Annotated in this window: 54 protein-coding genes (1 of these 54 cut by a window edge); 35 read left to right on the forward strand and 19 right to left on the reverse strand. The window is 64.6% G+C overall.

Annotation, left to right across the window (positions count from 1 at the left end):
* The first annotated feature begins 257 nt into the window (after nt 1-257).
* From AAEQ75_RS08670 to AAEQ75_RS08680, 3 genes are all read left to right on the forward strand, one after another.
* A complete protein-coding gene (locus tag AAEQ75_RS08670; protein WP_179575017.1) occupies nt 258-524 on the forward strand; it encodes a PilZ domain-containing protein in 267 nt (88 codons plus the stop codon).
* A 120-nt stretch (nt 525-644) separates the two neighbouring features.
* Nucleotides 645-3290: a bifunctional lysylphosphatidylglycerol flippase/synthetase MprF gene (mprF, locus tag AAEQ75_RS08675; RefSeq protein WP_343351682.1), complete on the forward strand. Its 2646-nt coding sequence runs from the start codon at nt 645-647 to the stop codon at nt 3288-3290.
* A 1-nt stretch (nt 3291) separates the two neighbouring features.
* A complete protein-coding gene (locus tag AAEQ75_RS08680) occupies nt 3292-4545 on the forward strand; it encodes a virulence factor family protein (RefSeq protein ID WP_430523450.1) in 1254 nt (417 codons plus the stop codon).
* A 160-nt stretch (nt 4546-4705) separates the two neighbouring features.
* On the opposite strand, the gene ehuA is transcribed toward AAEQ75_RS08680, so the two are convergent.
* The 4 genes from ehuA to ehuB form a co-directional block, all read right to left on the reverse strand.
* A complete protein-coding gene (ehuA, locus tag AAEQ75_RS08685) occupies nt 4706-5485 on the reverse strand; it encodes an ectoine/hydroxyectoine ABC transporter ATP-binding protein EhuA (protein WP_143505044.1) in 780 nt (259 codons plus the stop codon).
* Nucleotides 5486-5526: 41 nt separating this feature from the next.
* Entirely contained in the window at nt 5527-6189 is a 663-nt protein-coding gene (gene ehuD, locus AAEQ75_RS08690) for an ectoine/hydroxyectoine ABC transporter permease subunit EhuD (RefSeq protein WP_017676297.1), read from the reverse strand.
* Nucleotides 6186-6845, reverse strand: a complete 660-nt coding sequence (ehuC, locus tag AAEQ75_RS08695; protein WP_099525029.1) for an ectoine/hydroxyectoine ABC transporter permease subunit EhuC — start codon at nt 6843-6845, stop codon at nt 6186-6188. The genes ehuD and ehuC overlap by 4 nt, the downstream gene beginning before the upstream one ends.
* 64 nt (nt 6846-6909) lie before the next feature.
* Nucleotides 6910-7755, reverse strand: coding sequence for an ectoine/hydroxyectoine ABC transporter substrate-binding protein EhuB (ehuB, locus tag AAEQ75_RS08700; RefSeq protein ID WP_106734794.1), 846 nt, complete (start codon nt 7753-7755; stop codon nt 6910-6912).
* A gap of 246 nt (nt 7756-8001) precedes the next feature.
* Between ehuB and AAEQ75_RS08705 the strand changes: the two genes are divergently transcribed.
* The 6 genes from AAEQ75_RS08705 (at nt 8002) to AAEQ75_RS08730 (ending at nt 14469) form a co-directional block, all read left to right on the forward strand.
* Nucleotides 8002-9399 (forward strand): PLP-dependent aminotransferase family protein, encoded by a 1398-nt coding sequence (locus AAEQ75_RS08705; protein WP_021487463.1) that lies wholly within the window; start codon nt 8002-8004, stop codon nt 9397-9399.
* Between the two features lie 269 nt (nt 9400-9668).
* Nucleotides 9669-10640 carry a hydroxyectoine utilization dehydratase EutB gene (gene eutB / locus AAEQ75_RS08710; RefSeq protein ID WP_143505042.1) on the forward strand — a complete coding sequence of 324 codons (972 nt, stop codon included), beginning with the start codon at nt 9669-9671 and terminating at the stop codon, nt 10638-10640.
* A gap of 9 nt (nt 10641-10649) precedes the next feature.
* Entirely contained in the window at nt 10650-11627 is a 978-nt protein-coding gene (gene eutC / locus AAEQ75_RS08715) for an ectoine utilization protein EutC (RefSeq protein ID WP_343351689.1), read from the forward strand.
* Nucleotides 11628-11684: 57 nt separating this feature from the next.
* Nucleotides 11685-12875 (forward strand): ectoine hydrolase DoeA, encoded by a 1191-nt coding sequence (gene doeA, locus AAEQ75_RS08720; RefSeq protein WP_343351691.1) that lies wholly within the window; start codon nt 11685-11687, stop codon nt 12873-12875.
* Between the two features lie 4 nt (nt 12876-12879).
* A complete protein-coding gene (doeB, locus tag AAEQ75_RS08725; RefSeq protein ID WP_343351693.1) occupies nt 12880-13884 on the forward strand; it encodes a N(2)-acetyl-L-2,4-diaminobutanoate deacetylase DoeB in 1005 nt (334 codons plus the stop codon).
* A 108-nt stretch (nt 13885-13992) separates the two neighbouring features.
* Nucleotides 13993-14469 (forward strand): Lrp/AsnC family transcriptional regulator, encoded by a 477-nt coding sequence (locus tag AAEQ75_RS08730; protein WP_343351695.1) that lies wholly within the window; start codon nt 13993-13995, stop codon nt 14467-14469.
* Here the strand turns inward: AAEQ75_RS08730 and choX (AAEQ75_RS08735) are convergent.
* Nucleotides 14466-15392, reverse strand: a complete 927-nt coding sequence (gene choX, locus AAEQ75_RS08735; RefSeq protein WP_343351697.1) for a choline ABC transporter substrate-binding protein — start codon at nt 15390-15392, stop codon at nt 14466-14468. The genes AAEQ75_RS08730 and choX (AAEQ75_RS08735) overlap by 4 nt on opposite strands.
* 399 nt (nt 15393-15791) lie before the next feature.
* Here choX (AAEQ75_RS08735) and AAEQ75_RS08740 point away from each other — a divergent pair, with 399 nt between their 5' ends.
* From AAEQ75_RS08740 to AAEQ75_RS08755, 4 genes are all read left to right on the forward strand, one after another.
* Nucleotides 15792-16163, forward strand: a complete 372-nt coding sequence (locus AAEQ75_RS08740; RefSeq protein WP_371916968.1) for a C40 family peptidase — start codon at nt 15792-15794, stop codon at nt 16161-16163.
* 155 nt (nt 16164-16318) lie between these two features.
* Entirely contained in the window at nt 16319-16969 is a 651-nt protein-coding gene (locus AAEQ75_RS08745; RefSeq protein WP_343351700.1) for a 7-cyano-7-deazaguanine/7-aminomethyl-7-deazaguanine transporter, read from the forward strand.
* 216 nt (nt 16970-17185) lie between these two features.
* Nucleotides 17186-18649 (forward strand): NAD-dependent succinate-semialdehyde dehydrogenase, encoded by a 1464-nt coding sequence (locus AAEQ75_RS08750; RefSeq protein ID WP_343351702.1) that lies wholly within the window; start codon nt 17186-17188, stop codon nt 18647-18649.
* A gap of 20 nt (nt 18650-18669) precedes the next feature.
* Entirely contained in the window at nt 18670-20046 is a 1377-nt protein-coding gene (locus tag AAEQ75_RS08755) for an aspartate aminotransferase family protein (RefSeq protein ID WP_179543423.1), read from the forward strand.
* Between the two features lie 173 nt (nt 20047-20219).
* Here the strand turns inward: AAEQ75_RS08755 and AAEQ75_RS08760 are convergent, their stop codons facing one another.
* From AAEQ75_RS08760 to def, 5 genes are all read right to left on the reverse strand, one after another.
* The gene (locus AAEQ75_RS08760; protein ID WP_343351706.1) at nt 20220-20534 is read right to left on the reverse strand and encodes a tetratricopeptide repeat protein; all 315 of its coding nucleotides are present in this window, start codon (nt 20532-20534) and stop codon (nt 20220-20222) included.
* Between the two features lie 123 nt (nt 20535-20657).
* Nucleotides 20658-22031: a Trk system potassium transporter TrkA gene (gene trkA, locus AAEQ75_RS08765; protein ID WP_343351708.1), complete on the reverse strand. Its 1374-nt coding sequence runs from the start codon at nt 22029-22031 to the stop codon at nt 20658-20660.
* 161 nt (nt 22032-22192) lie between these two features.
* Nucleotides 22193-23500, reverse strand: a complete 1308-nt coding sequence (gene rsmB / locus AAEQ75_RS08770) for a 16S rRNA (cytosine(967)-C(5))-methyltransferase RsmB (RefSeq protein WP_343351710.1) — start codon at nt 23498-23500, stop codon at nt 22193-22195.
* On the reverse strand, nt 23497-24429 hold the full coding sequence (gene fmt / locus AAEQ75_RS08775) for a methionyl-tRNA formyltransferase (protein ID WP_343351712.1): 933 nt from the start codon (nt 24427-24429) through the stop codon (nt 23497-23499). Before fmt ends, rsmB begins: the two co-directional genes overlap by 4 nt.
* Before the next feature lie 200 nt (nt 24430-24629).
* On the reverse strand, nt 24630-25136 hold the full coding sequence (gene def / locus AAEQ75_RS08780) for a peptide deformylase (RefSeq protein ID WP_013713230.1): 507 nt from the start codon (nt 25134-25136) through the stop codon (nt 24630-24632).
* Nucleotides 25137-25289: 153 nt separating this feature from the next.
* Here def and AAEQ75_RS08785 point away from each other — a divergent pair, with 153 nt between their 5' ends.
* The 3 genes from AAEQ75_RS08785 to AAEQ75_RS08795 all read left to right on the forward strand — a co-directional run bounded on the left by AAEQ75_RS08785 (nt 25290) and on the right by AAEQ75_RS08795 (nt 28148).
* Complete coding sequence (locus AAEQ75_RS08785) at nt 25290-26327, forward strand: LysM peptidoglycan-binding domain-containing protein (protein WP_343351714.1); 1038 nt, start codon at nt 25290-25292, stop codon at nt 26325-26327.
* A gap of 81 nt (nt 26328-26408) precedes the next feature.
* Nucleotides 26409-27524 carry a DNA-processing protein DprA gene (dprA, locus tag AAEQ75_RS08790; protein WP_343351716.1) on the forward strand — a complete coding sequence of 372 codons (1116 nt, stop codon included), beginning with the start codon at nt 26409-26411 and terminating at the stop codon, nt 27522-27524.
* 66 nt (nt 27525-27590) lie between these two features.
* Complete coding sequence (locus tag AAEQ75_RS08795) at nt 27591-28148, forward strand: L-threonylcarbamoyladenylate synthase (protein ID WP_343351718.1); 558 nt, start codon at nt 27591-27593, stop codon at nt 28146-28148.
* A gap of 79 nt (nt 28149-28227) precedes the next feature.
* Here the strand turns inward: AAEQ75_RS08795 and AAEQ75_RS08800 are convergent, their stop codons facing one another.
* Nucleotides 28228-29205 carry an NADPH:quinone reductase gene (locus tag AAEQ75_RS08800; protein WP_343351720.1) on the reverse strand — a complete coding sequence of 326 codons (978 nt, stop codon included), beginning with the start codon at nt 29203-29205 and terminating at the stop codon, nt 28228-28230.
* Nucleotides 29206-29352: 147 nt separating this feature from the next.
* Here AAEQ75_RS08800 and hemF point away from each other — a divergent pair, with 147 nt between their 5' ends.
* Together hemF and aroE are read left to right on the forward strand one after the other, a co-directional pair.
* Complete coding sequence (hemF, locus tag AAEQ75_RS08805) at nt 29353-30267, forward strand: oxygen-dependent coproporphyrinogen oxidase (RefSeq protein ID WP_143505026.1); 915 nt, start codon at nt 29353-29355, stop codon at nt 30265-30267.
* A gap of 144 nt (nt 30268-30411) precedes the next feature.
* A complete protein-coding gene (gene aroE, locus AAEQ75_RS08810; protein ID WP_343351722.1) occupies nt 30412-31233 on the forward strand; it encodes a shikimate dehydrogenase in 822 nt (273 codons plus the stop codon).
* Between the two features lie 55 nt (nt 31234-31288).
* On the opposite strand, the gene AAEQ75_RS08815 is transcribed toward aroE, so the two are convergent.
* The 3 genes from AAEQ75_RS08815 to betC are packed head-to-tail and all read right to left on the reverse strand — an operon-like array spanning nt 31289 to nt 35397.
* Nucleotides 31289-32860 carry a SulP family inorganic anion transporter gene (locus AAEQ75_RS08815; RefSeq protein WP_343351724.1) on the reverse strand — a complete coding sequence of 524 codons (1572 nt, stop codon included), beginning with the start codon at nt 32858-32860 and terminating at the stop codon, nt 31289-31291.
* A 58-nt stretch (nt 32861-32918) separates the two neighbouring features.
* Nucleotides 32919-33839, reverse strand: coding sequence for a choline ABC transporter substrate-binding protein (gene choX / locus AAEQ75_RS08820; RefSeq protein WP_343351727.1), 921 nt, complete (start codon nt 33837-33839; stop codon nt 32919-32921).
* A gap of 49 nt (nt 33840-33888) precedes the next feature.
* The gene (gene betC, locus AAEQ75_RS08825; protein WP_343351729.1) at nt 33889-35397 is read right to left on the reverse strand and encodes a choline-sulfatase; all 1509 of its coding nucleotides are present in this window, start codon (nt 35395-35397) and stop codon (nt 33889-33891) included.
* A gap of 113 nt (nt 35398-35510) precedes the next feature.
* Between betC and AAEQ75_RS08830 the strand changes: the two genes are divergently transcribed.
* Together AAEQ75_RS08830 and pbpG are read left to right on the forward strand one after the other, a co-directional pair.
* Nucleotides 35511-36431, forward strand: a complete 921-nt coding sequence (locus tag AAEQ75_RS08830) for a choline sulfate utilization transcriptional regulator (protein WP_143505021.1) — start codon at nt 35511-35513, stop codon at nt 36429-36431.
* A gap of 113 nt (nt 36432-36544) precedes the next feature.
* Nucleotides 36545-37447 (forward strand): D-alanyl-D-alanine endopeptidase, encoded by a 903-nt coding sequence (gene pbpG / locus AAEQ75_RS08835; protein ID WP_084341831.1) that lies wholly within the window; start codon nt 36545-36547, stop codon nt 37445-37447.
* A gap of 111 nt (nt 37448-37558) precedes the next feature.
* Here pbpG and AAEQ75_RS08840 read toward each other — a convergent pair whose 3' ends face one another.
* The gene (locus AAEQ75_RS08840) at nt 37559-38452 is read right to left on the reverse strand and encodes a LysR substrate-binding domain-containing protein (RefSeq protein ID WP_013713243.1); all 894 of its coding nucleotides are present in this window, start codon (nt 38450-38452) and stop codon (nt 37559-37561) included.
* Between the two features lie 199 nt (nt 38453-38651).
* Here AAEQ75_RS08840 and dkgB point away from each other — a divergent pair, with 199 nt between their 5' ends.
* On the forward strand, nt 38652-39455 hold the full coding sequence (gene dkgB / locus AAEQ75_RS08845; protein ID WP_343351731.1) for a 2,5-didehydrogluconate reductase DkgB: 804 nt from the start codon (nt 38652-38654) through the stop codon (nt 39453-39455).
* Nucleotides 39456-39497: 42 nt separating this feature from the next.
* Here the strand turns inward: dkgB and AAEQ75_RS08850 are convergent, their stop codons facing one another.
* Both AAEQ75_RS08850 and AAEQ75_RS08855 read right to left on the reverse strand, forming a co-directional pair.
* Entirely contained in the window at nt 39498-40241 is a 744-nt protein-coding gene (locus AAEQ75_RS08850; RefSeq protein ID WP_343351732.1) for an SDR family oxidoreductase, read from the reverse strand.
* A 57-nt stretch (nt 40242-40298) separates the two neighbouring features.
* A complete protein-coding gene (locus tag AAEQ75_RS08855; protein WP_343351733.1) occupies nt 40299-41774 on the reverse strand; it encodes a DASS family sodium-coupled anion symporter in 1476 nt (491 codons plus the stop codon).
* Nucleotides 41775-41929: 155 nt separating this feature from the next.
* Between AAEQ75_RS08855 and AAEQ75_RS08860 the strand changes: the two genes are divergently transcribed.
* The 3 genes from AAEQ75_RS08860 to AAEQ75_RS08870 all read left to right on the forward strand — a co-directional run bounded on the left by AAEQ75_RS08860 (nt 41930) and on the right by AAEQ75_RS08870 (nt 44515).
* Nucleotides 41930-43366: a SulP family inorganic anion transporter gene (locus AAEQ75_RS08860; protein WP_343351734.1), complete on the forward strand. Its 1437-nt coding sequence runs from the start codon at nt 41930-41932 to the stop codon at nt 43364-43366.
* 131 nt (nt 43367-43497) lie between these two features.
* Nucleotides 43498-44100 carry a nucleotidyltransferase domain-containing protein gene (locus AAEQ75_RS08865; protein WP_343351735.1) on the forward strand — a complete coding sequence of 201 codons (603 nt, stop codon included), beginning with the start codon at nt 43498-43500 and terminating at the stop codon, nt 44098-44100.
* Complete coding sequence (locus AAEQ75_RS08870) at nt 44090-44515, forward strand: hypothetical protein (protein WP_343351736.1); 426 nt, start codon at nt 44090-44092, stop codon at nt 44513-44515. The genes AAEQ75_RS08865 and AAEQ75_RS08870 overlap by 11 nt, the downstream gene beginning before the upstream one ends.
* Before the next feature lie 149 nt (nt 44516-44664).
* Here AAEQ75_RS08870 and trpA read toward each other — a convergent pair whose 3' ends face one another.
* Nucleotides 44665-45474 (reverse strand): tryptophan synthase subunit alpha, encoded by an 810-nt coding sequence (gene trpA / locus AAEQ75_RS08875; RefSeq protein ID WP_343351737.1) that lies wholly within the window; start codon nt 45472-45474, stop codon nt 44665-44667.
* Nucleotides 45471-46682, reverse strand: coding sequence for a tryptophan synthase subunit beta (trpB, locus tag AAEQ75_RS08880; protein ID WP_343351739.1), 1212 nt, complete (start codon nt 46680-46682; stop codon nt 45471-45473). The genes trpA and trpB overlap by 4 nt, the downstream gene beginning before the upstream one ends.
* Before the next feature lie 344 nt (nt 46683-47026).
* On the opposite strand from trpB, the gene AAEQ75_RS08885 reads away from it, so the two are divergent.
* From AAEQ75_RS08885 to AAEQ75_RS08935, 11 genes are all read left to right on the forward strand, one after another.
* Nucleotides 47027-47872 carry a transporter substrate-binding domain-containing protein gene (locus AAEQ75_RS08885; protein ID WP_143505018.1) on the forward strand — a complete coding sequence of 282 codons (846 nt, stop codon included), beginning with the start codon at nt 47027-47029 and terminating at the stop codon, nt 47870-47872.
* 10 nt (nt 47873-47882) lie between these two features.
* Nucleotides 47883-48539: an amino acid ABC transporter permease gene (locus AAEQ75_RS08890; protein WP_343351742.1), complete on the forward strand. Its 657-nt coding sequence runs from the start codon at nt 47883-47885 to the stop codon at nt 48537-48539.
* Between the two features lie 11 nt (nt 48540-48550).
* Entirely contained in the window at nt 48551-49186 is a 636-nt protein-coding gene (locus AAEQ75_RS08895) for an amino acid ABC transporter permease (RefSeq protein ID WP_343351744.1), read from the forward strand.
* A gap of 4 nt (nt 49187-49190) precedes the next feature.
* Nucleotides 49191-49997, forward strand: coding sequence for an amino acid ABC transporter ATP-binding protein (locus tag AAEQ75_RS08900; RefSeq protein ID WP_106737890.1), 807 nt, complete (start codon nt 49191-49193; stop codon nt 49995-49997).
* Nucleotides 49994-51226: a M20 family metallo-hydrolase gene (locus tag AAEQ75_RS08905; RefSeq protein WP_143505015.1), complete on the forward strand. Its 1233-nt coding sequence runs from the start codon at nt 49994-49996 to the stop codon at nt 51224-51226. Before AAEQ75_RS08900 ends, AAEQ75_RS08905 begins: the two co-directional genes overlap by 4 nt.
* Before the next feature lie 27 nt (nt 51227-51253).
* Nucleotides 51254-51967, forward strand: a complete 714-nt coding sequence (locus AAEQ75_RS08910) for a DUF1989 domain-containing protein (protein ID WP_143505014.1) — start codon at nt 51254-51256, stop codon at nt 51965-51967.
* A gap of 150 nt (nt 51968-52117) precedes the next feature.
* Nucleotides 52118-52726 carry a cupin domain-containing protein gene (locus AAEQ75_RS08915; protein WP_256836505.1) on the forward strand — a complete coding sequence of 203 codons (609 nt, stop codon included), beginning with the start codon at nt 52118-52120 and terminating at the stop codon, nt 52724-52726.
* Between the two features lie 91 nt (nt 52727-52817).
* A complete protein-coding gene (locus tag AAEQ75_RS08920) occupies nt 52818-53705 on the forward strand; it encodes a LysR family transcriptional regulator (protein WP_343351751.1) in 888 nt (295 codons plus the stop codon).
* Nucleotides 53706-53807: 102 nt separating this feature from the next.
* Nucleotides 53808-54329: an RNA polymerase sigma factor gene (locus tag AAEQ75_RS08925; protein WP_143505011.1), complete on the forward strand. Its 522-nt coding sequence runs from the start codon at nt 53808-53810 to the stop codon at nt 54327-54329.
* A complete protein-coding gene (locus AAEQ75_RS08930; RefSeq protein WP_343351753.1) occupies nt 54326-55249 on the forward strand; it encodes a FecR family protein in 924 nt (307 codons plus the stop codon). The genes AAEQ75_RS08925 and AAEQ75_RS08930 overlap by 4 nt, the downstream gene beginning before the upstream one ends.
* A 254-nt stretch (nt 55250-55503) precedes the next feature.
* Nucleotides 55504-55569, forward strand: the beginning of a protein-coding gene (locus tag AAEQ75_RS08935) for a TonB-dependent receptor (RefSeq protein ID WP_343351755.1). Its footprint extends 2352 nt past the window's final position; 66 of the gene's 2418 nt are visible here — the first part of the coding sequence; its start codon is at nt 55504-55506; the stop codon falls past the right edge of the window.

Genomic DNA, 55569 nt, shown 5'->3' on the forward strand with positions numbered 1-55569 from the left:
GCAAGTTAGGCAACAGCGTAATTTCGTGCGCCATGGCGCCCTTTTCGGCGCTCTCTACAGCGGTATTGCCGTCGTTTACAGGCGTGTCGGTGAGCGATTGCTCAGCGCTGCTCACAGGTGGCGGGTAGGTCATAACGCAGCGTGCGCCTCAGAAGGATTTTGGTAACCGATTGGCACCTTTTTTACGCCACATGCTGGGCGCTTGCGCACTAATGCGCTATTAAAGGCGACATTGCTCGTCCATTTATGGAGCCGTCATGCCGAACCAGCGCCAGCAGGTGCGTACCCCGATGAAGTGCCGGATCAAGATCAGCCACCCCAGCTTCGGCGAGCTGCTGGCGCAGACTCGTGACCTGTCCGATAGCGGTGTTTACGTGAAGCACCCGGACATGGTCAGCTTGTCGGTCGGCACCGAAGTGATCGGCCAGGTACAGGATCTGCCTTTCCCTGCGCCGGTATTGAAGATGGAAGTGATGCGCGTGGATGCTGAAGGGGCGGGCTTGCGTTTTCTCGGCGAGGCCTGAACCGCGCCAGACAATCCGGACCTGCGTCAGGAATGTTTCGAAGCTGCGGAACATTTTGTTACATCTACACTCTGATCTAGGCCTCACTCCGAGGTGGCGTCCATCAGAGGCGTTTTCGACATGAGTCGAGCGGTACCCGAACTTCCCGCTGAAAGCGCAGGCGCGCCAGATCTTCCTCCCTCTCCCCAATCCGGCTGGCTGCAACGCAACCGACACCTGATCGGCCTCGGTCTTTCGCTGCTGTTGTTCGGCCTGGCGCTGGTCGCCTGCTGGCATCTGGTGCGTGAAATCAACCCGGATCAGGTGCGCGAATCGCTGGCCGCTGTGCCGCCGCAGGCACTGCTTGGTGCTCTGCTGGCCACCGTGCTGGGTTTTGCGGTGATGCTCGCCTACGAGTGGTCGGCCAGTCGTTACGCCAACGTTCAGTTACCGCCGTCGACTCTGGCGCTGGGTGGCTTCTGCGCCTTCGCCATCGGCAATGCCGTGGGGTTGTCCGCATTGTCCGCATTGTCCGGTGGTTCGGTGCGCTATCGCCTGTACGGGCGCAACGGTCTTGGCGCGGGCGATGTGGCGCGCATGAGTCTGTTCGCCAGTCTGTCGCTGGGCGTCAGCCTGCCGATTCTCGCGGCGCTGGCAGCCCTGTTCGATCTGGAAGACGCCTCGGGCGCGCTGCGTTTGTCCGAACCCGTGCTGGCAGTGCTGGCCGTTGCGATATTGCTCGCGGCGCTGGTCGTGGGGCTGCTGGTCAGCCGTAAATGCCTTGCCGAGCGACCCGCACCCGGTTGCTGGCAAATCGATCTGGGTCGCTTCAGTCTGCGTCTGCCCGGTTTGCGCATGAGCCTGACGCAGCTGTTGATCAGCAGCCTTGACGTACTGATCGCTGCCAGCGTGCTGTATCTGCTGCTGCCCGAGGCGCCGCCTTTCTCCTCCTTCGTGTTGATCTACATGCTGGCACTGGCAGCTGGCGTGCTCAGCCATGTGCCAGGCGGTGTCGGGGTGTTCGAGGCGGTGCTGCTGGCGGCCTTTTCCTCGCGTATCGACCCGGCCGGGCTGCTCGCGGCGATGCTTCTCTATCGCCTGCTCTATGTGATTTTGCCGCTGGTGGCGGCTGGGCTCCTGCTGCTGGCCAGCGAAGCGCGTCGCCTGTGGTTCCCGCGGCAGGTGGCGCGCATGGCCAGTGGTATGGCGGTACCCCTGCTGGCGCTGCTGGTGTTCTGCGCCGGTGCGGTATTGCTGTTCTCCGGGGTGACGCCGACCATGGACGAACGCCTGGAGGCGTTGGGTTTCCTCATGCCGCCGCAACTCGTGGCCGCCTCGCACCTGGCGGCCAGCCTGGTCGGCACGCTTTGCCTGCTGCTGGCGCAAGGGCTGCGCCGGCGCCTGTCAGCGGCCTGGGCACTGACCCTGGTGCTGCTCTGCCTGGGCGTGGTGTTGTCACTGCTCAAGGGCTTCGACTGGCCGGAGGCCTTGGCGTTGGCGGCCATCGCGGGCTTGCTGGCGCTGTTTCGCCGCGAGTTCTACCGACGTAGCCGGTTGATGGACGTGCCGGCCTCCGGCTTGGTGCTGGCGGCCACCGCCGGAGTGATCGCCGCCTCGGTGTGGCTGCTGCTGTTCGCCTATCAGGATGTCGCCTACAGCCATCAGCTGTGGTGGCAGTTCGAGCTGGATGCCAATGCCCCGCGCGGCTTGCGGGCGGCGTTGGGCAGTGCGCTGGTGCTGCTGGCTGTCGGCCTGACCTGGCTGCTGCGCGCCACGCCGCCGAGCATCAGCCTGCCGGACGAGGGTGCACTACTGCGCGCTCGCGCCATCGTCCAGGCCTCACGGCAACCCGAAGGTGGCCTGGCGCTGAGTGGCGACAAAGCCCTGCTGTTCCACCCCGATGGCGATGCCTTCCTCATGTACGCCCGCCGCGGACGCAGCCTGGTGGCGCTGTTCGACCCCATCGGCCCGCCGGCAGCCCGCGCTGAGCTGATCTGGCAGTTCCGTGACCTCTGTGACCGCCACCATGCGCGGCCGGTGTTTTATCAGGTGCGCGCGGAGAACCTGCCCGGCTATATCGATATCGGCCTGACCGCGCTGAAGCTCGGTGAAGAGGCGCTGGTGGATCTGAAGACCTTCGACCTGGCCAGCAACGGCAAGGAGATGAAGGCGCTGCGCTACACCTGGAACCGTGGTCAGCGCGACGGCCTGAGCCTGGAGTTCCACGCTCCCGGTCAGGTGCCGATGGAGGAGCTGCAGGCGATTTCCGATGCCTGGCTGCAGGGCAAGAACGTGCGCGAGAAGGGGTTTTCCCTGGGCCGCTTCAGCCCCGGGTACTTGGCGCATTTTCGTGTCGTGGTGGTGCGTTTCGAGGGGCGTGCGGTGGCCTTCGCCAACCTGCTGGAATGCCAGACGCGCGCAGTGGCCAGCCTCGATCTGATGCGCGTACTGCCGGATGCGCCGAAGTCGACCATGGAGTTTCTCATGCTTGGCCTGATCCAGCAGTTTCAGAGCGAGGGCTATGCGCGTTTCAGCCTCGGTATGGTGCCGCTGGCCGGCTTGCAGACGCGCAAGGGTGCGCCGCTGCCGCTGCGTCTCGGCGCGCTGGTGTTCGACCGTGGCGAGAACTTCTACAACTTCCAGGGCCTGCGACGCTTCAAGGACAAGTTCCTGCCGCAGTGGGAGCCGCGTTACCTGGCCGTGCCGGCCGGGCTCGACCCTTGGGTGGCATTGGCCGATACCGCCACGTTGATCGCTGGCGGCTTGGGTGGACTGGTGAGGCGTTGAGATGAGCAGGACGACAAGGACGCTGGGCGGGTTGTTGCTGGTTGCTGCATTGGGCGCCGGAGCATTTATCTTGTGGTGGTCGATGCATGCCGTGCCTCATCTGCAAACGCTGCAGATACAGGGCACGCCGGCGCAACTGCTGAGCCAGGGCGAGGCGCGTCAGCGTGTGCTGCTGCTCGCGCCGACCGAGCAGGCGCTGGACGAAAGCACGCTACGCCGCCTTGCCGAAGTGGGTGATCTGCGCCTGCTGCAATTGCCCTTCGTCGCGGGCGACTGCAAGGCGCAACAGCAACTGATCAGCCAGGCCAGCGAGGAACTGGGCGGCGCGCCGACAGTGGTGGTCGGTATCGGCCCGGCAGCAGCCTCGGCCTGGCGCTGGCTGGCGACGCAGCAGAGTGACGAGGCTCAGGCGCTGTCGGTCGGCTTCGATCTGGCCAAAACCGATTGCGCCGAGCCGCTGCCCCAAAGGGCGGAGCACGGTCACTGGATCGCCCTGTGGAATGACAATCCGGGTGACGACAACGCCCGCTTCCTGCGTGAGCAGCAAAACGGCGAGCCGCGCATCGGTACGTTGGGCACGCCGCTGCCAACGCTGCTGGCCGATCAGCTGCAACACCTGCTCGCCGGCCAGGGCGCGGCAATGCCGGTGATCGAGCATCCTTCGGCGCAAGCGGCCGATACCCTGACCCTGTTCTATTCCGGTGATGGTGGCTGGCGCGATCTGGACCGTGCCTCGGCCGAACACATGGCCGCTGCCGGCTATCCGGTGGTGGGCATCGACACCCTGCGTTACTACTGGCAGCACAAGAGCCCGGAACAGAGCGCCGCCGACCTGTCGCGGCTGATGCAGCAATACCGTGACAAGTGGCACGTGAAACGCTTCGTGCTCGCCGGCTACTCGTTCGGTGCCGATGTGCTGCCGGCGATCTACAACCGCCTGCCGGCCAGTGATCAGCAGCAGGTCGACGCGATGTTGCTGCTCGCCTTCGCCCGCAGCGGCAGCTTCGAGATCGCCGTCAGCGGCTGGCTTGGCAAGGATGGCGCGGAAGCACCGACCGGGCCGGAACTGCGCAAGGTGCCGGCAGCCAAGGTGTATTGCATCTACGGCAGCGAGGAGACGGCCGAGAGCGGCTGCACCGAAGCCGGTGCCCCGGGCGAGCACCTGATGATCGAGGGCGGCCACCACTTCGATGGTGATTACGCGGCGTTGGCGCAGAGGATGCTGGCGGCGATAAAAGCGCGGCAGCTGCGTTAGTCTCACTGGCGCATGCCAATGGATTGCGCTGATCCTGTAGGAGCGGATTTATCTGCGAAAAATCGCGGCTAAAGCCGCTCCTACGGAAAACGGCAGAGCACTCTATTAGCCGCGACAGCCTTGTTACCCCCTCGCCGCTGAAGCGCCTCCCACAGAGACCTCAATTGGCCTCGTTCACCGCGCTGAGAAACGCCTTCGTCCGCTCCTGCTGCGGGTTGCCGAACAGCTGATCCGGCGTGCCCTGCTCATGGATGCAGCCCTGGTGGAAGAAGCACACGCGGTCGGCGAACTCGCGGGCGAAGCCCATCTGGTGAGTGACCATCAGCATGGTCAGGTTGTGCTCGCTGCCCAGGCGGCGAATGACGTTGAGCACTTCGCCGCACAGTTCCGGGTCGAGCGCCGAGGTCACCTCGTCGAACAGCATCACCTTGGGTCGCATCGCCAACGCACGGGCGATGGCCACGCGTTGCTGCTGGCCGCCGGAGAGCTGTGAGGGAAAATGGCGCAGCTTTTCGCCCAGACCGACCATCGCCAGCAGGTCTTCAGCGCGTTCTGTCGCTTCTTTCCTGCCCATGCCGAGCACCTGCATTGGCGCCTCGATCACGTTCTGCAGCGCGCACATGTGCGGGAACAGGTTGAAGCTCTGGAACACCATGCCGATCTTGCCGCGCACCTTGCGCTGGTGGCTGGCGCTGGCCGGCACCAGGCGGCCGTCGCGGCCGGGCATGTGGGTCAGCGGCTCGTCATCGACGGCGATCACCCCCTCGTCAATGCTCTCCAGGGTCATCAACGCACGCAGCAGGGTCGATTTGCCCGAACCGCTGGGGCCGATGATCGCCACCTTCTCGCCGGGGGTGACGTCCAGATTGAGCTTGTTGAGCACGGTGAGATTGCCGTAACGCTTGGTCACGTCGGTGAAGCGGACGATGGGCTGGGGCATGGAGGAACTCCCTGCAGCGTTTGTAGAGTTTAGAAAAGCAGTCATCGGGCAGTGACCTCCAGGCGATCTTCCACGCGCCGCACGCACCAGGCCAGGGCCAGGCTGAGCAGCAGGAAGAAGAGACCGACCATGGTGATGGGCTCGAGGTAGCGGAAGCTCTCCGAGCCGATGTTCTTGGCTTGCTGCATGATCTCCACCACGGTGATGGCCGACAGTACCGGGGTGTCCTTGAGCATGGCCACCAGATAGTTGCCCAGCGCCGGCAGGATCGGGCGCAGCGCCTGTGGCAGGATGATCTGCCGGTAGGCCGACAGCGGCGACATGTTCAGCGCCGTTACCGCCTCCCATTGGCCGCGCGGCACCGCGTCGAGGCCGGCGCGATAGACCTCGGCGGTGTAGCAGGCGTAGTGCAGGGCGATGCCGAGGATGCCCGCCTGCAGCGCGGTGAGGTTCAGTCCGTAGTTGGGGAACACGTAGAACAGGAAGTACACCTGGATCAGCAGCGGCGTGCTGCGGATGAACTCGATCAGTCCGGCCACCGGCCAGGACAGCCACAGGTGCTTGCTGCGTCGGGCGATGGCCAGCAGCAGGCCGAGCACGATGGCAATGGCGAAGCCGGCGAAGGTGATCAGCAGGGTATTGAGCGAGGCCTTGAGCAAATCCGGGAGGATGCTCAGGGCGAAATCCCAGTCGAAGAAATTCATTGCAGGCCTCCGCGCATCCGGCCACGGCTAAGGCGTTTTTCCAGCAGGCGCATACCGAGGTTGATCACCTGGGCCATGAGGAAATACAGGACCAGGGCCAGAGCGAAGATCTCCAGGGTCATGAAGGTCGCCTGATCCAGCTGACGGGCGCGGAAGGCCAGGTCAGACAGGGTAATCAGCGACACCAGCGAGGTGTTCTTCAGCAACTCGATCAGCAGGTTGGTGCCCGGCGGGATCGCTGCCAGCAGTGCCTGCGGCAGGATGATGCGCAGGAAACGCTTCGACGGCCGCATGTTCAGCGCGGTACAGGCCTCGTACTGACCCTTGGCCACCGAGCGGATGGCGCCGCGCATCACTTCCGCGCCATAGGCGCCGATATGCAGGCCGAGGCCGACGATGGCCACGGTGAAGGCGCTCATCTCGACGTTGAACGGTGGCATCGGCAGCACGAAGTACAGCCAGAACAGCTGCACCAGCAGCGAGGTGCCACGGAAGATCTCGATGTAGGTGATCGCCAGCCAGCGCAGCGGAGCGATGGGCGACAGCCGGCCGAGGGCGGCGATAACAGCCGAGACGATGGCCAGCAGCGAGCCCCAGAAGGTGACTTGCACGGTGACCCAGGCGCCTTGCAGCAGCAGGGGAAGAAGATCGGTCATGAATGTCTACCGCTCTATGCACGAAAGCGCGCCGCGCACCGAAGTGCCCGGCGTGGTCCGTTCATTACTGGCCGCAGAGTTCGGCGGCGGTCTTGTCGGTGATGTTGGACTGGTCGAAACCGAAGGGCTTGACCGTGGCCAGGTGCTCTTCGCTGCCGATCCATTTCTTCAGCTCGGCATTCACCGCATCGCGCAGGTCCTTGTCTTCCGGGCGGAAGGCCAGGGCGCCATAGCCGGTGTGGGCTGGATCGTCCTTGAATTCGGCGATGGCTTCGACGCTGTCGCCGCCCTTGTCGGCCAGACCTTTCATGGTCAGCTGGGTGCCGACTGCAGCGTCGGCGCGACCGGCGCGCACGGCCTGCAGCTGTGCGGTGGTATCCGGCACCTGGAGGATCTGGTCATCGGTGATGCCGGCGCTGCGGGCATAACCGAGGTTCACTGTGCCGGACATGATTGCCACCTTGGCGCCGCTCTTGGCGATGTCCTCGTAGCTGTGCAGGTCCTTCGGGTTGCCGGTTTTCACCAGCAGGGTATCGGGCAGCTGGTAGTGCGGGTCGGTGAACAGCACCTGCTTGCAGCGCTCGGGGGTGATGTACATGCCGGCGGCGATCAGGTCGAAGCGGCTGGCGCGCAGCCCGGGGATCAGCGAACCCCACTCGGTGAGCACCGGGTTGATCTTCTCGACGCCCATGCGTTCGAAGATCTTCTTGACGATCTCTGGCGACTCGCCGGTGACGCTGCCGTCGAGGGCGGTGTAGGCGAACGGCGTTTCATTGGCGTAGCCGATACGCACGCTGCTGCTGTCCTTGACCTTGTCCAGGGTCGAGGCCTGGGCACCGGCAGCGAGACCGGTGAGCAGGGCGCAGGCCAGTGCGAGGCGGCCGAAGCGGGAGGGGATAACGCTACTCATCTTGGTGTTCTCCTGTTTCTTGTAGTCCGCCAACGGCGGCGTGCTGTGTTAGGAGGCAGGTAAATCAAGAGCGTTGGTGCGCAGTAGGCCTGCGCCGGGTGGTGTTCTTTTGAGTTGCCTGAGGCACTGTTTTCCACCCTTGGGCCGAGCATACAAAGGCTTTTTTGGCTACGGCATTGCACTAGGACAATTGAATCGTAACGCCTCACGCGGGATGCTTGAACGCAGTCGCCGGAGGAGCCATCGATGCACAACTGGAAGAAGGCCCTGGCCAACGCTCGCCCGGGCGAATCGAAATACAAGCTGCTGGTCCAGGCGGTCGCCGCCGATATCGAACAGGGTACCCTGATCGACGGCCAACGGTTGCCGCCGCAACGTCAGGTTTCAGATGCGCTGGGTATCAGCGTGCAGACCGTGACCAACGCCTACAAGGAGTTAGAGCGTCAGGGCCGCGTGCGCTGCGAGGTGGGCCGTGGCAGCTTCGTCTCACGGCGCACCAGCGAGCGCGTGGCCACCAGCATGCTCGATCAAACCGAGCAGGCGCTGATGGACTTTTCCAACGCGCGCATCCTGCATACGGCTGATCACGACCGCCTGTGGCGACAGACCTGCCTGGAGTTGGCGCAGGAGCCGGACCAGCCGTGGATTCACGCCTTCCGCCCGATTGCTGGCATGCAGCATCAGCGCGAGGCCGCGGTGCGCTGGCTGGCGCGCCTGGGTATGGATGTCGGCATCGAGGATGTGCTGCTGACCAGCGGCGCCGCCCACGGTATTTTCCTCGCCTTGGCTACCTTGGCCGGCCCGGATGACGTGGTGCTCTGCGAAGGGCTGACCGACCACGGCGCCATCGGCAGTTCGCAGGTGCTCGGCTTCACCCTCAAGGGCCTGGAGATGGATCGCTACGGGCTGAACCCCGAGCACTTCGAGGACATGTGTGGCAACGAGCGGATCACCGCGCTGGTCTGCACGCCCAACCTGAACAACCCGACCAGCGCACTGATGCCCGACGAGCGCCGCCGCGAGATCGCCGAGATCGCCCGCCGCTATGGCGTGTACATCATCGAGGACGACGTCTACGGCCCGCTGCTGGCCGGACAGCAGGCCACGCGGCCGCTCAGCCATTACGCGCCGGAGCTGTCGTTCTACTGCACCAGCATGACCAAATCGGTGCTCACCGGCCTGCGCATAGGTTATCTGGTGATGCCCAAACGCCTCGCCCTGCGCACCGAGAGCATCCTGCGGGTCAACAGCTGGATGGCGCCGTCGTTGCTCGGGGAGATCGCCACGCGGTGGATCGACTCCGGCGAGGCTGAGGATCTGGTGCAGTTGCAGCGGCAATTGCTGGCCAACCGGCAGGCGCTGGTGGAGCAGGAGCTGGGCGAACACCTGATCGGTAACCACCCCTATTCGCTGAACAGCTGGCTGCGTGTGCCCGAAGGCTGGGAAACTGACGGCCTGCTGCGCGAACTGCGCCGGCGCAACGTCGCGCTGACCTTGCCCGATCCCTTCGTCCCGCCCGGTATGCCACGGCCGCGCGCGGTGCGCCTGTGCGTCGGCGCCGAATGCAGCGAAGCGAAGATGCGCCAGGGCGTGCAAATCGTGCGGGACGTGTTCGAGCAGTACCCGAAGGTGCATGATTTTTAGCGCTGTTGAAGAGCTTCGCGGCTGAAGCGGAATGCCGCCCAGCCGCTCCTACAATTTTGCCCGTCATGCTGATCAGCCCCTCCCGCTTGCGGAAGAGGGCTACAAGCTGGTGCGCGCGGCGCACCCTACTGTCGACGTGTCTGTGGGGTGTGCTGTGCGCACCGATTTCCTTACGGTACAAACGCTCAGATAAAAAATCGTCCTAGTACATTCAGCCGCTCAATTTCCCGCTCATACACTCGGCCGCACACCTTCACGGAACGTGCGCCATGTCTTCCATCCCCTTCGATGACCTGCTCCATGCCCGCCAGCGCATTGCCGGCCTGGTGCGCCAGACGCCGCTGGAGCATTCGCCCAGCCTGAGTCGCCTGGCCGGTGTGCCGGTGTGGTTGAAGCTGGAGTCACAGCAGGCTACCGGCAGCTTCAAGCTGCGCGGCGCGAGCAACGCGGTCGCGCAGCTGGATGCCGAGCAGAAGCGCCTCGGCGTGGTTACGGCCTCCACCGGCAACCATGGCCGTGCGCTTGCCTTCGCCGCCTCGCAGCAGGGCGTGAAGGCCATTGTCTGCCTCTCCGAGCTTGTGCCGCAGAACAAGGTGCTTGCCATTCGCGAGTTGGGCGCTGAGGTGGTTATTAAAGGCCGCAGCCAGGACGATGCCCAGCTCGAAGCCCTGCGTATCGCCCGCGAGCAGGGCGCCGCATTTATCCCACCCTTCGACCACCCGAATGTGATCGCCGGCCAGGGCAGCCTGGGCCTGGAGATTCTCGAACAATGCCCGGACGTCTGCGAAGTGCTGGTGCCGCTGTCCGGCGGCGGCCTGTTCGCTGGCGTGGCACTGGCGATCAAGGCGGCCAGCCCGGCCATTCGGACCCACGGCATCAGCATGCAACTGGGTGCGGCGATGCACGCCAGCCTCGAGGCTGGTGAGCCAGTCGAAGTGGAGGAACTGCCAACCCTGGCCGACTCGCTCGGCGGCGGTATCGGTCTGGACAACCGCTTCACCTATTCCATCACTCGCGAGCTGTGCGATCAGGTTCACCTGCTCGACGAGGCTTCCATCGCCCGTGGCATCCGCCACGCCTACCGCGAAGAAAGGCTGGTGGTCGAGGGCGCCGCAGCGGTCGGCATCGCCGCTTTGCTCGATGGCCTGATCGAACCGCGTGGCCCGGTGGTGGTGGTGATCAGCGGCCGCAACATCGACATCGACCAGCACCTGCGCGTGCTCAATGGCGCCGACGCCTGAGGAGCTTCCATGGCCAAGACCCTGATTCTCAACCAGGCCGACCTGCGCGACTGCGTCGGCCTCGATACCGACAGCCTCGAAGTGGTGGAAAACGCCTTCCGCCTGCTGGCCACTGCCGCCGTGGCGATGCCGCCGATCCTGCGTCTGGACGTGCCCGAGCATAACGGCGAGGTAGACGTGAAGACCGCTTACCTGCCCGGCGTGGCGCACTTCGCGATCAAGGTCAGCCCCGGTTTCTTCGACAACCCCAAGCTTGGCCTGCCCAGCCTCAATGGCCTGATGATGCTGTTCTCGGCACAGACCGGCCTGGCCGATGCGCTGCTGCTGGATAACGGCTACCTCACTGCCGTGCGCACCGCCGCCGCTGGTGCCATCGCCGCCAAATGGCTGGCTCGTGAAGATGCCAAGGTGGTCGCCATCCTCGGTGCCGGTGAGCAGGCGCGCCTGCAGTTACAGGCACTGCGCCTGGTGCGTGAGGTGCGCGAGGTGCGTATCTGGGCGCGTGATCCCGCCAAGGCCCAGGCCATGGCTGCCGAGCTGGACGATGCGCGTGCCGTGGACAGCGTCGACGCGGCGCTCGATGGTGCCGATATCGCCATCACTACCACGCCCAGTCGCGAGCCGCTGATCCAGCCGCAGCACCTGCGCTCCGGCCTGCATATCACCGCCATGGGCTCGGATGCCGAGCACAAGAACGAGATCGCCCCAGCCGTGCTGGCGCGGGTCAATGCCTATGTCGCCGACCGCCTGAGCCAGACCCGTGTGCTGGGTGAGCTGCACCACGCCATCGCCGCCGGTCTGGTGCATGCCGAGGATGACTTCGCCGAGCTCGGCCAGGTCATCGCTGGGCAACGTCCCGGTCGCACCGCGCCCGAGCAGATCACCCTGTGCGACCTGACCGGCACTGGAGCACAAGACACCGCCATCGCCAGCCTCGCCTACCAGCGCGCCGTCGCGGCCGGCAAAGGCCTCAGTTTCGATTCATGAAACCTGCGGGCGCGGCACGCCGCGCCTGAATAACCGTTCCATCACGAGGGCAACGCAATGTCCGAAATCGTCGTCAACCTCCCCTTCAGCCGGGAGGAATATGCCCAGCGCCTGGCCAAGACGCGCAGCGCCATGCAGGCCAGGGGCATCGAGCTACTGATCGTCACCGACCCGTCCAACATGGCCTGGCTCACCGGCTATGACGGCTGGTCGTTCTACGTGCACCAGTGCGTGCTGCTGGCGCTCGATGGCGAGCCGGTCTGGTACGGTCGTGGCCAGGACGCCAACGGCGCCAAGCGCACGGTGTTCATGCAGCAGAGCAATATCGTCGGCTACCCCGACCACTACGTGCAGTCCACCGAGCGCCACCCGATGGACTACCTGTCCAAGGAGATCATCGCCGCGCGTGGCTGGGACAAGCTGACCATCGGCGTCGAGCTGGACAACTACTACTTCAGCGCCGCCGCCTATGGCTCGCTGCAGCGCAATCTGCCCAACGCGCGCTTCGTCGATTCGACTGCATTGGTCAACTGGCAGCGGGCGATCAAGTCGCTCACCGAGATCGGCTACATGCGCATCGCGGCGAAGATCGTCGAGAAGATGCACGCGGCGATCTTCGACAAGATCGAACCGGGCCTGCGCAAGAACGAGCTGGTAGCCGAGATCTACCGTACCGGCATTCTCGGTGCAGACGGCCATGGCGGCGACTATCCGGCCATCGTCCCGCTGCTGCCCACCGGCGCCGATGCCAGTGCGCCGCACCTGACCTGGGACGACTCGCCGATGATCAGCGGCGCCGGCACCTTCTTCGAGATCGCCGGCTGCTACAAGCGCTATCACTGCCCGCTGTCGCGCACCATCTACCTGGGCAAGCCACCGCAGCATTTCCTCGACGGCGAGAAGGCCGTGGTCGAGGGCATCGCCGCCGGCCTGGAGGCGGCCAAGCCGGGCAACACCACCGGCGATATCGCCCGCGCCTTCTTCAAGGTGCTGGAGAAATTCGGCATCCACAAGGACAGCCGCTGCGGCTACCCCATCGGTATCAGTTATCCGCCGGACTGGGGCGAGCGCACCATGAGCCTGCGCCCGAGCGACGAAAGCGTGCTGCAGCCGGGAATGACCTTCCACTTCATGCCCGGCCTGTGGCTGGACGACTGGGGCCTGGAGATCACCGAATCGATCCTGATCACCGACAGCGGCGTGGAAACCTTCTGCGACGTACCGCGCAAGCTGTTCGTGAAGGACTGATGCCATGACCTACGTTCTGCGCGACAACCCTATCAGCCCCACGGTCGATTTCGACCGTGATGGCGTGCAACACGGCTTTCTCAAGCTGCCCTATTCCCGCGACGATTCGGCCTGGGGTGCGGTGATGATCCCGGTCACCGTGGTGAAGAATGGCAGCGGCCCCACCGCGCTGCTCACCGGCGGCAACCACGGCGACGAATACGAAGGCCCGCTGGCATTGAGCAAGCTGGCCCAGCGCCTGCGCGCCGAGGACGTCAGTGGCCGGGTGATCATCGTGCCGTTCATGAACACCCCGGCGGTGCAGGCCGGCACCCGTACCTCGCCCATCGACAAGGGCAACCTCAACCGCAGCTTTCCTGGCAAGCCGGACGGCACGGTGACGCAGAAGATCGCCGACTACTTCCAGCGCACGCTGTTGCCCATGGCCGATGTGGTGCTGGACATTCACTCCGGCGGCAAGACCCTGGACTTCCTGCCCTTCGCCGCCTGCCACATGCTGCCGGACAAAGCCCAGGACGCCGCCTGCGCCGCCGGCATGCGCGCGTTCGCCGCGCCCTACTGCATGCGCATGCTGGAACTGGACGCAGTGGGCATGTACGACACCGCGGCCGAGGAACAGGGCAAGGTATTCGTCACCACCGAACTGGGTGGCGGCGGTAGCAGCACGGCGAAAAGCCTGGCCATCGCCGAGCGCGGCGTGCGCAACCTGCTGATCCACTTCGGCTTGCTGCAAGGCGAGATCGAGGCCGGCGAGTCGGTGATGCTGGATATGCCTGATGGCGACTGCTTCGTCGCCAGTGAGGACGATGGCCTACTGGAAATGTGCCGCGACCTCGGTGATACCGTGGAGAAGGGCGAGGTGATCGCGCGGGTGCACAGTGCGCGTCGTACTGGCGCGCCGGCCACCGAGTACCGTGCCAAACGCAGCGGCCTGCTCGCCGCGCGGCATTTTCCGGGGTTGGTGAAAGGTGGTGATACCCTCGCCGTTATAGCCGAGGTGGTGGACTAGAAACGGTCGCCATCCGGCTGCATCGTTGTAGGAGCGGCTGGGCGGCATTCCGCTTCAGCCGCGAAGCTGTCGCCTGCCAGCGCCCTAACCAATCAACCGAGGCCCCCGATGCACAAGCTCGACCGCTATGACCTGAAGATCCTGCGTATCCTTTCCGAGGATGGGCGGATCACCAAGTCGGCCCTGGCCGAGGCGATCAACCTCTCGGTGACGCCGGCGTGGGAGCGGGTGCGCAAACTGGAAAGTGCCGGGTTGATCAAGGGCTACCGCGCGCAGATCGACTGGGCGGCGCTATTTCGCAGCCAGCAGGTGCTGGTGGAAATCACCCTCGCCCGCCACACCGCGCAGGATATGCGCCGCTTCGAGCAGCGCCTGAGCGAGGCGCCGGAGGTGGGTTTCTGCTACGCCACCGGCGGCGGTGTCGATTACATCGCGATGATCCGTGCCCGCGATATCGACCACTACCAGCGCTTCATCGACCAGTTGCTGCTCGAAGACCTGGGCATCGAGCGCTACTTCACCTACATCGTCACCAAGACCATCAAGGCGGACGCCTCGGGCGCGCCCACTGAGTTGGACGACTAGAGCTTCGCTTTAACCGCCGCCAGCCCTTCACCGCCATCACGGGTTTTCACGCCCTCCAGCCAGCCGTCGAGCACCGCGGGATTGGCCTTTATCCAGCTCCTGATCGCCGCGGCATTGGCGACGCGGCGGTTGAGCACTTCGTCCATGATGGTGTTCTCCATCTCCTGGGTGAACTTCAGGTTGCTCAGCAGCTTGCCCACGTTCGGGCATTCGGCCACATAGCCCTTGCGTGCCAGGGTGTTGACCGAGCCGGTGCTGCCGAAGAATTTCTCGCCGCCCTTGAGGTACTGCATGTCGAACTGCACGTTCATCGGGTGCGGCGTCCAGCCGAGGAACACCACGAACTCGTCGCGCTTCACCGCCCGGCCGACCTGCACCAGCATGGCCTGCTCGCTGGATTCCACCAGTTGCCAGTCGCCCAGGCCGAACTCGTTGCCTTCGATCATCTGGCGGATGTAGTCGTTGGCCGGCGAGCCGGAGCCGATGCCGTAGATCTTCCTGCCAAACTGCTCGGCGAATCTGGCCAGATCGCTGAAGTCCTTCACGCCGGCTTCATGGACGTAGGTCGGCACGGCCAGGGTGTATTCGGTACCGCCGAGGTTTTCCACCACCTTGTCGACCTGGCCGCTTTCCACGTAGCGCTCATAGTCGTGCTGGCCGGCCGGCATCCAGTTGCCGAGGAACACGTCCACCTGGCCCTTCTGCAGCCCGGCGAAGATGATCGGCACTGCCAGCGTGCGGGTCTGCGCTTTGTAGCCGAGGCTGTCGAGCAGCAGGCTGGCGATGCCGTTGGTCACGGCGATGTCGCTCCAACCGGGATCGGCCAGGGTCACCGTGGAGCAGCTGGAGTTTTCGGTCTGCGCCTGGGCGCCGTGGGCGAGTGCCAGGAGCGAGGCGCCGAGCAGGAAGGCTTTGAGCGTCATGAGTGAATCCTTTCCGAAGATGAGTCGCTCCGTGACCTTAACGGCCGAGGGCCGGAGGCTCAACCTCCGAGTCGTGATTGGACGCGATTGGTCGGGAATACGAAGGCATCAGCGGTAAACCGTTCGTCGGCTCGTCTAATTGGAAATGAACCAAAGACTTTTTCAGGCAGTCCGTCTCCGGGATGGGCAGGAGGCTCGTTTCCGATGCAATGCCTTGATTCGGAAGGGCTTCCGCGCAAAGGCCAATCACCAGGGTCACTGGGTTTGAATAGGTTCTTCATGTCATTTTGCCTGGGAGGCGCTCTTTTACTGGGAATTTGTACCCAAGCCTCCGCCACCTTTCGTATCCACACCCTTCCTGCCACCGCGCCAGCGGTCGCGCCAAAACCGTCCAGCGAAGTGATCGACCGCGCCCTGGGCGCGTTGGGCACGCCTTACCGCTGGGGTGGTACCAGCCTGCGCCACGGTTTCGATTGCAGCGGCCTGGTGCAATACGCCTTCAAGACCCAGGACGACCTCGACCTTCCGCGCACCTCCCGCGCGCTGTCGCGTCTGGACGCGCCCTCGGTGAAACGCAGCGACCTGCAGCCGGGCGATTTGCTGTTCTTCCGCATTCGCAGCCGCTCGGTAGATCACGTGGCCATCTACATCGGTGAGGGCCGCTTCGTCCACGCGCCGCGCCGCGGCACCAACGTGCGTATCGACTTCCTCAACAACTCGTATTGGCAGCGGCATTTCCAGTTGGCCAAGCGGGTTGTGCCTGAAGCCTGAGTCAGAGGTGGCGCGACCTTCCATCCGAGCGGTTTGGTCATCTGCGGGAAAACCTATCCCGCGGGTCAACAACGCGCTAGAATGCGCGCCGCTCGCGGCCATGTCGGCTGCGGCAGTGGGTTCCCTAACCCCACTCCATGAAAAAGGACATCGACATGACCCTGATTCCTGCGTCGGTCAGTCGGCCCGTGCTGGCCGGCCTGATCGCCTTCCATATCCTCATCATCATCGCCAGCAACTACCTGGTGCAGCTGCCGATCACCCTGTTCGGCTGGCATACCACCTGGGGTGCGTTCAGCTTTCCGTTCATCTTCCTGGCCACCGATCTCACCGTGCGCCTGATCGGCAAGCATTCCGCGCGGGTGGTGATTGCCCGCGTGATGCTGCCGGCGCTGGTGGCCTCCTACGTGGTGTCGGTGCTGTTCCATGAAGGGGTATTCGGCGGTCTGGCGACGCTGGGCGAATTCAACCTGTTCGTCTTTCGCATCGCCGTGGCCAGTTTCCTGGCCTACGCCTTCGGCCAGTTGCTCGATATCCAGGTGTTCGACCGCCTGCGCCAGATGCGCCAGTGGTGGGTCGCGCCGACGGCCTCGACCATCTTCGGCAATCTGCTCGATACCTTCCTGTTCTTCTCGGTGGCCTTCTGGCGCAGCGATGATCCGTTCATGGCCGCCAACTGGGTAGAGATCGCCACCGTGGACTACGTGATCAAGCTGGCCATCAGCCTGATCCTATTCGTGCCGTTGTACGGCATGCTGCTCAGTGCCATCGTGCGGGCCTTGCCGCAGCGCACTGCCACGGCGTGATGCTCACTCGCCGCTGAAGCGCCTCCCACGGTGGCCAAGTATGTGGGAGGCGCTTTACCCGAGTGCCGCCGTCAAGGCATGACGGGCGCCCCAGAAATCTTCTGTTCCGGCTGATCCTTCAGAAAAAACTGCGGTGGCGCCTGCCCGGCTTGGAAAAAATGCCAAGCCGCTCTTCCCTAGCATGTCTCCCATGCCCATTGGCCCGGAGACACCGCCATGCCCCTCGACCATCCCCTGCTGTTCAAATCGCTGTGCTATGTCGACGGTCACTGGCTGCACAGTGACGAGGGCGCCAGCATTGCCGTGCACAACCCGGCCGACCAGAGCGTGATCGGCCATGTGCCGATGCTTGGTGAGCAGCAGATCGTAGCCGCAGTGGACGCCGCCCAGCGCGCTTTCGCCGACTGGCGCGAGCAGAGCCTGGAAACCCGCGCGTCGCTGCTGCGGCGCTGGGCCGAGCTGATCCTGCAGCATCAGGAAGACCTGGCGCGCATCCTCAGCCAGGAACAGGGCAAGCCGCTGGCCGAAGCCCGTGGCGAGATCCGCTACGCCGCCAGCTTCATTCCCTGGTTCGCCGAAGAGGCGCGCCGGCTCTACGGCCAGACCATTCCCAGCCATATCCCTGGTGCCCAGCTCGGTACGGTGAAAGAGCCGGTCGGTGTCTGTGCCCTGCTCACACCGTGGAATTTCCCCAGCGCGATGATCACCCGCAAGGCCGCCGCGGCGTTGGCCGCCGGTTGTACCGTGGTGGTCAAACCGGCACACGAGACGCCCTATTCCGCCTTTGCCCTGGCGCAACTGGCCGAGGAGGCCGGCTTGCCAGCCGGTGTGTTCAACGTGGTATTGGGTGAACCGCAGATGGCCATGGAAACCCTGATCAAAGATACCCGTGTGCGCTCGGTGAGCTTCACCGGCTCGACTCGCGTCGGCAAGCTGGTGCTACAGGCGGCTGCTGATGATGTGAAGAAGGTGGCGCTGGAACTGGGCGGCAATGCGCCGCTGATCGTTTGCGCCGATGCCGATCTCGATCACGCCGTGCAGGTGGCGCTGGATGCCAAGTTCCAGACCTCCGGCCAGGACTGCTGCGCCGCCAACCGTATTCTGGTCGAGCGCCCCATTTATGAAGAATTTCTACAGCGCTTCGCCAAGGCCGTGCGCGGCCTGCGCGTCGGCCCTGGGCATGACGCGCGCAACCAGATCGGTCCGCTGATGCACCAGGCTGCGCTGGACGTGACGGCCGCACGGGTTACCGATGCCATCGAACAGGGCGCGCGCCTGCTGGCCGGTGGCGAACCGCATGCGCTGGGCGGTTGGTTCTGGCAGCCGACGCTGCTGGCCGACGTCACTGACAGCATGCGCATCTACCGCGAGGAGAACTTCGCCCCCATCGCTGGCGTGCGCCCCTTCGACACGCTGGACGAAGCCGTGGCCATGGCCAATGACACCGAATACGGCCTGGCCGCCTACATTTGTTCCAACCGCGTGGATGTCGTTCATCCGCTGATCCGCCGCCTCGACCACGCTATGGTCGCGGTCAACGGCACCAAGTTCACCGGCCACCCGATCCCCTTCGGTGGCATGAAAGCTTCCGGTCTCGGCCGTGAGGGCGGTACGGAAGGCTTCGAGCCCTTCGTCGAGACCAAATACTTCTGCATTCATCATCAGGGCCAGCGCTACTGAGCCAAACCGGAGGATTTTCCATGAGCCATTACGACGAGTTGTTCGCCCAGGACCGTGCCCACTTCATGCACCCGTCCACCCACGCTCACGACCACGCCAGCGGCGCACTCAAGGGGCGCATCATCACCGGCGCTTCCGGCATCCGTATTCGCGACCACGAAGGCCGCGAGCTGCTCGATGCATTTGCCGGCCTGTACTGCGTGAACATTGGCTACGGGCGTACCGAAGTGGCCGAGGCCATCTACAAGCAGGCCAAGGAGCTGGCCTACTACCACACTTACGTCGGCCACTCGACCGAGGCCATCATCGAGCTGTCGGCGCGCATCATCGACTGGGCGCCGAAGGGCATGAAGAAGGTCTACTACGGCCTGTCTGGCTCGGACGCCAACGAGACCCAGATCAAGCTGGTGCGTTACTACAACAACGTGCTCGGCCGCCCGGCGAAGAAGAAGATCATCTCCCGCCAGCGCGGCTACCACGGCTCGGGCATCATGACCGGCAGCCTCACCGGCCTGGCCAGCTTCCACCAGCACTTCGACCTGCCGGCGCCGGACATCAAGCACGCCGCCTGCCCGCATTTCTACAAGGCGCCGGCCGGCATGGACGAAGCGGCTTTCGTGCGCCATTGCGCCGAGGATCTGGAGCGCCTGATCCTGGCCGAAGGTCCGGACACCGTGGCCGCCTTCATCGGTGAGCCGGTGATGGGCACCGGTGGCATCATCGTGCCGCCCAAGGGCTACTGGCAGGCGATCCAGGCGGTACTAGCGAAGTACGACATCCTGCTGATCGCCGACGAAGTGGTCTGCGCCTTTGGCCGTCTGGGCACGCCGATGGGCAGCCAGATGTTCGGCATGCAGCCGGACCTGATCACCACCGCCAAGGGTCTGACCAGCGCCTACGCGCCGCTGTCGGCGGTGATCGTCGGTGAGAAGGTGTGGAACGTGATCGACGAGGCCTCTAGCCGCGACGGCGCCATGGGCCATGGCTGGACTTACTCAGGTCATCCGATCTGCGCTGCGGCTGCGCTGGCCAACCTGGATATTCTCGAAAAGGAAAATATCTCCGCCAACGCCGCCGATGTCGGCGCCTATCTCAACCAGCAACTGCGCCAGACCTTCGAAGGTCATCCCCTGGTGGGCGAAGTGCGCGGTGTCGGCATGCTTGCCGCGCTGGAGTTCATGGCTGACAAGGAGGCGCGCACGCCCTTCGATGCCGCGCTCAAGGTCGGCCCGCGCGTCTCTGCCGCCTGCCTGGAGCGCGGCATGATCGCCCGCGCCATGCCGCACGGCGACATCCTCGGTTTCGCCCCGCCGCTGGTGCTGACCAAGGCCGAGGCGGACGAGGTAGTGGGGATCGCCAAGGCGGCGGTGGATGCGGTGGCCAGCGAGGTGCTCTGAGATCTACCGCTGGAAGGACTTCAGCCATGAAGGCTGAAGTCCTTCTCCAGCAGGCTGTTTTTAACGACGGCCAGGCAACGCAGATAGTTTTTCAACAGCCTGCTAGCTCGGTGCGCACGGCGCACCCTACAACCCGCTGCGAACCGTAGGGTGCGCTGTGCGCACCGAGTCGATCAGCGTTGCTTGTCCAGCTTGCGCAAAAACACGGTCATTTCTTTCTCGGCCTGCTTGTCGCCCTTGGCCTGAGCGGCGGCGATGCCCTGCTGCCAGGCCTGGCGCGCGCCGTCGAGGTCGCCTTCGGCCTGCAGCGCCTTGCCCAGCAGCTTCCACGCCGCTGAATAGGTAGGGTCGAATTCCACGCAGCGTTGCAGGTGCTCGGCCGCCTGCACCGCATTGCCGCCATCCAGGTGGGCCTTGCCCAGGCCGAACCGCAGCAGGGCGTTGTCCATGCCCTTGGCCAACATCTTTTCCAGTGCCTCAGTGCTCACAGGGAGTCTCCTTCGTCGGCCTCGCTGGTGTCGATTGTAGGAGCGAGCTCTGCTCGCGAATCTCAGCGGCTCGAAACGCTTCGCGAGCAGAGCTCGCTCCTACGAAATTTCTCTTCTCTAGCTTCAGAAGAAGGTTAACCCCGCCTGGAACAGGCGCTCGACGTCGCGGATGTACTTCTTGTCGACCAGGAACAGGATCACGTGGTCGCCAGACTCGATCACCGTATTGTCGTGGGCGATCAGTACCTGTTCATCGCGGATGATGGCGCCGATGGTGGTGCTCGGTGGCAGGGCGATGTCTGCGATGGCGCGGCCGATCACCTTGCTCGACTTGGCATCGCCATGGGCGATCACCTCCAGCGCTTCCGCCGCGCCACGGCGCAAGCTGTGCACGCTTTCGATATCGCCACGGCGCACGTGGGTCAGCAGGGTGCCGATGGTGGCCAGCTGCGGGCTGATGGCGATGTCGATCTCGCCGCCTTGTACCAGGTCGACATAGGCCGGGTTGTTGATGATGGTCATCACCTTGCGCGCACCCAGGCGCTTGGCCAACAGCGAGGACATGATGTTGGCCTCGTCGTCGTTGGTCAGGGCGAGGAAGATGTCGGCATCGTTGATGTTCTCCTCCACCAGCAGGTCGCGATCCGAGGCGCTGCCCTGCAGCACGATGGTGCTGTCGAGGTTCTCCGACAGGTAGCGGCAGCGCGCCGGGTTCATCTCGATGATCTTCACCTGGTAGCGGCTTTCGATGGCTTCGGCCAAGCGTTCGCCGATGTTGCCGCCACCGGCGATCACCACGCGCTTGTAGCTATCCTCGAGGCGGCGCATCTCGCTCATCACCGCGCGGATGTGCGCCTTGGCAGCGATGAAGAACACTTCGTCATCGGCCTCGATCACGGTGTCGCCCTTGGGCATTATCGGCCGGTTGCGGCGGAAGATCGCCGCGACGCGGGTGTCGACGTTGGGCATGTGCTGGCGCAACTGGCGCAGTTGCTGACCCACCAGCGGGCCGCCGTAGTAGGCCTTGACCGCCACCAGCTGCGCCTTGCCTTCGGCGAAGTCGATCACCTGCAGGGCGCCCGGGTATTCGATCAGGCGCTTGATGTAGTTGGTCACCACCTGCTCGGGGCTGATCAGCACGTCGACCGGAATCGCCTCGTTGTCGAACAGCGCCTCGCGGGTCAGGTAAGCCGCCTCGCGTACGCGGGCGATCTTGGTCGGCGTATGGAACAGGGTGTAGGCCACCTGGCAGGCGATCATGTTGACTTCGTCGCTGTTGGTTACCGCCACCAGCATGTCGGCATCGTCAGCACCAGCCTGGCGCAGCACGGTGGGGAAGGAGCCCTTGCCCTGTACGGTACGGATGTCCAGGCGGTCACCAAGGTCGCGCAGGCGATCACCATCGGTGTCGACCACGGTGATGTCGTTGGCTTCGCTGGCGAGGTGTTCCGCCAGGGTGCCGCCCACCTGGCCGGCGCCGAGAATGATGATTTTCACCGATACGCTCCGTTGGAAATATTGGCAACCGTCACTCCCGCGAAGGCGGGAGCCCAGGTGCTTCGGTTTTCTGGGTTCCCGCCTTCGCGGGACAGCGCTTGCGCTGAACGCACTTTAGTGTGGCCCGAATAGGGCGAGCGCAGCGAGTAATGACGACTATTTCAGAGTACCTGTGGCCTTTTGAACAGCTTGGCATAGTAGAAGCCGTCGTGGCCGTCCAGCTGTGGCAGCAACTGGCGACCGTGGGCTGGCTGCAGGCCGAACTCGCCAGCGATGGCGACTTCCTGTGCATCGGCGGTGCGGGCGAGGAAGGCGGCGATGGTCTCGCTGTTTTCCGTCGGCAGTACCGAACAAGTGGCGTAAAGCAGGATGCCGCCCGGCGCGAGGGTCGGCCACAGCGCGTCGAGCAGTTCGCCCTGCAACTGCGCCAGGGCGGGAATGTCTTCGGGCTGGCGGGTCAGCTTGATGTCCGGATGGCGGCGAATCACGCCGGTGGCCGAGCACGGCGCGTCGAGCAGGATGCGCTGGAATGGCCGGCCGTCCCACCAGGCGCCGGTATCGCGGCCGTCGGCGGCGATCAGCGTGGCTTCCAGATGCAGGCGGTCGAGATTCTCGCGTACGCGCGCCAGGCGCTTGGCTTCCAGATCCACGGCGACCACTTCGCTGAGTCCCGGCTCGACTTCCAGCAGGTGGCAGGTCTTGCCGCCCGGTGCTGCGCAGGCATCCAGTACGCGTTGGCCTGGCGTCAGTTCGAGCAGATCGGCGGCCAGTTGCGCAGCTTCGTCCTGGACGCTGACGCGGCCGTCCTTGAAGCCTGGTAGCGTGGTCACGTCGCAGGGTTGCAGCAAGCGCACGCCGTCACGGCTGAAAGCGCAGGGCTCGGTATTGATGCCGGTGTTGCGCAGTTCGGTGAGATACGCGTCACGGCTGCCGTGACGGCGATTGACCCGCAGGATCAGGGGCGGATGCGCGTTGTTGGCGGCGCAGATGGCTTGCCAGTGCTCGGGCCAGAAGGCCTTGAGCTGTTTTTGCAGCCAGCGCGGGTGCGCGGTGTGCAGCACTGGATCGCGATCCAGTTCGGCGAAAATCTCTTCATGCTCGCGTTGGGCGCGGCGCAGCACGGCATTGAGCAGTCCCTTGGCCCAGGGCTTTTTCAGCGCGCCGGCGCAGCCGACCGTCTCGCCGATGGCGGCATGCTCCGGGATGCGGCTGTGCAGCAACTGATAGAGGCCGATCAGCAGCAGCGCTTCCACGTCCTTGTCGGCAGCCTTGAAGGGTTTTTCCAGCAGTTTGTCGGCCAACAGTTGCAGGCGCGGTTGCCAGCGTGCGGCGCCGAAGGCCAGATCCTGTGCCAGGGCGCGGTCGTGATGCTCGACCTTGTCCAGTTGCGGCGGCAGGCTGCTGCCCAACGAAGCCTTGCCAGAGAGCACGGCAGTCAGGGCGCGGGCGGCGGCCAGGCGCGGGTTCATTGACCGAGTACCAGACCGGGGACGAACTGCTCGCGGCGGCTGTTATATAGGTCGGCGAAGGCCAGCGGCTTGCCGCCGGGCAGCTGCAGGCGAGTCAGGCGCAGCGCGCCTTCGCCGCAGGCCACGGTCAGGCCCTGCTTGTCGGCGGCGAGAATGCTGCCCGGCTCGCCCCTGCCTTCTCCGATCTCGGCCGCATGCACTTTCAGCGCATCGCCGTTCAGCGTGGTGTGGCAAATCGGCCAGGGATGGAAGGCGCGCACCAGGCGCTCCAGTTCCACGGCCGGGCGGCTGAAGTCGAGGCGCGCCTCATCCTTGTTCAGTTTGTGGGCGTAGTTGGCCAGGGCATCGTCCTGCACTTCGCCCTTCAGCGTACCGGCAGCCAGGCCATCGATGGCTTTCAATACGGCCTGCGGACCAAGCTCAGCCAGGCGGTTATGTAGGCTGCCGCCGGTGTCGTCAGCATTGATTGGCGTGCTGACCTTGAGCAGCATCGGCCCGGTATCGAGGCCGGCCTCCATCTGCATCACGGTGACGCCACTCTCGGCGTCGCCGGCCTGCACTGCGCGCTGGATCGGCGCGGCGCCGCGCCAGCGCGGCAGCAAGGAGGCGTGACTGTTGATGCAGCCCAGGCGTGGGGTGTCGAGCACCACCTGCGGCAGGATCAGGCCGTAGGCGACTACTACCATCAAGTCCGGCTTGAGCGCCGCCAGCTCAGTCTGGGCCTCTTCATTGCGCAGGCTGGCCGGTTGGTAGACCGGGATGCCGTGCTCGACGGCGAGTTGCTTGACCGGGCTCGGCATCAGCTTCTGGCCGCGACCTGCCGGGCGATCCGGCTGGGTGTAGACGGCAATGATCTGGTGCGGGCTGGCCAGCAGGGCCTTGAGGTGTTCGGCGGCGAATTCCGGGGTGCCGGCAAAGACGATACGCATGGGGTAGTCACCAAAGAAAAAGGCTTGCCTGGCAGGTCACATGGAAACTACTGCGCTCGGTTATGCTGCGTTGAAAACAGGCTCGGACTGCTCATTTACAGCTCGTAAACTCCGCGCCCTCGCCTGTTTTCGCCTTGCCTAACCTTCGCTCGTGACGTTTCCATGCGACCTGCTACGCAAGCCTTTGGATAAAACGAGGGTCAAGCGCGCTGGCGATGCTGTTTTTCCAGCTTCTTCTTGATGCGGTCGCGCTTGAGGTTGGACAGGTAATCGACGAACAGCTTGCCGTTGAGGTGATCGCACTCGTGCTGGATGCACACGGCGAGCAAGCCTTCGGCGATCAGCTCGTAGGGCTGGCCATCGCGATCTAACGCCTTGATCTTGACCTTCTGCGGGCGGTCGACGTTCTCGTAGAAGCCGGGCACCGACAGGCAGCCTTCCTGGTACTGGTCCATCTCGTCGGTCAGCGACTCGAACTCGGGGTTGATGAACACCCGCGGTTCGGACTTGTCCTCGGACAGGTCCATGACCACCACGCGCTTGTGCACGTTGACCTGCGTCGCCGCCAGGCCGATACCGGGTGCGTCATACATGGTCTCGAACATGTCGTCGACCAGTTGACGGATGGAGTCATCCACGACGTCCACCGGTTTGGCGATGGTACGCAGGCGTGGATCAGGAAATTCGAGGATATTCAGGATCGCCATATGCGTTTGTGATGCACTTGTGGAATAAAGTCAAAATCCGCTGCTAAGATGATGAACAGCATTGAAAAACGGCTTCACGCCGCGTATTCAGCGGGTTTGGCACGCGGCGCTAGGGCGCTTCACGTGAAGGCACATAATAAAGGGATTCACCGTATGAGGAAATCACTACTCGCCCTGCTCTTTGCAGCGGGCGGACTGGCCCTGACCAGCTTGGCTCAGGCCGAAGTGCAACTCAAGGACGGTCACCCGGACCGCTACACAGTGGTCAAGGGCGATACCCTCTGGGACATTTCCGGCAAGTTCCTGCGCCAGCCGTGGAAATGGCCGGAGATCTGGCACGCCAACCCGCAGGTGGCGAACCCGCACCTGATCTATCCCGGCGATACCCTCAATCTGGTCTACGTGGACGGTCAGCCGCGCCTGATGCTCAACCGCGGCGAGTCCCGCGGCACCATCAAACTGTCGCCGCAAGTACGTAGCACGCCGATGGCCGAAGCGATCCCGACCATCCCGCTGGAGGCGATCAACAGCTTCCTGCTGAGCAACCGTATCGTCGACACCCCGGAAGAATTCAACGGCAAGCCTTATGTCGTTGCCGGTAACGCCGAGCGCGTGGTCAGCGGCGCTGGTGATCGCGTTTACGCCCGCGGCCAGTTCGACGAAGAGCATCCGACCTACGGCATCTTCCGCCAAGGCAAGACCTACACGGATCCGGAAACCAAGGAATTCCTTGGCATCAACGCCGATGACGTCGGCACCGGTGAGATCGTCGCTGAGGAAGGCGATGTTGGCACCATGTTGCTGAGCCGTTCGACTCAGGAAGTGCGTCTGGGAGATCGCCTGTTCCCGACCGAGGAGCGTGCAATCAACTCCACCTTCATGCCCAGTGAGCCAACCAGCGAAATCAATGGCCTGATCCTCGATGTGCCGCGTGGTGTGACCCAGATTGGTCAGTTCGACGTGGTCACCCTGAATAAGGGCGTCCGCGACGGCCTGGAAATTGGAAACGTGCTGGCGATCTATAAGACCGGCGAAACCGTACGTGACCGTGTTACCGGCGAGAGCGTGAAAATCCCGGACGAGCGTTCCGGCCTGCTGATGGTGTTCCGCACCTATGACAAGCTCAGCTATGGCCTGGTACTGCAGGCCAGCCGCCAGCTGGCGGTGATGGACAAGGTCCGCAACCCTTAATACCCAACGAGCCCCGCACTAGCGGGGCTCGTGCTTTCAGGCCGCCAGGATGGCGGTGCAACTGCTCAGGGACGAATCGCCATGCCTGCATCCTCCTCGCTTTCCCCCGCTATCTCTCCTGCCGAACTCGAAGCCCGCTTGCGTCTGCATCTGTTGCCGGAGCTGGGACCGCGGCGTTTTCGCAAGCTTCTGAGTGCGTTCGATAGCGCCTCGGCTGCGCTCAGTGCGCCGGCCAGCGCCTGGCGCGCGTTGGGGTTGCCGGCAGCCTGCGCCGAGCCCCGGCGCAATGCGGAAATCCGCGAGCGGGCGGCTGCCGCCCTGCATTGGCTGGATGAGCCTGGTCAGCATGTGTTGATGTGGGACGATCCGGGCTACCCGGCTCTGCTCGGCGAGTTGGCGGATGCGCCGCCGCTGTTGTTCGTAGCGGGCGAGCCGGGCGTGCTGGAGGCGCCGCAACTGGCCATGGTCGGCAGTCGGCGGGCCTCGCAGCCAGGCCTGGATAACGCGCGTGCCTTCGCCCGCAGCCTGGCGGGCGGCGGTTTCGTCATCACCAGTGGTCTGGCCTTGGGGATCGATGGCGCTGCGCACCAGGGGGCGCTGGAAGGCGGCGGCAAAACGGTGGCCGTGCTGGGCACCGGCTTGCAGTGTCTGTATCCACGACGGCATGTGAGGCTGGCGGCGCAGATCAGTGAGCAAGGCGGTGCGCTGGTCTCCGAGCTGCCGCTGGACTGTCCGCCGCAGGCGAGCAATTTCCCGCGGCGCAACAGGATCATCAGCGGGCTTTCGCTGGGTGTGTTGGTGGTCGAGGCCAGCCCGTCCAGTGGTTCGCTGATCACCGCGCGCCTGGCTGCCGAGCAGGGGCGCGAGGTCTATGCCATCCCCGGATCGATCCATCATCCTGGCGCACGGGGCTGCCATCAACTGATCCGAGATGGTGCCACTCTGGTGGAAAGCATCGAGCATATCCTTGAAGCCTTGCGTGGCTGGCAGGCGCCAGCCATCCAGCCCACATCGACGCCGCTCGCTGGCGTCGAGCATCCATTGCTGGCCTTGTTGCATGCCGCGCCGCACAGCACCGAGGCGCTGATGCAGGCCAGCGGTTGGCCGCTGGCTGAGGTGCTGGGAGCTTTGACCGAACTGGAGCTCGATGGCCTGGTGTGCAACGAGTCCGGGCGTTGGATGGCGCGCAGTCGCTAGCAGGCCGTGGCGGGGCCTGATCGGCTTGGATAGACTGCCGCCCATTGATTCAGCGGGAGACAGGCGATGGCCAGCAACTGGCAGATACAGCAAACGGCGCGAGTGGTGCGCGAGGGCGGCGTGATCGCCTATCCGACCGAGGCAGTCTGGGGCCTGGGCTGTGATCCCTGGAACGAAGAGGCGGTGTATCGTCTTTTGGCGCTCAAGGAGCGGCCGATGCGCAAGGGGCTGATTCTGGTTGCCGATGACATAGAGCAGTTCGACTTCCTGCTCGATGATCTGCCAGAGGTCTGGCAGGAGCGCCTGGCCTGCAGTTGGCCAGGCCCGAATACCTGGCTGGTGCCGCATCAGAATCGTCTGCCCGAATGGGTCACGGGCGAGCATGACAGCGTCGCCCTGCGCGTCAGTGATCATCCACTGGTACGTGCGCTGTGCCGCTACACCGGGCCGCTGATTTCCACCTCGGCCAACCCGGCTGGGCGTCCTTCGGCGCGTTCGCGCCTGCGCGTCGAACAGTACTTCCCCGGTGAGCTGGATAAGGTACTCGGCGGCGCGCTGGGCGGGCGCAAGAATCCCAGCCTGATTCGTGACCTGCGCACGGGCGATGTGATTCGCCCGTCCTGAACTTGAAGCCATGTAGGAGTGAGCTCTGCTCGCGAAGCGTTTGCAGGGCCGGGTTCGTGAGCAGAGCTCGCTCCTACGCTTACGGCAGCAAAATGGTCGAGCCAGTGGTCTGCCGTGAACTCAGTGCATCCTGCGCGGCGGCGGCGTCCTTAAGTGCGTAGCGGTTGCTGATTTCCACCTGCAGTTTGCCGCTGCTGATCATCGCGAACAGCTCGTCGGCCATGGCTTGCAGGTTCTGCGGCGTATTGGCGTAGCTCGCCAGGGTCGGCCGGGTGACGTAGAGCGAGCCCTTCTGCGCCAGGATACCCAGGTTGACCCCGGTGACCGCGCCGGATGCATTGCCGAAGCTGACCAGCAGGCCGCGCGGTGCCACGCAGTCCAGCGAGGTTTCCCAGGTGTCCTTGCCGACGCCGTCGTAGACCACCGGGCACTTGGCGCCGTCAGTCAACTCCAGCACGCGCTGTACGACGTTCTCATGGCTGTAGTCGATGGTCTCCCAGGCTCCCAGTTCCTTGGCGAGTGCGGCCTTTTTCGCCGAGCTGACAGTACCGATCAGTTTGACACCCAATGCCTTGGCCCACTGGCAGGCGAACGAGCCGACACCACCGGCTGCAGCGTGGAAAAGAACGGTTTCGCCACCCTTGAGTTTATAGGTCTGGCGCAGCAGGTACTGCACGGTCAGGCCCTTGAGGATGACAGCGGCAGCTTTCTCGAAACTGATGCTGTCCGGCAGGTGCACCAGGTTGTCTGCCGGCAACACATGCAGCTCGCCATAGGAGCCCAGCGGGCCGGTGGCGTAGGCCACACGGTCACCGACGGCGAAGCGGGTGACTTCGCTGCCTACCGCCTCGACCACGCCGGCTGCCTCGGTGCCCAGGCTCGACGGCAGGGCCGGCGGCACGTAGAGACCATTGCGGTAATAGGTGTCGATGAAGTTCAGGCCGATGGCCTTGTTGGCGACCCGTACCTCGCGTGGGCCCGGCGCTGCCGGCTGGTAGTCACGGTATTCCAGCACTTCGCTGCCGCCGTGCTGGCTGAACTGAATACGCTTGGCCATCTCGGATTCCTTATTGGTTTGGAGCCGCTGCATGCGGCGAAAGGCTCTATCCAATCGTCCTGATTGACCGACGTCAACTGCGGATGTGCCTGGGTGAATGCTATGCTGCACGCCGATTCCGCCCTGCTCTCTGTTCAAGGTGCCGCCGTGACTGACCGTACCGAGGCCGTTAAGGCCTACCTGCTCGACCTGCAAGATCGCATCTGCTCCGCCCTGCAAGCCGAAGACGGCCAGGCCGTTTTCGCCGAGGACGCCTGGCAGCGTCCGGCCGGTGGTGGCGGTCGCACGCGGGTGATCGAGAACGGCGCGCTGATCGAAAAAGGCGGGGTGAATTTCTCCCACGTGTTCGGCGACAGCCTGCCGCCATCGGCCAGCGCCCATCGTCCCGAACTCGCAGGGCGCGGCTTTCAGGCGCTCGGTGTGTCGCTGGTGATCCACCCGGAAAACCCCTACGTGCCGACCTCGCACGCCAACGTGCGTTTCTTCAGCGCCGAGAAGGAAGGCGAAGAGCCGGTGTGGTGGTTCGGTGGTGGTTTCGACCTCACGCCCTACTACGCCAATGAAGAAGACTGCGTGCACTGGCACCAGGTCGCGCACGACGCCTGCGCGCCGTTCGGTGCCGAGGTCTATCCCAAGTTCAAGGCCTGGTGCGACCGCTACTTCCACCTCAAGCATCGCGGTGAGCCGCGTGGCATCGGTGGGTTGTTCTTCGACGACCTCAACGAGTGGGATTTCGACACCAGCTTCGCCTTCATGCGTGCCATTGGCGATGCCTACATCCAGGCCTACCTGCCCATCGTCCAGCGCCGCAAACTGACCCCGTTCGGTGAGCGCGAGCGCGAGTTCCAGGCCTTCCGCCGTGGCCGCTACGTCGAGTTCAATCTGGTTTTCGACCGTGGCACGCTGTTCGGCTTGCAGTCTGGTGGGCGCACCGAGTCGATCCTCATGTCGCTGCCACCGCACGTGCGCTGGGGTTACGACTGGAAGCCCGAGCCGGGCAGCGAGGAAGCTCGCCTGACCGAGTATTTCCTGACCGATCGTGATTGGCTGGGGCAGGCCTAGCTTCCATTCTCTCTTGTAGGAGCTGCGCCTCGCAGCGAATGACGGCGGCGTGTGCTACCGCGGCGAAGCAAAGGCTTCGCCCCGAGGTGGGGCTTCTACAGGACGGCGTCAGTTTCGTAGATTTCTACCGTTACAGGACTTTCCATGGACCGCTACTGCGTCTTCGGCAACCCCATCGGCCACAGCAAATCACCGCTGATCCACCGCCTGTTCGCCAAGCAGACTGGCCAGGTGCTCGACTACCAGGCACGCCTGGCTCCGCTGGACGATTTCACTGGCAATGCCCGCGCCTTTTTCGCCGACGGCCTGGGCGGCAACGTCACCGTGCCGTTCAAGGAGGAGGCCTTCCGCCTCTGCGACGCACTCACCGAGCGTGCGCGCCGCGCTGGCGCGGTGAATACCCTGAAGAAACTCGAGGACGGTCGCCTCCTGGGTGACAACACCGATGGTGCCGGCCTCACCCGCGACCTGCAGGACAACGCCGGCTTCAGCCTGGCCGGCAAGCGCATTCTGATCCTCGGCGCCGGTGGCGCCGTGCGTGGCGTGCTCGAGCCCTTCCTGGCGCAGAAGCCTGCGGTGCTGGTGATCGCCAACCGTACCGTGGCCAAGGCCGAGCAACTGGTGCGTGAATTCGCTGATCTCGGTCCGCTGGTCGCCGCTGGCTTCGACTGGATCGATGCGCCGGTGGACCTGATCGTCAACGGCACTTCCGCCAGTCTCGGTGGTGAGTTGCCGCCGATTGCGCCGAGCCTGATCCAGCCCAGTCACACCGTCTGCTACGACATGATGTATGGCCGTGAAGCGACCGCCTTCAACCGCTGGGCGGCCGAACAGGGCGCGGCGCGCTGCCTGGATGGCCTGGGCATGCTGGTCGAGCAGGCCGCCGAGGCGTTCGAGCTGTGGCGCGGCGTACGCCCGGACACTGCGCCGGTGCTGGCCGAGCTGCGTCGTCAACTGGCCGGCTGAATCTCCCATAGCTCGTGATGAGCGCCACCCTACGGCTGGCTGTGGCGCAGGTCACTCAATCCTCGAACAACACCGGGCAGCGCTCGGCGCCCTCCAGCTTGAGGATTTCCTCCACCACCTGCGGCCGTGCCTGGCGCAGCACCAGGCTGCGTTTTAGCGCCTGCAGGCGGCGCGCCTCCTGGTGCAGCATTTCCACGCCTGCGTAGTCGATGAAGTTGATGTGCCGCGCGTCGATTACCAGGCGCTGTCCGCGGCTGCGCTGCAGCAATTGCTGGATGTACTGGCAGGCGCCGAAGAAGATCGAGCCGTCGATGCGCAGCACCTCGTCATCGCCGTCATGCCACAGGCGTACGCGTGGCTGCGAGGTGCGCTTGAGGTAGAAGAACAGCGAGGCCAGCACACCGGCATAAATCGCCGTCTGCAGCTCCAGCACCAGGGTGGCGGTGAAGGTCAGCAGCATCACCATGAACTCGGCGCGGCTGACCTTGCGCAGTGCACGGATCGCCGGCAGATCCACTAGGCCCCAGCAAATCAGCAGGATACCGGCGGCCATCACCGGCAACGGGATATGCGTCAGCAGTGCTGCACCGAACACCGCGAACAGTGCTACCAAGAGCGCCGAGAACACCCCAGCCAGCGGCGTACGTGCGCCGGCCTGCAGATTCAGTGCCGAGCGGGTGAAGGAACCGGCCGACAGCGACGCGGAAAACCACGGCCCGAGCATGTTCGACAGGCCCTGGGCGCGTACTTCCTGGTTGGCATCGAGGAACTGGTGCGATTTCACCGCCAGCGCGCGGGCGATGGACAGGCTGGTGACCAGCCCGAGCATGCCGCAGGCCACCGCTGCCGGTAGCAGGCGCAACACGTCGTCGAGGTCGAAGCTCAGCAGGGTCAAAGGCGGTAGGCCACCTTCGAACGGCGCCACCAGGGCGATATCAGCTGTGAAACGTGTCGGCAGCAGCCAGGCCAGCAGGCTGCCGCAGACCAGGCCGATCAGCAGCGCCGGCAACTTTGGCCAGAGCTGCCGCACGATCAGGCTGAGCAGCAGGGTGAAGGCTGCCAGGGCCACGCTGGGCCAATGCGCCTGCGGCAGGTGCTGGCCGATCTGCAGCAGGCTGGTCAGCGCCGTGGGCTGACTGGTGACCTCAACGCCGAGCAGGTTGGGCATCTGCCCGATGGCGATCACCAGCGCCGCGCCGAGGGTAAAACCGAGCACCACCGACTGCGAGATGAAGTTCACCAGGGCGCCGAAGCGCAGCAGGCCGAGCAGCCACTGGAACAGCCCGGCGAGAAAGGTCAGCAGCAGGATCAGGGCGATGAATTCGTCGCTGCCGATGCGTGCCATGGGGCTGACGCTGGTGAACAGGACGATGGAGATGGCCGCGGTCGGTCCGCAGATCAGGTGCCAGGACGAGCCCCACAGACAGGCGATGATCACCGGCGCGATGGCCGCGTACAGGCCGTATTCGGCCGGCAATCCAGCGATCAGCGCGTAGGCCAGCGATTGCGGCAGAGCCAGGATGGCGCCGGTCAGGCCCACCAGCAGGTCATTGCCGAGGGTCTTGCGGCTGGTGCCAGGCAACCAGCGTAGAAACGGCAGCAGGGTCTGTCGGTCAGGTAGGCGCATGGTTCGGGTCGAGGGTGGGCCGCGGGCGACTCCACCCTACTCACTTGCCGCGGTTAATTCAAAGCCGCGCCTTCACGGCGGCCAGGCCGTCGCCACCGTCGCGGGTGGTCACGCCGTCCAGCCAGCCATCGAGCACCTGCGGGTTGGCCTGCAGCCAGGCCTTGATCGCAGCGTCGTTGCTGGCCTGCTTGCTCAGCACCTGATCCATGATGCTGTTTTCCATCTCCTGGGTGAAGGCGAGGTTGCTCAGCAGCTTGCCGACGTTGGGACACTGTGCGGCGTAGCCCTTGCGCGCCAGGGTGTTGACCTCGCCGCTGTCGCCGAAATATTTCTCGCCGCCTTTCAGGTACTTCATGTCGTACTGCACGTTCATCGGGTGCGGGGTCCAGCCGAGGAAGACCACGAACTGATCGCGTTTCACCGCGCGGCCGACCTGCACCAGCATCGCCTGTTCGCTGGACTCCACCAGCTTCCAGTCACCCAGGCCGAACTCGTCGGCGGCGATCATCTGCTTGATCGACTCGTTGGCCGGCGAGCCGGAGGCGATGCCGTAGAGTTTCTTGCCGAATTTGTCGGCGTGCTTGTCCAGATCGGCGAAAGTCTTCACCCCGGCCTCATAGGCATAGGTCGGGACCGCCAGGGTGTACTCGGTGCCTGCGAGGTTCTGCGCCAGCTTGTCCACTTCGCCGCTGGCGACGAACTTGTCGTAGTTGCTCTGCTGCGCCGGCATCCAGTTGCCGAGGAAGACGTCGACTTGGCCCTTCTGCAGGCCGGCGAAGATGATCGGCACTGCCAGGGTCTGGCTTTCCGCTTTGTAGCCCAGGCCGTCGAGCAGGAAGCTGGCGATGCCGTTGGTCACGGCGATGTCGCTCCAGCCCGGGTCACCCAGCTTGACCGTGGCACAGGCGGCGACCTCGGCCCAGACGTTGCCGGCACTGGTGAGCGCTGCGGTGAGTAGTAGCACGCTGAATCGGTTCATGGCGTCTCTCCTTTTTTCTTCTGTTTTGGGGGCGGCAGTAGGCAAAGGTTCATACCTGAGGGAAACGGGCGCGGCGCTCCAGGTCGTCGAGATCGATATGGTTGCGCATGTACTGTTGGCTGGCGTCGACCATTGGCTGGTGATCCCAACTGGTCAGTATGCCCTGGCTCAGTGCTTCGGCCACCAGGCGGCGGCGGCGCTGGCTGGCCAGGGTGGCGGCGTGGATCGCCGGGATGTCCCAGCGCTCGCGTGCCTCGGCGACGAAGTCGGCGAGGGTGCCTTTGTGCTCGGCGCAGTCGGCGAGGTTGCAGCGTTCGTGCGGATCGCTCTCGAGGTTGAAGAGTAGCAGCGGGTCCTGCTCGGAATAGACGAATTTCCAGGGGCCGCGGCGAATCATCATCAGGGGGCTGATCGTGCCTTCGGCCATGTATTCGCCGAGTACTTCATCGTGGCCGCCCTTGCCTTGCAGGTGCGGCAGCAGCGAGTGGCCCTCCAGCTCCAGCCCCTGCTCGACCTGGCCGCCGGCCAGCTCAACCAGTGTTGGCAGCAGATCGAGAGTGGAGACGGACTGGCTGACCCGGTGCGCGGCGAAGCGTTTCGGCGCGTGCACCAACAGTGGCACGCGGGCGGACATCTCGAACCAGTGCATCTTGTACCAGAGGCCGCGCTCACCCAGCATGTCGCCGTGGTCGCCGGAGAAGACGATCAGGGTGTCCTCCGCCAGGCCGCACTCTTCCAGGGTCTTCAACAGCTTGCCTATGTTGTCGTCGATGTAGCTGCAAGCGCCGAAGTAGGCGCGGCGGGCGTCGCGAATCTTGTCCTCGGGCAGTGGCTTGTCCCACAGGTCGATGACCTTGAGGATGCGCTGCGAGTGCGGGTCCTGCTCGGCCTGCTCGAGATGTTGCTGTGGCAGAGGAATGTCCACACCCTCATAGCGATCCCAGTACTCGCGCGGGATGGTGTAGGGGTCGTGCGGGTGGGTCATCGACACGGTCAGGCAGAACGGCTGCTCCGGCGTCATGCGCACATGGTCGTAGAGGTACTGGCGCGCCTTGAACACCACCTCCTCGTCGAAATCCAGCTGGTTGCTGCGCACGCACGGGCCGGCCTGCAGCACCGAGGACATGTTGTGGTACCAACTGGCGCGCACGTCCGGCTCGTCCCAGTTCACCGCCCAGCCGTAGTCGGCCGGGTAGATGTCGCTGGTCAGGCGTTCCTCGTAACCGTGCAGCTGGTCCGGGCCGCAGAAGTGCATCTTGCCCGACAGCGCGGTGCGGTAGCCGAGGCGGCGCAGGTAGTGGGCGTAGGTCGGTACATCGGCCGGGAAATCGGCGGCGTTGTCATAGGCGCCGATCTTCGAGGGCAGCCGCCCGCTAACCAGGGTGAAGCGCGACGGCGCGCAGAGCGGGCTGTTGCAGTAGGCCGAGTCGAACACCACGGCCTGCTCGGCCAGTTTCATCAGGTTGGGCATCTGCACTGGCGAGGCGGCATCGTGCAGCGGCAGGATCGGCGCGGCCATCTGGTCGGCCATGATGAAGAGGATGTTCGGGCGCTTCATGGTGGCGGGTATTCCATACTGTTGGTTTATGCGACAGTGCTGGCTCCATGATTCCGGTAGAACGACAGCAGGGTAAACCCAGCTGCGAAACATGTCTCGGATAAGCAGAGCTTATGTTTAAAGCCATCGATGGACTGTCGCTCGACGCGTTGCGGGTGTTCGAGTCGGCCGCGCGCCAGCTCAGTTTCACCGCCGCCGCCAGTGAATTGGGCAGCAGCCAGCCGGCTATCAGCCAGCAGATCAAGCGTCTGGAGCAGCAACTGGCCACGCGCCTGTTCGACCGCGTCTATCGCGGGATCGTGCTGACTGAAGCCGGTGAGCTGTTGCTGGCCCATGTGCAGGAGGGACTGGCCAGCCTCGATGCCGGGCTCGTCGCCGTCACCGCACGGCAGCAGCATGAGGTGCTGCAGGTGGCCACCGACTTCGCCTTCGCCGCTTACTGGTTGATGCCACGCCTGCAGCGCTTCAATCGGCTGTACCCGGAGGTGGACGTCAGCCTGATCACCAGCGAGCGTGACCCGGCCACGGTACCCAGCGACATCGACGTGGCGATCCGCTTCGGTGACGGTCGTTTCAAGCACGGCGAGGCACACCTGCTGTTTCGCGAGGAGGTGTTCCCGGTGTGCAGCCCGCGCCTGCTCGGCGAGCGCCAGCCGCCGTTGCCGATCTCAGCGCTGGTCGACCTGCCGCTGCTGCACCTGCGCCCCGAGCACCGTTCGCGCTGGTTCGACTGGGATGGTCTGTTTCGCGCGCTGGGTATCGCCAGCCTGCCTACACCCGGTGCGTTACGCTTCGACAACTACACCCTGCTGATCCAGGCCGCCATCGCGGGGCAAGGCGTGGCCATCGGCTGGCGCCACCTGGTGGATGAACTTCTGGCTCAGGGGCTGCTCTGTCGTCTGGGTGATGCCGAGGCGCATTCGGCACTTGGCTATTACCTGGTACTACCCGAGCGCAAGCGTCGTCAGCGCCTGACCGCGCGTTTCGTCGACTGGTTGCAGGCCGAGCTGGATTCGTCGCCAGCGAGCGTTTGATCGGGCCATACTGCAACAGCGAGACGTGAGTCTCTATACTGTTCGCCGCCGCTCTAGCCGGTCGTTTTTATCACCTGCCAGCGGCCCCCACACTCCAACCGGTGAAGTGAACCGTGAAACTCCGTCATTCGATTTTGGGCCTGCTGCTGTGCGGCAGCCTTGTTGTTTCGAACCTCCAGGCCGCGCCGGCCCAGCCGAAGCAGGAGCTGGCCGCTGGTAGCGCATTGCTGATCGACCTGAAGACTGGCCAGGAGCTCTATTCCAGTAATCCGGATCTGCGCCTGCCGGTCGCCTCGGTCACCAAGCTGATGACCGCCATGGTGGTGCTCGATGCCAAGCTGCCGTTGGACGAGGTGCTGCCGATCACCATCCGCGACACCCATGAGATGCAGGGCGTGTTCTCCCGCGTGCGCATCGGCAGCGAGATCACCCGCCGCGAGATGCTGCACCTGGCGCTGATGTCTTCGGAGAACCGCGCCGCCGCCAGCCTTGCGCACCATTACCCGGGCGGCCATGGTGCCTTCGTTGCGGCGATGAACGCCAAGGCCAAGGCACTGGGCATGCACAACAGCCATTTCGTCGAGCCCACCGGCCTGTCCGAACTGAATGTCGCCACCGCGCGCGACCTGGCGCTGATGGTCAAGGCGGCCAACCAGTATGCGTTGATTCACCAGTTCAGCACCGACTCCGAAGCCACCGTGGCCTTCCGCAAGCCCAACTACACCCTGGGCTTTCGCAACACCAACGCGTTGGTGCGCAAGGCGGACTGGAACATCAACCTGAGCAAGACCGGCTTCACCAACGCTGCCGGCCGCTGCCTGGTGATGGCCACCACCATCGCCAACCGCCCGGTGGCGTTCGTGGTACTCGGCGCCTTCGGCAAGTACACCCACATGGCCGACGCCAACCGTCTCAAGCGCTGGATGGAGACTGGCAAGGTCACTCCGGTGCCGGCTGCGGCGCTCAGCTACAAGCAGCAGAAGCTGGCCGAGTGGAGCCTGCAGGCCGCACAGTGACCTCAAGTTAATGATGCAAAAAGGGCGACTCGATGAGTCGCCCTTTTTCGTTGTGCTGTCGTGTAGCCGGATGCAATCCGGGCTAAGGTCAATCTTCCTCAGTCGTGGTGTTCAGCGCGGGCAGCCCAGCCGCTCGCTGAGGAAATCGAGAAAACAGGTGATGCGCGACGCCAGCGCGGTGTTGCGGTAGTACACCGCGTTGATTGGCTGACGTACCTCCACGCGCTGTTCGGCCAGCACCTCCACCAGCGCGCCGCTGGCGCGAGCGGTATCGGTCATGAAGTCCGACAGGCACACCATCCCCTCGCCGGCCAGCGCCAGTTCGAGAATGGTGTCGCCGCTGGAGGCACGCAGGCTCGGAGTAATGCGCCAGCGCTCGCCAAGGGCATGACGCAGCGGCCACTCATTGAGGCTGTCGGGTTCGGTGAAACCGATCAGGCTGTGTCCGGGCAGGTCTTCGGTGCGTAGCGGTGTGCCATGCCTGCTTAGGTACTCCGGGCTGGCCAGAACGCGACGATAGCTGTGACACAGCGGCCGGGCGTGCAGGCTGGAGTCCGGCAGGTGGCCGATGCGGATGGCCAGGTCGGTGCGCCGTTCCAGCAGATCGATGATGCGGTCGTCGCTGTTCAGTTCAAGTTCGATCTGCGGGTAAAGCGCGCGGAATTCGCCGATCAGCGGCACGATTGCATGCAGCATAAACGGCGAGGCGGTGTTGATTCGCAAACGCCCTGCTGGTGCCTGGCTGCGCAGGGTCATCTGTTCCTCGGCTTCCTCGACGCTGGTGAGGATGCGCCGCGCCTGAGCCAGGAACACCTCGCCCTCTTCGGTCAGCTCCAGGCGCCGGGTGGTGCGGCGTAGCAGGGTGACACCGAGCTTTTCCTCCAGACGGCTCAGTGCGCGGCTGACACCGGAGGCGGTTTGTTCGAGCTGTTCGGCCGCGGCGCTGATCGAACCACTGTCGACCACGCTGACGAAGGCGAGCATTTCTTCCAGGCTGGTCTTCATTGTTGAGCTTCAGTCAAAGGTGTTTGCTGGGAGGTTCGCTTTTTCCGCATGAGTCTGGCGCGGATACTGCTCCCTCTCAACCCCCCGCTCGCCGTCAGACAGAGGGCTGCAACTTTTTCGCGAACCACGAGGCCGAATCGTTCCGTACCCGTTCCGGCCCATGCTCGGCCAGCGCTTCGCAAGCTATGAGGAGATCTTCATGAAGTTCATTCCCCCCTTCGGTCTTGGCACTTTCCGCCTCAAGGATCAGGTCGCCATCGACTCGGTACGCACCGGCCTCGAGCTGGGTTACCGGCATGTCGACACGGCGCAGATCTACGGCAACGAGGCCGAGGTCGGCCAGGCCATTGCCGACAGCGGCGTGGCGCGTGACGAGCTGTTCGTCACCACCAAGGTGTGGACCGAGAACCTCGGCAGTGGCCGGGTTATCCCCAGCCTGCGTGAGAGCCTGCAGCGGCTGGGCCTGGAACGGGTCGATCTGGCCCTGATCCACTGGCCGTCGCCGAATGACGAGATTCCCGTGGCGCAGTACCTGGGCGAACTGCTCGAGGCCAAGCGCCAGGGGCTGACCGCGGCCATTGGTGTGTCCAACTTCACCATCGCCCATTTGCGTCAGGCCATCGAAGCCGTGGGCGTGGACGAGATCGCCACCAACCAGGTGGAAATCCATCCGCTGCTGCAGAACCGCAAGCTGGTGGCATTCGCCCGGCAGCAGGGTATCCATCTGACCGCCTACATGCCGCTGGCCTACGGCAAGGTGCTGGCCGAGCCGGAGATCCAGCGCATTGCCGCTAGCCATGGCGTCAGCCCGGCGCAGGTCGCCCTGGCCTGGTCGCTGCAGCAGGGTTATGCGGTGATTCCGTCCTCGACCAAGCGGGAGAATCTGGCGGCCAATCTGGCTGCTGCCGAGCTGCGCCTGAGCACCGAAGACATGACAGCCATCGAGGCGCTAGATCGTGGCGAACGCGTTGCCAATCCAGGCTTCGCGCCGCGCTGGGATTGAGTACTGCGAGTGTGGCAGGGGCTTTAGCCGCGACCTTGGGCTCTATCGGCCGCCGGCGATATCGATCAGCGCGCCAGTGGTGTAGCTGGCCTTGTCATCGAGCAGCCAGACGATGGCTTCGGCGACTTCCTCGGCACGCCCGGCGCGGCCCAGCGGCGTGGTTTTGCCGATGCGCTCGGCGCGGTCCGGTTGGCCGCCGCTGGCGTGGATCTCGGTGTCGATCAGACCCGGGCGCACGGCATTGACCCGTACACCCTCGCCGCCCAATTCCTTGGCCAGGCCGCGAGTCAGCACGTCCATCGCGCCCTTGGCGCCGGCATAGTCGACGTATTCGAAGGGCGCGCCAAGACTGGCGGCCACCGACGACACCAGCACCATCGAACCACCCTCGCCACCACGACTACGGGCCATGCGCCGGGCACCTTCGCGAGCGGTGAGATAGCTGCCCAGCACGTTGACGTCGAACATCCGTTGCAGTCGCTCGCCGCTCATCTCCAGCAACGGCATGGGCGGGGCGACGATGCCGGCATTGACCACCAGGCCGTGCAGCGGGCCGAACTTGCCCATGGCCGCGAACAGGCGCTGTACATCCTCTTCAACCGCCACATCGCCGGGCAGGGCGATGGCCGTGCCGCCCATGGCCTCGATCTGCGCCACCACTTTATCGGCGGCGTCACGGTCACTGCGATAGTTGATGCCGACCGTCCAGCCGCCAGCGGCGGCCAGCAGGGCAGTGGCGCGGCCGATGCCGCGGCTGGCGCCGGTAATCAGCAGGTTCTTGCGCATTGGGCCTGGCTCCCTGTAGTCGTGCCTGCTAAGGCTGCCCGCTTTTCGTCGTCTGCGCTACATCCACCCCAGCCAACGCCACCAGGTCAGGGCGAACACCAGCATCAGCCCGTAGCCAACCAGCGTCAGCCAGATGCCGGTGCGCAGGAATTGCCGGGCGGTGAAGGTATCGGTGCCGATACAGACCATGTTCTGTGGTGCGTTGATCGGCAACAGGAAGCCGAAGCTGACCACGTAGCCGAGCAGCATGCTCATGCCCAGCGGGTTGATGTCTCCGCCAAGCTGCAGCAGCAGGGCAATCATGATCGGCAGCATCGCCGAGGTCAGCGCCGTGGCGCTGGCAAAACCGAGGTGAATGATGATCAGAAAGCCACCGAGCACGGCGAACACCCAGAACGGCGACAGCCCATCCATGCCCAGGTGGGTTACCAGCAGTTTGGCCAGCCAGGTGCCGGCGCCCGTGGCCAGCACCGCACCACCGAGGCTGATGCCAACGCCGAAGACGATCACCGTGCCCCATGGAATGCGCGGCTGTGCCTGCTTCCAGCTCATTACGCCGAGCCCTGGCATCAGCAACGCCGCCAGGCCCACCAGGGTGGTGGAAGCGGTGTCGAAGCTGTGCAGCTTGCCCTCGGTGGCCCAGAAACCGAGCAAGGTGAGGACGATGGCCAGCAGCTTGCGCTCATCGAAGGTCATCGGCCCGAGTTCACTGAGCGCCTTGCGCACGGCCTCCTTGCCGCCTTCGATGCGATCGGTTTCCGGTGGCATGACGCGTAGGATTACCCAGTAAAGCACCGCTGACATCAGCAGACTCCAGGGTGCGCCGGCGATCAGCCAGTCAGTCCAGGTCACCGATTGGCCGAGCAGCTTCTGCATGAAGCCGGCGGTAAGTAGATTCTGCGCCGCCGAAGTCTGGATGCCGACGTTCCAGATGCTGGTGGCCTGCGCCACCAGAATCATGATGCCACCAGCGAAGGCCGAGCGCTTGTCCACGCCGAAGGCGGCGATCACCCCCATCATGATCGGCACCATGCAGGCCACCCGCGCCGTGGCGCTGGGTACGATGAAGCTGAGCAGAATGGTCACCACGATGGCACCGAGCAGCACGCGATGGGTGCTGGCGCCGACCTTGGACAGAGTCAGCAGGGCAATGCGTTTGTCCAGCCCGGTCTGGGTCATCGCGGCGGCGATGAACAGTGCCGAAGCCACCAGCGCCAGTGCCGAGTTGGCAAAACCGCTGAGGGCCATGTTCAGGGCATCCTTGGTGCCGATGAGCTTGTCCGGGTCGGCCAGGGTCGGTGCGCTGCCGAGCAGAAAGGCCATCAGCGCCAGGATCATGATGGCGCTGACCTCGTAACTCACCGCCTCGCTGATCCAGACGATCACCGCGAAAGCGAGAATTGCCAGCATGCGCTGCCCGGCCAGCGGTAATCCGGCCTGTTCCGGCAGGAAGATGATCGCCAGGCCGGCAAGCAGCGCGAGCGCCAGCCCCCAGGGTAGGCGCAAGGACGGGGAAGCAGCGTTAGCGGACATGCTGGCGAGACTCCGACGAATGGCAAATCCAGACTATGCACCGCTGACGCGGGTCATGCATTGCCTCGGGTCAGTGTTCTGGCCTGATGGGTGTTCGTCAGCGGAGTCGGGGGTTACCATGCCTGCCCTTTCGCTTGACCACACGCTGCTCGCTCATGAAACCCGCCTCCCTACGTGCCGACCTGCTGGCCGGCCTGACCTCGTCCTTCGCCCTGGTGCCCGAGTGCATCGCCTTCGCCCTGGTAGCGCAGGTCAATCCGCTGATGGGACTGTATGGCGCCTTCATCATCTGCACCCTCACCGCGCTGTTCGGTGGCCGGCCAGGGATGATTTCCGGTGCGGCCGGTTCGATGGCGGTGGTGATCGTCGCCCTGGTGGTGCAACACGGCGTGCAATACCTGCTGGCCACGGTGCTGCTCGGCGGCCTGATCATGCTGGCGTTCGGCCTGCTGCGCCTGGGCAAGCTGATCCGCATGGTGCCGCACCCGGTGATGCTGGGCTTCGTCAATGGCCTGGCGATCATCATCGCCCTGGCCCAGCTCGAGCACTTCCAGCACGACGGCCACTGGCTGCAGGGTAACGCGCTGTACCTGATGCTCGGCCTGGTGGCGCTGACCATGGTCATCGTCTACCTGCTGCCACGCCTGACCCGCGCGGTGCCGCCGGCGTTGGTGGCGATTCTCGGCATCGGCGCGCTGGTCTACCTGCTAGAGCTGCCGACCCATACCCTCGGCGACATGGCGCAGATCGCTGGTGGCCTGCCGAGCCTGATGCTGCCGGACATTCCCTGGACGCTGGACACTTTGATCATCATCGCCCCCTACGCCGTGCTGATGGCCCTGGTCGGCCTGCTGGAGACCCTGCTGACCCTGAACCTCACCGACGAAATCACTGCCACGCGCGGCCACCCGGATCGCGAATGTGTCGCCCTCGGCGCGGCCAACATGGTTTCCGGCGCATTCGGCGGCATGGGCGGCTGCGCGATGATCGGTCAGACGGTGATCAACCTCAGCTCCGGCGGGCGCGGGCGGCTGTCCGGGGTGGTCGCCGGGGTGATGATCCTGCTCTTCGTGCTGTTCCTCTCGCCGCTGATCGAGCGCATCCCGCTGGCGGCGCTGGTTGGGGTGATGTTCGTGGTGGCGCAGCAGACCTTCGCCTGGGGCTCGCTGCGCGTGGCCGGCAAGGTACCGGCCAATGACGTGCTGGTAATCGTCGCGGTGACCGCCATCACGGTCGCCACCGACCTGGCTACCGCCGTGCTCTGCGGCATCGTCATCGCCGCGCTCAACTTCGCCTGGCAGCACGCCCGCGAACTGTACGCCGACAGCGATATGCAGGCCGATGGCAGCAAGCTCTATCGCGCCCACGGCACGCTGTTCTTCGCCTCCTGCACCACCTTCCTGGCGCAGTTCGACCCGGCCGATGACCCGCAACAGGTAACCCTGGACTGTCGCCACCTGAGCTTCGTCGACTACTCCGCCATCGCCGCGCTGAAGACCCTGCGTGAGCGCTACGAGCGCGCCGGCAAGCACCTGCGCGTGGTGCACCTGTCCGAGCGTTGCAAGCAGTTGCTCAAGCGGGCGGGCGAATAGAGTCGCAATTGTGGCTGATACCCTTGCCTGCGGCTGATGCTGGCCGCGTTCTCGCTACTGAGCGAAGAGAACATTGAAAAGTCCCTAAAAGGGAACTATCGTTCCCTTTTAGGGACTCATTTGGGTCGCCCATGCACACTCTTTCATTAAGCGAAGCGCTGTTCACCGGCACCCAGCGCAAGGTGTTGGGGTTGCTTTACGGCAAGCCGCAGCAAAGCTTCTATGCCAATGAAATCGCTCGCCATGTACAGGTTGGCAAAGGCAGCCTGATGCGTGAGCTGGAGCGTCTGCAGCAGGTGGGTATCCTCAGTATGACCCGTCAGGGCAACCAGACCCATTACCAAGCCAACCCGCATTGCCCGATCTATACCGAGCTGCAAGGCATCGTGCGCAAGACCTTCGGAATCGATGCCCCGCTGCGTGAAGCACTCGCGCCGTTGGCTGGACAACTGACATGGGCATTCGTCTATGGTTCGCTGGCCAAGGGTAGTGAACATGCCGATAGCGATATCGACTTGATGCTGATTGGCGATGGCCTCAGCTATGCCGAAGTGATGGAGCTCTTGCTGCCGGTCGAGGCTCAACTGGGACGCCCCATCAACCCGACGCTCTATACTCCCCACGAGTGGCAAGCCAGGAAAGCCGCTGGCAACAGTTTCGTGCTGCGGGTGGCGCAGCAGGACAAGATCGAGCTGATCGGCCACGATCCGGAGGGAACCGAACATGGGCAATAACGACAATCTGGACAACCTGCTGCGCACGGGCGGCCTTAAGGTCGAACCGCCAGACCGCAAGGAATGCGAAGGACTGCTGCGTTCGGCCGTCGACCGCCTGCAGGACGCCCACAACCCTGCGCTGTCATTCGCCAGCCGCTTCGACCTCGCCTACAACGCTGCTCACGCACTGGCTCTGACTGCATTGCGCCTACAGGGCTATCGTTCCGACCGCCGCTATCTGGTGTTCCAGTGCCTGGCGCACACGCTTGCCGTCAGCAAGGCGCAAGTGCGCCTGTTTGCGCTATGCCATGACCGACGCAACCTGGCCGAGTACGAAGGTTATATGGATGTGGATGAGCCACTGCTGGCCGAGTTGATTGCGGCGACCGATGCACTTCTGCCTGAAGTACAGAAAGCCATGGCGGTAGCGTGATCTACATGAGTACCTAGGATGGGTTGAACCTCGCGAAACCCATCAACCAATTCCCCGGGTATCGCTACGCTCGGCTCAGGCTACAAAGCCATGAAAAAGCCGCTGGCAGATCGCTCCGTCAGCGGCTTTATCGTATGCCAGAGAGCGGATCAGCGCCGCGCGCCGCGCACCCCTTCGGCCAGTTCGCGGCACAGGCCGAGCACACCGTTGATGGCCTGCTGCGGGCTCTGCGCCTCGGCGATCTTGTCGATCAGCGCCGAGCCAACCACCGCGCCCTCGGCGCGCTTGGCCACTTCGGCGGCGTGCTGCGGGGTGCGGATGCCGAAACCGATGCACACGGGCAGGTCGGTGTGGCGACGCAGGCGCGCCACGGCTTCTTCGACATGATCCATAGTCGCCGCACCGGCGCCAGTCACGCCAGCCACCGACACGTAGTAAACGAAGCCGGAACTGCCGGCCAGTACGGTGGGCAGGCGGTCATCATCGGTGGTCGGCGTGGTCAGGCGGATGAAGTCGATACCTGCGCTCTGCGCCGGTTCGCACAGCTCGTCGTTGTGCTCCGGCGGCAGGTCGACCACGATCAGACCGTCGACGCCGGCCTCTTTGGCGTCGCTGATGAAGCGCTCGACGCCGTAGACGAAGATCGGGTTGTAGTAGCCCATCAGCACCAGCGGCGTGCTCTGGTTGCCTTGGCGGAATTCGCGCACCATCTGCAGCGTCTGCTGCATGCCCTGCTTGCCGGCCAGCGCGCGGATGTTGGCGAGCTGGATGGCCGGGCCGTCGGCCATCGGGTCGGTGAACGGCATGCCCAGCTCGATCACGTCGGCGCCGGCGTCCGGCAGGCCCTTGAGAATGCTCAGCGAGGTGGCGTAGTCGGGGTCGCCTGCGGTGATGAAGGTCACCAGCGCGGCGCGGTTTTCCGCTTTCAGTTCGGCGAAACGGTTCTGCAGGCGGCTCATGCGTGTTTCTCCTGTTCGCCCATGTGGTGCATCACGGTCTGCATGTCCTTGTCGCCACGACCGGACAGGTTGATCACCATCAGGTGATCCTTAGGCAGCTTGGGTGCGCGTTTGAAGGCTTCGGCCAGCGCGTGGGCGCTTTCCAGGGCCGGGATGATGCCTTCCAGACGGCAGCACTGGTGGAAGGCGGTGAGCGCTTCGTCATCGCTGATCGGCACGTATTCGACGCGCTTGATCTCGTGCAACCAGGCGTGTTCCGGGCCGACGCCGGGGTAGTCGAGGCCGGCGGAAATCGAGTGAGCGTCGGTGATCTGGCCGTCCTCGTCCTGCAGCAGGAAGGTGCGGTTGCCGTGCAGCACGCCTGGCGCGCCACCGGCCATGCTGGCGGCATGCTTGCCGGTATCGACGCCGTGACCGGCGGCTTCGACGCCAACGATCTGCACGCCTTCGTCATCGAGGAAGGGGTGGAACAGGCCGATGGCGTTGGAGCCGCCGCCGATGCAGGCCACCAGTGAGTCGGGCAGGCGCCCTTCCTTCTCCAGGATCTGTTCGCGCACTTCGTTGCCGATCACCGACTGGAAGTCGCGCACCATGGCCGGATACGGATGCGGGCCGGCAGCGGTGCCGATCAGGTAGAAGGTGTTGTGGACGTTGGTCACCCAGTCGCGCAGGGCTTCGTTCATGGCGTCCTTGAGGGTACCGGTGCCGGCGGTGACCGGGATCACCTCGGCGCCGAGCAGCTTCATGCGGAAAACGTTGGCCTGCTGGCGCTCGATGTCGGTGGTGCCCATGTACACCACGCACTGCATGCCGAAGCGCGCAGCCACGGTGGCGGTGGCCACGCCGTGCATGCCCGCACCGGTCTCGGCGATGATGCGCTGCTTGCCCATGCGCTTGGCCAGCAGGATCTGGCCAATGCAGTTGTTGATCTTGTGCGCACCGGTGTGGTTCAGGTCTTCGCGCTTGAGGTAGATCTTCGCCCCGCCGAAGTGCTCGCTCAGGCGCTCGGCGAAATACAGCGGGCTGGCGCGGCCGATGTAGTCGCGCTGGAAGTAGGCCAGTTCTTCGAGGAAGGCCGGATCGCTCTTGGCCTTCTCGTATTCAGCGGCCAGCGAGTTGATCAGCGGCATCAGGGTTTCGGCGACGAACTGACCGCCGAAGCGGCCGAACAGGCCGCGAGCGTCGGGGCCGGTGCGAAATGAGGTCATGGCGTGCTCCTGAGATTTGATGGGCTTGCCGCCAGTTGACGGGCATGGCCGAAGCGTCTGTCGATGGCCGCAGACTAACGCCGCAGGGGGCGTGAGAAAAGCGATAGCTTCGCTCTGACCTGTGAGGAAATATCACGCGTCGATGCCGCGGCCGCTTGGCGGTGGCGCGCACCATGGCAGTCCATGCATGCACTCCTTTGCTCGCCGATGGTGCGTAATGACCCTCCCGTGCTGTGCATTTCTTGCGTCTGGCGGCCTTTTGAAGGGTTGGCATGCTTCATGCCTTTGTAAATTCATTCAAGTCACTTGAATAAATATCCATCTCTTCAAGAAGAGGCCTCGCCATGCATCGCCGTGCCGTGAAAAACCTGACATTCGCCTTGGTCACCCTGCTTGCCAGTTCCCTGGCCCAGGCCGATGACCTGCTGCAACGCATCCAGCAGGCAAAACAGATCACCATCGCTACCGAAGCCCGCTTCGCACCGTTCGAGTCGGTGGAGAACGGCAAGATCGTCGGTTATGGCGTCGATCTGATGAATTACGTGCTCAAGGATCTGCCAGACGTCAAGGTCAAGCAACTCGATCTGCCCTTCCAGGGCATTCTGCCGGGCCTGGATACCGGCAAGTTCGATTTCGTGGTCACCTCGGTCACGGTGAACAAGGCGCGCTTCGATCAGTTCGCCTTCACCGCGCCGATTGCGGAGTCCACCGTGGCGCTGCTCAAGCGTGCCGACGATGCTTCGGTCAGCAGCCTGAGCGACCTCAATGGCAAGATCGTCGGCTCGCAGAGCGGTTCCGGCCAGCTGCAGGTGTTGATGGCTTATGACGCCAAGCTCAAGGCCGAAGGCCAGCCGGGCCTCAGAGGTATTCGTGAGTACGTCAGCTTCGATGAAGCCTATGCCGACCTGGCGCTCGGCCGTCTCGATGGTGTGGCGCAGTCGTTGTCCAACCTGGGGCCGCTGATCAAGTCGCGCCCGGGCCTGTTCGTCACCCTGAATGAAATGCTCGGGCCGAAGACCTACTACGGCTGGGTCGGCCGCAAGGGCGAGGACAGCGCCAGTCTGGTCAAGCTGTTCAGCGAAGGGATCGGCCGCGCCAACCGCGACGGCACGATGAAGGCCCTGCAGGAAAAATGGTTCGGTTTCAGCATGGACGTGCCTGCTGACGCCATGCCTGAGCCGAGCATCTGAGTCGCCGCTGATGAATGATTTTGGCGCTCGCTTCGCGCTCTACTGGCCGGCTTTGCTTGATGGCGCGCTGACGACCTTGTGGTTGTGCCTGGCCGGTATGCTGCTGGGCTTCGTGCTCGGCGTGCTGATCTACCTGCTGGGCAATAGCCGCAGCCTTGGCTGCGTGGCGTTCGCCAGGGTCTACGTCAGTTTCTTTCGTGGTACGCCAATGCTGGCGCAGCTGCTGTTGCTGTTCTATCTGCCCGCCGGGCTGGGGCTGGACGTTCCGGCGCTGGTCGCGGCAGGCCTGGCCTTGGCGATGAATACCGCGGCCTACCAGTCGCAGATTCTGCGCAGCGGTTTCGCCGCCATCCCGGCCGGGCAACTGGAAGCCGCGGCGGTGTTCAGCATCAGCCGCTGGCGCATGTTGCTGCATATCCAGTTGCCGCAGGTGCTGCGCCTGACCCTGCCGGCGCTGATCTCCGAGCTGATCGACGTGATCAAGGTCTCGGCGGTGGTCTCGGTGATCTCCATCACCGACCTGATGCGGGTCAGCCAGCAGCTGGTATCGCAGACCTACCGACCGCTCGAGGTCTACCTGGTAGCGGCGCTGTTCTACCTGGCGTTGACCAGCCTGCTGGCCCTGCTCGGGCGTGAGCTGGAACGACGCTGGCAGGCCCGCAACTGATGGAGAACTGGATGAACTACCTCCCCGATTTCGGTCAGGCGTTGCTGGTCACCCTGGGCATCAGCTTTGCCGGCGCGGCCTTCGGTCTGCTGCTGGGCTTCGTGCTCAATGCCCCGCGCCTGGCCGTGCCCGGTTTCATCGGCCTGTATCGGCTGTACGTCTGGCTGGTGCGCGGAACACCGTTCCTGGCCCAACTGCTGCTGATCTACTTTGGCCTGCCGGTGCTGGGTCTGACCCTCGATGCGGTGCAGGCCAGCATCCTGGCGCTGGGGTTGTACAGCGCGGCCTATTTCGCCGAACTGCTGCGTTCGGCCTGGGCCAGCGTGCCCAACGGGCAGCTGGAGGCGGCGCGCGTGCACGGCCTCAGTGGCGTGCAGACCTTCTGGCATATCCAGGCACCGCAGGCCATGGCCTTCGCCCTGCCGCTGCTGGGCAACCAGGTGATCCTGACCATCAAGGAGAGCGCGGTGGTGTCGATCATCACCGTGCCGGAACTGACCATGACCGCCGGACAGATCGTGTCCAGCACCTTTTCCTATGTCGTGCCCTATGTGCTGCTGGTGCTTTCGTACTGGCTGCTGACGCTGCTGGTCGGTTTCGTTGCCGCCGGGCTTGGCCGGCGTGCCACGCGCTACCTGCGAGGATGAATCGATGAGCAACCTCCCCCTTCTTGAACTGCGCGGCGTGGGCAAGTCCTACGGCGCCAACCGCGTGCTGCAGGGGTTCGACCTCAGTGTGCATGCGGGCGAGATCGTCTCGCTGATCGGCCCGTCCGGTTCGGGCAAGACCACCGCGCTGCGCTGTATGAATTTTCTCGAGGCCTATGACGAAGGCGAGGTGTGGATCGACGGCCAACTGCTCGGTTACAGCGGCCCGGGTCGCAAACCGCGGGATCAGGACAGCCCCGCGGCCATCGCCGAGGTGCGTCGGCCGCTGTCCATGGTGTTCCAGCAATTCAACCTGTGGCCGCACATGACCGTGCTGGAGAATGTCATGGCGCCCCTGCTGCTGGGCAAGGGCATGAACAAGGGCGAAGCGCGTGCCCTGGCCGAAAGCGCGTTGCAGCGTGTCGGCCTGGCGGCCAAGGCCGATGCCTACCCCGCGCGGCTTTCCGGTGGTCAGCAGCAACGTGTCGGTATCGCCCGGGCGCTGGCGGTGAAACCGCGACTGATGCTGCTCGACGAGCCGACCTCGGCGCTCGACCCGGAGTTGGTCGAGGAAGTGCTGCAGGTGATCCGCAGCCTGGCCGACGATGGCATGACCATGGTCATGGTCACCCACGAGATGAGCTTTGCCGCGCAGATTTCCAGCCAGGTGGTGTTCATGGAGGCCGGACGCATCGTCGAGACCGGCGCGCCGGGCGAGATGTTCCAGCAACCGGCCACCGAGCGCCTGAAGCAGTTTCTCAAGCCCTGGTTCAACCGCAGCCTCAGCCCGCGTGCGGAGGTGACGGCATGACGGCTGTACGGGTGATGAATGCCGTGCGTGGTGAACGCCTGCAGGGTTTGCTGGCAACCCTGGCCGACTTCGGCGGCCTTGAGGGCGGCGGGATGAATCGCCAGGCGCTTTCGGCGGAGGATCTCGACGCCCGCGCCTGGCTGATCGGCGAAGCCCGGCGCATCGGTTGCCGGGTGTGGACGGATGCCTGCGCCAACCTGTTCATTCGCCGCGACGGCTTGCAAGACCTGCCGCCGGTGATGACCGGCAGCCATATCGATACCCAGCCCAACGGCGGCCGTTATGACGGCTGCTACGGCGTTATGGCCGGGCTGGAATGCCTGCTGGCCCTGCATGACCAGAATCTGCGTACGCGCCGGCCTATCGAGCTGGTGGTCTGGACCAACGAGGAAGGCAGCCGTTTCAGCCCGGGGGCCATGGGCTCCAGTGCCTTCGTCGAGCCACAGCGCATGGGTGCCTATCGCGGCAGCCTCGATGCCAATGGCATCAGCCTGGCGCAGGCGCTGGACGCCCATGCCGAGCGTTTCGCCGACCTGCCGCTGCGCGAGAAGATCGCCGCCCATGCCTTCGTCGAGCTGCATATCGAGCAGGGCCCGGTGCTGGAGCGAGCCGAGGTGCCACTGGGGGTGGTGTCCGGTATCCAGGGCGTGCGCTGGTATCAGATTCGCTGCCAGGGCGCCTCGGCCCACGCCGGTACCACGCCGATGGACATGCGCCGTGACGCCATGCTGGAGGCCACGCGTTGCCTGCCGGCCATCGAGGCCTTGGCCGAGCGCCTGGCCGGTGCCCAACAGCGACTGACCTTCGGCCGCTGGCAGGTGAAACCCAATTCGATCAATACCGTGGCGGGCGACGTGACCTTCAGCATCGACTTCCGCCATGCCGACCCGGCCGTGCTGGAGGCTTTCGACGCCGAGTTGCCGAACTGCCTGCCCGAAGGCGCCGAGCTGCAGCCATTGTTCAGCCATCCGCCGGTTGCCTTCGAGGCCGGCATCGTCGAGCTGCTGCAGCAGGCCGCCGATGCCACGGGTGAGGCGTCCCTGAGCCTGCGCTCCGGTGCCTTCCACGATGCCATGTACCTGGCTGGGCATTGCCCCACCGGCATGCTTTTCGTGCCCAGCCGCGATGGCATCAGCCACAACCCCAACGAATACACCGAACCCTCCCAGCTCGAAGCCGGCGCCCGTGCGCTGGCCTGGAGCCTCGTCCAACTGGCCGAACAAGCCTGACCTGCCATTGCCCATCTAGGAGCGACCATGAGCCATTCCAACCACGCCCACGACTATCCCAGCTGCTGCCAGCCCGACAACGGCGCCGCGCTGGGCATCAACGCCACCCTCAACGAGCCGTTGTCTGCCGACGGCACGCCGGAGCTGGGCAAGACCTACACCGTGCCGGCGCGCTGCGGCCGCGCCGTGCGCCTGAAGGCCGGTGAGGTAATCAAGATCATCAACACCCACGGCACCCAGGTCTGCGACACCTGGCTGTTCAACAGCGAAGACCTCAGCGAATTCCTATCCATGGAACACGCCCGTGCGCACATCGACCGCGTCATTCCCAAGCCAGGTGACGAGCTGTTCAGCAACCGTCGCCGCACCATCGGCACCTTGCTGACCGACACCTCGCCGGGCGTGCACGACACCCTGATCGCCGCCTGCGACCTGCATCGCTACACCAACCTCGGTGTCGAGGGATATCACGACAGCTGCGCCGACAACATGCGCCTTGCCTTGCAGGCCATCGGCCTGCGCGCCCGCGAAGTGCCACAGCCGTTCAACCTGTGGATGAATATCCCGGTCAAGGCGGACTACAGCATCGAGTGGCTGCCGCCGGTTTCCAAGGCCGGTGACTACGTCGAGATCCAGGCAGCCATGGACTGCGTGGTGGTGATGTCCGCCTGCCCGCAGGACATCGTGCCGATCAACGACCTGAACCCGGTGGAAGTGCACTTCGTGGTCAGCGCCGGCTGACCTGCTGCCAGGCCTGTACCTCGCTGGCATGGGCCTGGCATAACGTACAAAGTCGCGCCAAGGCCGTGCACGGCTTAATTCCGTGAGCGCCTTGCGCGATACTGTGCCGTTCGTGGCTGTACCCGTTGTCATCCATTGATCGAGATGTACATGCGCAAACCCAGTCCTACCCCTTCGACCAAGGCTCACCACACCGATGGCCTGCCCAGCCTGGGCATGCGCCTGCGCCATGCGCGCAAGGTCGCCGGGCTGACGCTCAAGCAGGTGGCGGTTGCCGCTGGCTGCTCGGAAAGCCTGATCTCCAAGCTGGAGAACGATGCGGCCTCGCCTTCGCTGGCCATGCTGCACCGTTTGGCGGGCGCGCTGGGCAGCAACGTGTCGACGCTCACGTCCGAGGAATGGGTCTCCGACGAGCCCGTGCTGCGTGCCGGCGACAGGCCGGTGAAGCGTTTCGTCAAACGCAACAAGGACGGCGATATCGGCCTGGAGCGCATCACGCATCTGCAGAAGGGTGGGCTGCTGCAGGGCAATATCCATATCGTTGCGCCCGGCGTGGCCAGTGACGGTCTGATCGAACACCCAGGCGAGGAAATGGGCTACGTGCTGACCGGCAGCATTGAACTGACCATCGGCGAGCAGACCTACAGCCTGACGGCTGGCGATGCCTTCCATTTCCCCAGCAACCTGCCTCACGGCTACCGCAACGGTGGCGATAGCGAGGCCCGCATTCTCTGGGTCAATACGCCGGTCACCTTCTGATCGGGGCCGATGCATCCGCTGCCAGGCGGCCATGGTCAGGCCGCAGAAAAATCATTAGAGTTTTCCGACTTGTCAGGAAAATTCACTCGATATGAGCCGAGACCTTCCACCACTCAATGCCCTGCGCGCTTTCGAGGCCGCCGCTCGCCTGCAGAGCGTCAGCCGTGCCGGCGATGAGCTGCATGTCACCCACGGCGCGATCAGCCGGCAGATTCGTGCACTGGAGGAACAGCTCGGGGTCAGTTTGTTCGACAAGGACGGGCGCGGCGTAAAACTCACCGATGCCGGTTTGCGCCTGCGCGATGTCACCTCGGAAAGCTTCGAGCGCTTGCGTGGCGTGTGCGCCGATCTGCGCCGTCAGCAGGAAGAGCGGCCCTTCGTTCTCGGCTGCCCCGGCAGTCTGCTGGCGCGCTGGTTCATCCCGCGCCTGGATCGCCTGCAGCGCGAGTTGCCGGAGCTCAACCTGCAACTGTCGGCCAGCGAGGGCGAGCTGGACCCACGCCGCCCGGGTATCGACGCCACGCTGCTGTTCGCCGAGCCGCCCTGGCCGGCTGACATGCAGGTATACGCGCTGGCGCCCGAGCGCATCGGGCCGGTGCTCAGCCCTCGTTATGCGCGGCATGCCGAGCTTGCCGGGCAGGCACCTGCGGCGCTGCTCGGCGAGCCCTTGCTGCACACCGCTTCGCGCCCGCAAGCCTGGCCTCAGTGGGCGCATGCGCAAGGGTTGGCAACGGCTGCGCTCAGGCATGGGCAGGGCTTCGAGCACCTCTACTACTTGCTCGAAGCGGCCGCTGCCGGCCTCGGCGTGGCCATCGCGCCACAGCTGCTGGTGGCCGACGACCTCGCGGCAGGCCGTCTGGTTGCGCCCTGGGGCTTTACCGACACCGCGGCGCAACTGGCGCTCTGGTCGCGCCCCGGCGATAGCCGCAGCGAGCGCCTGGCCGACTGGTTGCGGCGCGAATTGCGGAGAGCGGGCTGAGCCAGCAAATCGATGGTGATAAGTATTCGCACTAGCATGTATGCTTGCCGGCCCTTTTCATCGCCCGTCAGTCGGTCGGTTCTCGAGAGATTCGCGATTTACATGCGCCGCCGCTTTTCCTCGCCCTTGCTCAAGAGCTTCCAGATCCACTATGAGGATCTGTTGCGCTTTCTTGCCAGGCGCCTGGGCGACTCGCAACGCGCCGCCGATGTCGCCCAGGACACCTGGCTGCGTCTGGCCCATCAGGATGACGGCGATGCGGTGCGCGATCCGCGCGCCTATGTCTTTCGCGTGGCCGGCAACCTGGCCATCGACAACCTGCGGCGTGACCAGCGCCTGGCCGAACAACAGGACGACGGCGAGATTCTCGAGCAGCTCAGCGATCCGCTGGCCGAGCCGGAGTCGCGTCTGCTCGCCCAAGAAGATCTGGCGCGCCTCGACGCGGCGCTGGCCAGCCTGCCGGCCAAGGTCCGCGAAGCCCTGCTGCTCAATCGCCTCGACGGCCTGACCTACGCGCAGATCGCCACGCGCCTTGGGGTCTCCGAGAGCATGGTCGGCAAGTACCTGATCCAGGCCATGCGCCATTGCCGGCAGTGGCGCAGCGAAGAGGAGGCCGACGCATGAGCGAGCTCGACGATCAGGCCAGCGAACTGCTGCTGCGCCTGCATGCCGGTGGCGAGCAGGCCGCTGCGCGCGCCGAATGGCAGCGCTGGCGTCGACAGAGCCTGGCGCATGCGCGCGCCGCCCGCGACGCCGAGGCGCTGTGGGCCGCGCTGGAACACACCGACACCGCCCGCCGCCATCGTCAGCGCAACCGCCCCATCCGCCGCTGGCGCCTGCCGGCGATGGCTGCGGCGCTCTGCCTGGGCCTGTTGCTGACGCTACTCGGTCGTCCGCAACTGCTGGAGAACCTCAGCGCCGACTATTACACCGCAGTCGGGGAACGCCGCCTGATCGAGCTGGAGGACGGCAGCCGGGTTTGGCTCAACAGCGACAGCGCGCTGTCGGTGCGCTACTCCGCCGACGCCCGGGACCTGGAGTTGCAGCGCGGCCAGGCGCTGTTCGAGGTGGCCAAGGATGCCCAGCGGCCGTTCGTGGTGCAGGCAGCCGACGGGCAGGTCCGCGCTGTGGGCACGCGGTTTGATGTTGCCCTGCGCGCCGATCGGGTGCAGGTGGAGGTCAGCGAAGGCGTGGTGCAGGTGCGCAGCGGCGCGGCGCCGGGCGTGAGCGTCGACGCCGGCCAGCGGCTCGACTATCGCCAGCAGCAGGCGCCCGGGCCGTTGCAGGTGCTGGACCTGGATAACGCCAGTACCTGGCAGCGCGGCAAGCTGATCTTCAATCAGCGTCCGCTCGGCGAAGTGCTGGCCGAACTGGAGCGCTACCTGCCGGGGCGCATCCTCATCGAGGATGCCGCGCTTCGCGAACAGCGCATCAGCGGCGTGGTCGATCTCGACCAGCCAGAAGCCCTGCTGGCCAATCTGGAGCGCCTGCAGCCGCTGCGCATCACCCGCCTGCCCTGGCTGGTGCTGGTGCAGCCGCGCTGAGGTTCGACCGCCGTCTTGAGGGAGGCGTTATTCAGTGGCGAGCCTTTCGAAGCGTGAATCGCGGCTGAAGCCGCTCCTACAGTTGTCTGGCCAGTCGGTAGCCCGGATGCAATCCGGGGCCGAGGCTGAGCCATAGCTGGCCCGGCAAAATAATTTTCATCCGGCACTGCAGGATCGTGTCGGGCGTTTCGTCGTAGAAGGGAACGCGACTTATTCCCAAAAACGAAACTGCCCCACGACACGGATAACCCGCCATGCGCCATCCCGTTTCCGCCCTGCACCGCGCCCTCGCCTTCGCGACCCTGATCGGCACTGCCTGG

The organism is Pseudomonas sediminis, from assembly GCF_039555755.1.
GTDB lineage: Bacteria > Pseudomonadota > Gammaproteobacteria > Pseudomonadales > Pseudomonadaceae > Aquipseudomonas > Aquipseudomonas mendocina_D.

What these genes read in the sequence shown, in the direction of transcription:
- fmt (WP_343351712.1), bottom strand. Translation starts at nt 24,429, where the DNA reads ATGCGTATCGTCTTTGCCGGCACCCCGGAATTCGCCGCCGAACACCTC.
- AAEQ75_RS08865 (WP_343351735.1), top strand. Translation starts at nt 43,498, where the DNA reads ATGCACACTCTTTCATTAAGCGAAGCGCTGTTCACCGGCACCCAGCGC.
- AAEQ75_RS08830 (WP_143505021.1), top strand. Translation starts at nt 35,511, where the DNA reads ATGTTTAAAGCCATCGATGGACTGTCGCTCGACGCGTTGCGGGTGTTC.
- eutC (WP_343351689.1), top strand. Translation starts at nt 10,650, where the DNA reads ATGGCCAAGACCCTGATTCTCAACCAGGCCGACCTGCGCGACTGCGTC.
- AAEQ75_RS08730 (WP_343351695.1), top strand. Translation starts at nt 13,993, where the DNA reads ATGCACAAGCTCGACCGCTATGACCTGAAGATCCTGCGTATCCTTTCC.
- AAEQ75_RS08855 (WP_343351733.1), bottom strand. Translation starts at nt 41,774, where the DNA reads ATGTCCGCTAACGCTGCTTCCCCGTCCTTGCGCCTACCCTGGGGGCTG.
- AAEQ75_RS08925 (WP_143505011.1), top strand. Translation starts at nt 53,808, where the DNA reads ATGCGCCGCCGCTTTTCCTCGCCCTTGCTCAAGAGCTTCCAGATCCAC.
- doeA (WP_343351691.1), top strand. Translation starts at nt 11,685, where the DNA reads ATGTCCGAAATCGTCGTCAACCTCCCCTTCAGCCGGGAGGAATATGCC.
- AAEQ75_RS08840 (WP_013713243.1), bottom strand. Translation starts at nt 38,452, where the DNA reads ATGAAGACCAGCCTGGAAGAAATGCTCGCCTTCGTCAGCGTGGTCGAC.
- aroE (WP_343351722.1), top strand. Translation starts at nt 30,412, where the DNA reads ATGGACCGCTACTGCGTCTTCGGCAACCCCATCGGCCACAGCAAATCA.
- AAEQ75_RS08930 (WP_343351753.1), top strand. Translation starts at nt 54,326, where the DNA reads ATGAGCGAGCTCGACGATCAGGCCAGCGAACTGCTGCTGCGCCTGCAT.
- mprF (WP_343351682.1), top strand. Translation starts at nt 645, where the DNA reads ATGAGTCGAGCGGTACCCGAACTTCCCGCTGAAAGCGCAGGCGCGCCA.
- AAEQ75_RS08885 (WP_143505018.1), top strand. Translation starts at nt 47,027, where the DNA reads ATGCATCGCCGTGCCGTGAAAAACCTGACATTCGCCTTGGTCACCCTG.
- ehuA (WP_143505044.1), bottom strand. Translation starts at nt 5,485, where the DNA reads ATGCCCCAGCCCATCGTCCGCTTCACCGACGTGACCAAGCGTTACGGC.
- AAEQ75_RS08905 (WP_143505015.1), top strand. Translation starts at nt 49,994, where the DNA reads ATGACGGCTGTACGGGTGATGAATGCCGTGCGTGGTGAACGCCTGCAG.
- trpA (WP_343351737.1), bottom strand. Translation starts at nt 45,474, where the DNA reads ATGAGCCGCCTGCAGAACCGTTTCGCCGAACTGAAAGCGGAAAACCGC.
- AAEQ75_RS08920 (WP_343351751.1), top strand. Translation starts at nt 52,818, where the DNA reads ATGAGCCGAGACCTTCCACCACTCAATGCCCTGCGCGCTTTCGAGGCC.
- ehuD (WP_017676297.1), bottom strand. Translation starts at nt 6,189, where the DNA reads ATGAATTTCTTCGACTGGGATTTCGCCCTGAGCATCCTCCCGGATTTG.
- AAEQ75_RS08850 (WP_343351732.1), bottom strand. Translation starts at nt 40,241, where the DNA reads ATGCGCAAGAACCTGCTGATTACCGGCGCCAGCCGCGGCATCGGCCGC.
- dprA (WP_343351716.1), top strand. Translation starts at nt 26,409, where the DNA reads ATGCCTGCATCCTCCTCGCTTTCCCCCGCTATCTCTCCTGCCGAACTC.
- rsmB (WP_343351710.1), bottom strand. Translation starts at nt 23,500, where the DNA reads ATGAACCCGCGCCTGGCCGCCGCCCGCGCCCTGACTGCCGTGCTCTCT.
- choX (WP_343351697.1), bottom strand. Translation starts at nt 15,392, where the DNA reads ATGACGCTCAAAGCCTTCCTGCTCGGCGCCTCGCTCCTGGCACTCGCC.
- AAEQ75_RS08910 (WP_143505014.1), top strand. Translation starts at nt 51,254, where the DNA reads ATGAGCCATTCCAACCACGCCCACGACTATCCCAGCTGCTGCCAGCCC.
- trpB (WP_343351739.1), bottom strand. Translation starts at nt 46,682, where the DNA reads ATGACCTCATTTCGCACCGGCCCCGACGCTCGCGGCCTGTTCGGCCGC.
- AAEQ75_RS08900 (WP_106737890.1), top strand. Translation starts at nt 49,191, where the DNA reads ATGAGCAACCTCCCCCTTCTTGAACTGCGCGGCGTGGGCAAGTCCTAC.
- choX (WP_343351727.1), bottom strand. Translation starts at nt 33,839, where the DNA reads ATGAACCGATTCAGCGTGCTACTACTCACCGCAGCGCTCACCAGTGCC.
- AAEQ75_RS08705 (WP_021487463.1), top strand. Translation starts at nt 8,002, where the DNA reads ATGCACAACTGGAAGAAGGCCCTGGCCAACGCTCGCCCGGGCGAATCG.
- AAEQ75_RS08870 (WP_343351736.1), top strand. Translation starts at nt 44,090, where the DNA reads ATGGGCAATAACGACAATCTGGACAACCTGCTGCGCACGGGCGGCCTT.
- AAEQ75_RS08895 (WP_343351744.1), top strand. Translation starts at nt 48,551, where the DNA reads ATGAACTACCTCCCCGATTTCGGTCAGGCGTTGCTGGTCACCCTGGGC.
- AAEQ75_RS08800 (WP_343351720.1), bottom strand. Translation starts at nt 29,205, where the DNA reads ATGGCCAAGCGTATTCAGTTCAGCCAGCACGGCGGCAGCGAAGTGCTG.
- ehuB (WP_106734794.1), bottom strand. Translation starts at nt 7,755, where the DNA reads ATGAGTAGCGTTATCCCCTCCCGCTTCGGCCGCCTCGCACTGGCCTGC.
- AAEQ75_RS08745 (WP_343351700.1), top strand. Translation starts at nt 16,319, where the DNA reads ATGACCCTGATTCCTGCGTCGGTCAGTCGGCCCGTGCTGGCCGGCCTG.
- AAEQ75_RS08915 (WP_256836505.1), top strand. Translation starts at nt 52,118, where the DNA reads ATGCGCAAACCCAGTCCTACCCCTTCGACCAAGGCTCACCACACCGAT.
- ehuC (WP_099525029.1), bottom strand. Translation starts at nt 6,845, where the DNA reads ATGACCGATCTTCTTCCCCTGCTGCTGCAAGGCGCCTGGGTCACCGTG.
- AAEQ75_RS08670 (WP_179575017.1), top strand. Translation starts at nt 258, where the DNA reads ATGCCGAACCAGCGCCAGCAGGTGCGTACCCCGATGAAGTGCCGGATC.
- AAEQ75_RS08755 (WP_179543423.1), top strand. Translation starts at nt 18,670, where the DNA reads ATGAGCCATTACGACGAGTTGTTCGCCCAGGACCGTGCCCACTTCATG.
- AAEQ75_RS08815 (WP_343351724.1), bottom strand. Translation starts at nt 32,860, where the DNA reads ATGCGCCTACCTGACCGACAGACCCTGCTGCCGTTTCTACGCTGGTTG.
- AAEQ75_RS08860 (WP_343351734.1), top strand. Translation starts at nt 41,930, where the DNA reads ATGAAACCCGCCTCCCTACGTGCCGACCTGCTGGCCGGCCTGACCTCG.
- betC (WP_343351729.1), bottom strand. Translation starts at nt 35,397, where the DNA reads ATGAAGCGCCCGAACATCCTCTTCATCATGGCCGACCAGATGGCCGCG.
- dkgB (WP_343351731.1), top strand. Translation starts at nt 38,652, where the DNA reads ATGAAGTTCATTCCCCCCTTCGGTCTTGGCACTTTCCGCCTCAAGGAT.
- AAEQ75_RS08750 (WP_343351702.1), top strand. Translation starts at nt 17,186, where the DNA reads ATGCCCCTCGACCATCCCCTGCTGTTCAAATCGCTGTGCTATGTCGAC.
- AAEQ75_RS08680 (WP_430523450.1), top strand. Translation starts at nt 3,292, where the DNA reads ATGAGCAGGACGACAAGGACGCTGGGCGGGTTGTTGCTGGTTGCTGCA.
- AAEQ75_RS08890 (WP_343351742.1), top strand. Translation starts at nt 47,883, where the DNA reads ATGAATGATTTTGGCGCTCGCTTCGCGCTCTACTGGCCGGCTTTGCTT.
- AAEQ75_RS08795 (WP_343351718.1), top strand. Translation starts at nt 27,591, where the DNA reads ATGGCCAGCAACTGGCAGATACAGCAAACGGCGCGAGTGGTGCGCGAG.
- AAEQ75_RS08785 (WP_343351714.1), top strand. Translation starts at nt 25,290, where the DNA reads ATGAGGAAATCACTACTCGCCCTGCTCTTTGCAGCGGGCGGACTGGCC.
- eutB (WP_143505042.1), top strand. Translation starts at nt 9,669, where the DNA reads ATGTCTTCCATCCCCTTCGATGACCTGCTCCATGCCCGCCAGCGCATT.
- def (WP_013713230.1), bottom strand. Translation starts at nt 25,136, where the DNA reads ATGGCGATCCTGAATATCCTCGAATTTCCTGATCCACGCCTGCGTACC.
- doeB (WP_343351693.1), top strand. Translation starts at nt 12,880, where the DNA reads ATGACCTACGTTCTGCGCGACAACCCTATCAGCCCCACGGTCGATTTC.